We start from the raw sequence: 56,621 nt of genomic DNA, 5'->3' as shown, positions 1-56,621 counted from the left end.
CGGAGACGGCCAGCAGCCCCGCGTCGCCCCAATAGAGCGCCCCGGAGGGCAGGGCGGCGAGCTGCGCGCCGGTCAGCATGAAGGCATACCCGTTCATGATTTGTTTCCACACGAAAACGCGCCCCATTGCAAGGGCTCAGGCAAGGCCGGCCTCGGCCATCAGTCTCTCGGCCGCCTCGTCGATCAGCCGCTGTTCGGCCGTGCCTGTCACCGGCACGCGGCCCGGTTCGAGGAACAAGGGCGCGGCCAGCGGTGTGACGCGGCTTAGCGGGACATGGTCGATCCGCCCCTTTGTGCGCGCCAGCATCGCCTCGATCCGTCCGAAATCGACGAGGCCCTTCATCGCCTCTTCCCGCGTGATCTCCAGCATCAGGTGGCCGGGGTCGTACTTGGCCAGCGTGTCGTAAAGGATATCGGACGAAAACGTCGCCTGCCGTCCGGTCTTGCGGCGGCCGGGGGTGTTGCGCTCGATCAGGCCTGCGACGATGGCCGAGGCGCGAAAGGTGCGCTTCATCACCGCGTTGCCGGCCAGCCACGTCTCGAACGCCTCGCGCAGGTTATCCCCGTCCAAAAGGGGGGCAGGGTCGGTCACCGGGTCCAGCCCCCAGATGAGGGTGGCGTAGTCGGTGGCGACGAAGCCCAGAGGCGCGAGACCGGCGGCCTCCATCCGTTGGGTAAGCAGCAGGCCAAGGGTCTGCTGGGCGTTGCGGCCGGCGAATCCGTAGACGCAGGTATGGGCGCGGCCCTCGTGCGGGAAGCTTTCGATCAGCAGCCGCTCGCGCCGGGGCAGGCGCGAAACCTTGCGCTGAAGGGCCAGCCATTCGGCGGTGTGGCGGGGAAGCTCGGGCCAGTCGGGTTGTCGGAACATCGTCAGGATGCGGTCGGACAACTGCGTCGAGGTGGCGAATTTGGTGCCCATGAAGGTGGCGATCTTGGGCGTTGCGCTGGCCGAGCGCGTGACCTCCACCGTCATTTCGCGCAAGCCTTCGTAACGTACGATCTGCCCGCCGATCAGGAAGGTGTCGCCAGGGGTCAGCGTGGCGGCGAAGCCTTCCTCGACCTCGCCCAGCGGGGCGCCGCCGCGGTGGCGCTGCATCCGGACCTTGAGTGTTTCCGTATCGACAATAGTGCCCAGGTTCATTCGAATTTGTTTCGCAGCGCGCGGGTCGCGCAGGGCCCACCGCCCGTCGGGCCCCCGTTTCAGCCGCTGCCATCGGTCATAGGCGCGCAACGCGTAGCCCCCCGTGGCCGCGAAATCGAGGCAGGCGTCGAAGGCGGGACGCGTGAGCGTGGTGTAGGGGCCAGCGGTCGTGACCTCGTCGTAGAGGGCATCGGCGTCGAAGGGGCCCGCGGCGGCGGTGGCCAGGATATGCTGGCACAGCACGTCGCGGGGGCCGGGCCCGCGCGGGTCGCCGTCGAGGTCATGGGCGCGCGCGGCCTGCAACGCGGCGACGCATTCGACCACCTCAAAGCGGTTTGCAGGAACCAATAGCGCTTTGGAGGGCGCATTGTATCTGTGATTGGCACGCCCGATCCGCTGGACCAGCCGTTTCACGTTCTTCGGCGCACCGACCTGGATGACCAGATCGACATCACCCCAGTCGATCCCGAGATCCAGCGAACCGGTGCAGACCACGGCGCGCAGTGCGCCTTCGGCCATCGCGGCCTCGACCTTTTCCCGCGCTTCGCGGGCGAGGCTGCCGTGGTGGATGCCGATGGGCAGGCCCGCGTCATTGGCCAGCCACAGGTCGTGAAAGAATATCTCGGCCTGCGCGCGGGTGTTGTGAAAGATCAGCGTGGTGCGGTGGCGCCGCACCTCGTCGAGGATCGCCGGGATCGCATAGCGCCCGCCGCCGCCCGACCAGGGCGGCGGCGCGTCGGTTTCCAGCATGGCGATATCGGGGTCGGGGCCGGGATCGGCCTGCAATATCTCGCAAGCCTTGGGTGCCGGGGCGAGGAAACGGCCGATCGCCGGCGGGTCTTCGACCGTGGCCGACAGCCCCACGCGCGAGAGCCCGGGGCAGAGCGCGGCGAGCCGGGCGAGGCCCAGCATCAACTGGTCGCCGCGCTTGCTTTCGGCCAGCGCGTGCACCTCGTCGACGATCACCCGTTTCAGCCCCGCGAAAATGCGCGGCGCGTCCTCGTAGGACAGCATCAGCGCCAGGCTTTCGGGCGTGGTCAGCAGGATATGGGGCGGGTCGGCCCGCTGGCGCCGTCGCTGGGTATGCGAGGTGTCGCCGGTGCGGTCCTCGATGCGGATGGAAAGGCCCATCTCATCGACCGGCGCGCGCAGGTTGCGGCGGATATCGGCGGTCAGCGCCTTGAGCGGCGAAATGTAGAGCGTGTGCAAGCCTGGTGCCGGATCAGGGCCTAAATCGGCCAGAGAAGGCAGGAATCCTGCAAGCGTCTTGCCCCCGCCTGTCGGCGCGATCAAGAGCAGGGCGGGCGCGCCGGCACGCTCCAGCATCTCATGTTGATGCGGATGCATGGCCCATCCGCGCGCGGCGAACCAGGTGTCGATGAAAGGGGGCACGTTGCTCATGCCCCCAATCTAATGCGCGCTCCGTGACTTTTCGAAAAATCCTTCGGTGGATTTTGCGCGGCTCAGTGCACGATGGTTTCCTCGCGGACGAACATGTTGGCCCAGGCGCGCTCGATCAACTCGGGGCTCATCTGGTAGGGGATGCCCTCGAACTCGCAGATCGCGATCATCTGGTCGACCAGGAACACCGGCTGGTAGTTCGCATAGACATTGTCGATGGTCGGGTATTTTTCCTGCAGAAGGTAGATCAGCGTCGCTTCGTCGAGCGGCATCTTCTTCTTGCGCGCCACCAGGGAGAAGATCTTGAGAAAATCCTCCCGGCAGGGGCCGTCGATCTTGATCTTGAAGAAGATCCGCCGGAGCGCCGCCTTGTCGAAGATCTCGTTCGGGTGGAAGTTGGTCGAAAAGATCACCAGCGTATCGAAGGGCACTTCGAACTTTTCGCCCGATTGCAGGGCGAGGATGTCCTTGCCCTCTTCCAGGGGCACGATCCACCGGTTGATCAGCGACTGTGGCGGTTCCTCTTGCCGGCCAAGGTCGTCGACGATGAAGACACCGCCGGTCGATTTCAGTTGCAGCGGCGCCTGGTAGGTCCGCGCGGTGGGGTTGTAGACAAGGTCGAGCATCGACAGCGACAGCTCGCCCCCGGTGATCACCGTCGGTCGCTCGCACAGCACGTAGCGCGTGTCAAAGCGGTTCGAGGTGCGGCGCAGCGACGAGGGATCGTCCTCGAACTCTTCGGCCGCCGAATGCACGATCGGGTCGTAGACGGTGATGACCTGGCCGGAATACTCGATGGCGCGGGGGACGTAGATCTTGTCGCCCAGCGCGTCGCGGATGCCGTTGGAGATCGACGACTTGCCGTTGCCGGGGGGGCCGTACATCAGGACCGACCGGCCCGATCCGACCGCGGGGCCGAGGTGATCCAGCAACTCGTCAGGCAGGATCAGGTGGCCCATTGCCCCGTTCAGCTGATCGCGGGTGATCTGGATGTTCTTGATCGACTGGCGCTTGACCTGTTCGGAATAGACCGCAAGCGGCACCGGCATCGCACCGTAATATTCCGACTGGCTGAGCGCGTCGAGCGCCCTGGCCTTGCCGCCATCGGTGAGCTGATAGCCCATCTGCCCGCCTGAGCCGGCATGCAGGTTGCCGGTGGCCTCGAGCAGCTTCTGGCTGCGCGCCAGGTCGACCAGTTCCTGCGTCACGGGGACCGGCAGGCAGATCGCCTTGGCGATTTCCGGCACGATATCGAGGTTCTGGCGGAAGACCGTCTTCAGAAGGATGTCGCGCATCATGACGACGGGCAGCCGCATCTCTTCGAGCGAGCGCGGCGCCGGCGGTGCCATGACTGTGGAAGTCTGCATATTCATGAGGTTGCCCTGAAACTGATCCTTTGCTGGCGTGAAGCTGGCGGATTTTTTTGGCAAAGATGGGGCACGAAGCGAATATCTTTGGACAGCGTGCGCCACGGCGGGGGATAACCGGCCCGGACGCGCGCCTTGAAATGTGACCGAGGGCAGGCATGAGCAGACCGAATCCGTTTATCCTGACCGCCTTCCTTTTGGCGGTCGTCACGATCCTGGGCGGCCTGCCGCTGCTGCAGGGTGCGCTGTTTATCGGCAAGCACGAGGGGGACATGATGCACCTTCTCGACATCGTCTTCCGCATTGCCGACGGCCAGTGGCCGCACCGCGATTTCATGACGCCGATCGGCTATCTGGCCTTCGCGCCCATCGCGCTGTTCGTCAAGCTGGGTTATGGCGTCGGGCACGCGATCCTTTACAGCCAGGTGCTGGTGGCGGCGATCCTGCTGCCGGTGACCGTCTGGGTTGCGGTCACCCGGATTCCGGGGCGATGGGCCTATCTGTTCGGCTTCGTGGTCATGGTGTTCTGCCTTGCGCTGGTGCATGGCGAGGCCGAGCGCAGCATCTCCATCTCGATGCATTACAACCGCTGGGCGTGGGCCGTCAGCTTTCTGGTGCTGACCGCGGCGCTGTTGCCTGCGCGGGGCAGGGCGCGCGCGGCGGTGGACGGTCCGATCATCGGGTTGGGCCTGGCCGCTCTCGCGCTGACCAAGATCACGTTCTTTGCCGGTTTCGCCGTGCCGGTGGCGCTTGCGCTTGCGATCCGCCGCGACTGGCGCGCCCTGCGCCTGGCCGTCTTTGCGGGGCTGGCGGTGGTCGCGGTGGTCACGCTGCTGGCCGGCCCTTTGTACTGGCCCGCCTACATCCGGGACCTGTTGACGGTCGCGGGGTCCGAGCTGCGCCCGTCGCCGGGGGGCGTGTCTTTCCGGGCGATGATCGGCGCGCCGGCCTTCGTGGGCGGGAACCTGCTGTTGATCTACGCGGCGATCCTGCTGCGCGAGATGCGTCACGATCTGCTGGGTCTCGTTGTGCTGCTGCTGGTGCCGGGCTTCTATTTCGTGACACACCAGAACTACGGAAACGACCCGAAATGGCTGCTGCTGCTGGGGATTTTGCTGTTCATCAGCCGCACGCCCGGCGCCGCGCCCCCGGAAAAGGGCATCGACCGCAACCAGGTGGCGCTGGTGGTGGGCACGGCGCTGCTGGCGTTCATCTTCCCCTCGCTGGTCAACATGACCCTGTCGCCGCTGCGGCAAGGCAACACCGTGGTCTCCGAGTACGCGCCGTTGCTGGGCGGCGAGGCCCCGCATGACGACCTGTTCGCGGCCAAGTCGCGCGCGTACCTGATCCGAAAACAGGCGCCTGTCGACATGCGGGACGGCGGGCTCGACCGGTTTTCGGATATGGTCGAACGCCCCGAGCCTGCGCAGTTGCTGGGCGAGGAACTGCCGGACTGCGAACTTTATACCGGGCTGATCGGGTGGTACGCCAATGTCGCCGCCGACCTAGAAGAGGCGGGCTATGCAGGCGCGCGGTTTTTCAACGCCGACGTGCTGAACCCCTATTGGTTGTTTGCCGATTTCCGGCCGCTCGCGCATGGGGCGCCGTGGCATTACGACGGGCTGCCGGGGATCGAGGGCGCCGACTACCTTGTCGTGCCGGTCTGCCCGGTCAAACAGAAACAGCGCAAGCGCATCCTCGACCTGATCGCCGAGACCCCGCTGGAGCTGCACGAGGCGCACCGCACCGACCACTACATCTTGCTGGAGTTGGACGGGCAGGCAGGCGGCTGAGCTCGGTCAGCTCCCGAAGGCCGCGGCGAGGGCGAGATAAAAGATCAACGCACCGCCCAGCGCGAGGCCCATGGGAAAGTCGCGCCGCTGCCAGGATTCCCACTCTGGCACCAACCCTCGAATGGCAGGCGTGGCGCGCGCTGTGCGATGGGTCAGGAACGCGGCCAGCAGCACGGCGGCGAAGAGCACCAGCATCAACCGGGCATCCGCCGCGGCGATGAAGGGCGCCATGGCCGCGGCAAATTTCGCGTCGCCCCCGCCGACGAGCCCGCCCATGTTGAGAACGAAACCGATCGCCAGCACGAGGGCCAGATGCGCCCAGCCCCAGGCCCAGGCCTCCAGCGGCAGCGCGAACGGCCCGACCACGGCATAGATGGCGACCAGCACAAGCACCGCGCGGTTGGCGATGCGCATCGCCTTCATGTCGCTCCACGCGACCCAAAGCGCCACTGGCGTGACAAAGGGCAGGAACAGGATGGCCGCCGAGGCAGGAATATTCATCGGCCTAGTTGGTCACGTTGGCCTGTAGCGCGGCAAGCGCGCGCGAGGCTTCTTCGAAATGCTGCGGGTGGGTATCGACGGCCTCTTCCAAGAGGCCCTTGCCGATGGCCACATCGCCGTTCTTGATCGCGGCGAGCGCCAGCGTGTGATAAAGCTGCGCGCGCTCGATCTGGCTGACTTCCAGGATGGGCATCTGGTAGTTGCGCTGCGCGCCCCGCGACAGGACAAGGTTGTTCTTGGCGGTGAAGAGATCGCGATCATAGGTGATCGCCTCTGTAAACAGCCGCTCGGCGCCGGAAAAATCGCGCCGGGTCAGCTTGGAATAGCCCCAGTTGTTCATCACGGCGGCCGGCCGCGTGGTCAGGCCCACGGCGGTTTCGTAGAAGCTGTCGGCGCGCTTCCATTCCTTGTTGGCATCGGCCACCATCGCCTCGAGGCGGTAGCGGTTGTAGGTCTCGTGGGTGGGCGGAATGGTGTCGAGCACCGCCTCGGCCCGGTCCCAGTTGCCCGAACGGATCAGGGCGTCGGCGTAGTTCACGCGGTCTTCGTTGGTCACCTCGGGATGGGAGATGACGTCGCTCCAGACCGAGGTGGCCTCGGTGTAGCGGCGCGCGCGGATCAGCGAGCGGGCAAGGCCGCGCTTGAAATCTATGCGGTTGGGCTGTTCGGCGGATTCGCGTTTGAAATAGGCGACCGCCTCGTTGGGGTCGGCCACCGTCATCATGATGGCGTTCATGCTGTTTTCGTCGGAGGCGATAACGTCCTGAACGGCGCGCTCGACCTCGGCCTCGTTAGCCTTCTGGCATGCCGATAGCGCAAATGCGCTGGACACGCACAGCGTGAGGAAGACGGGGTGTCGCATTGCCTGCGTCCTCTGCTGCTCTCTTGCTACGGCGCGGACAAAAGCAGATACCTGCCGTTTCCTCGCCTCATGAGCTCGAAGTTTTTTTGTTCTGGCTCATAATAGGCAGGATTTTCGGTTTTTGCGATAGCCAAGCGCAGGTTCTGTCGGATTTCGTCGCTTGCCCCGTTGTCCAGCCCGTAGGCGGTGCGGAACACGCGCCTCGCCTCGCCGTATTCGCCGGTTTCCATCAGCACGACGCCGAGATTGTTCCAGGCCGGTACGAAGCTGTCATCGGCATCGATCGCGCGGCGCAACAGATCCTCGGACTGGCCCAGCCGGCCGAGGCGCAGATTGGCCGAGCCCAGTGCCGAGAGCACGTCGACCGTGAGGCCGTGTTCGGCAGCACCGCGCAGATAGGCCTTGAGCGCCAGTTCGTATTCGCCCGCCGCCATCAGGCGGTGGCCCACGACCAGCCCGTCGACGGCCTCGCGCACCTCGGGCGTGCCGGGCGGCGGCGGCGGGCCCTCGTAGAGCGGCGAAAGGCCGCCCGTCGGCTGACAGGCGGCCACCAGAAATATCAACCCGACCCGCAGGGGCCGGCCCAGCGCCTTAGAAATTCGAGGTGCTGAGGGTCGTGTAGATATCATATATCGAGGGCCCGATCAGGATGATCATCAGCGGCGGAACCGTGAACATCATCGTGCCCAGAGTGAGCTTGGTCGGCAAGGTGTTTGCCTTTTCCTCGGCGCGCATCACGCGCTTGTCACGCATTTCGCCGGCATAGACCCGCAGGGCCTCGGCGATCGAGGTGCCGAAAGTGGTCGACTGGATCAGCACGGTGACAAAGGACGACACGTCGGCCACGCCGCAGCGTTCTGACATGTCCTTCAGCACCTGCACCTTTTCCTTGCCGGCCTTCATCTCGTGCGCGACCAGTTCGTACTCGTCGGCCAGCGCGGGGTAGCCTGCGCGGATTTCCTTGCTCACACGGATGATCGACTGGTCGAGCGATTGGCCCGCTTCGACGCAGACCAGCATCATGTCGAGACTGTCGGGAAAGCCCTCGATGATTTCCTGCTGGCGCGATTGCAGGCGTCGCTCGACCCAGTATTTCGGAAGATAATAGCCCGCCGCGCCGGGGATGACGACCGACAGCACGATCATCTGCGTGGTGACGTCGCCGGTGGCCGACTTGATGACCGCAAAGAGCATGCCGAGGCCGAGAAAGCCCAGGCCGAGGGCCAATTGGGCAAAGTGGAACATGCGCACCGACGCCTTGGAGCGATAGCCGGCCTGCAGCAGCTTCAGCTTTGCGGCTGACAGCTCTTCCTCGTCCTGGGGCTCAAGGAAGGTCGAAAACCTGTCCAGCTTTTCGGTGCGCGAGCGCGGCCGCAGGCTCTTGCCGGGGTCGGCAACGTTTCGCGCGGCATCGGCTCGGATGTCGCGCTTGAGCTTGTCCAGCGGATCGACCTGCTTTTTCAGAAGCGTCGGCAGCGACAGCAGGATAAGCAACACGCCCAGCAGCCCGGCGGCGTAGAGCGGGCCCATCTCGCCGAAGTTATCGGTCAGGATGGCGTTGATTTCGTTTATGAATTCCATCTCTCTGGGCCTCAAACCTTGATATTGACCATGATCTTCATGAAGATCACGTTGGCCACGAGGAACACGCCGACGATGATCGCCGCGGGAATGAAGGCCGCGGTCGTTTTCACCTCGTCATAGTAGTCCGGCTTGATCACGTTGATCATCAGGATTGCCGCGATCGGGAAGCCCGACAGGAACATACCCGACCATTTCGCCTCGGCGGTGATCGCCTTGACCCTGCGGAACAGCTTGAACCGCGCCCGGATCACCTTGGCCAGACCGGCGAGGATCTCGGCCAGGTTGCCGCCCGATTGCTGCTGGATGGTGACGGCCACCGCGAGGAAGCGCAAATCCTGCATGTCCATCCGCTCGGCCAGGGATTTCAGGCTTTCCGAAACGTCGCGGCCATAGGCGGCCTCGTCGGCGATCATGCCGAATTCCGAGCCCAGCGGGTCGGGCACCTCCTTGGCCACGATGTTGACAGCAGAGGAAAAAGGGTGGCCCACACGAAGTGAGCGCACCATCAGTTCCACCGCGTCGGGAAGCTGTTCCTCGATCAGGCCGAGACGTTTCTTGGCCTTGTTGTTGATCCAGACATAGACACCGCCAAAACCCATGACGAGGGCAACCAGCGCGCGCACCGGCAGCGAGGCGGCGGTGCCCACGGTCAGGCCCATGAAGGCGACCGCCGAGAGCAGCAGCATCACCATGATGAGTGCCTTGGGCGAGAAGGCGATATTGGCCTTTTGCGCCTTGTCGGCGAGGATCGCGTAGAGCGGGATGCCCTTGGCGTTCATGTGCTGGCTCATCTCCTTGCGGAGTTGTTCCAGCACCTGTTCGCGGTCGATACCCTTTTCCAGCATCTCCAGCCGGCGGTTGACCCTGTTGTTGAGGCTGATCGACTTGCCGAAGACGGTCAGGTAAAGGCCCTCGACCAACGCGAGGACTGCGACGAAGATCAGGCCGTAAATGATCGGCTCAATTCCAATTTCCATGATCAGTCCCCTGTGATCGGTTCGAAAATCGAGGGCGGAAGGTCGTAGCCCCATTGGCGGAAACGTTCCGAATAGTGGCTGCGCACACCGGTGGCGTTGAAGCGGCCGATGATCTTGCCGTCGGGCGCGAGGCCGAGGCGCTCGTAGCGAAAGATTTCCTGCATCGAGATGACGTCGCCTTCCATGCCCGTGATTTCGGTGATCGACACCATCCGGCGCGAGCCGTCTTGTAGGCGGCTGGCCTGCACGATCAGGTGCACAGCGCTTGCGACCTGGCTTCGAACCGCTTTGAGAGGCATTTCAATGCCGGCCATGGCGATCATGTTCTCAAGGCGGCTGACCGCGTCGCGCGCGTTGTTGGCGTGGATCGTGGTCATCGAGCCGTCGTGGCCGGTATTCATCGCCTGCAGCATGTCGATGACCTCTTCGCCGCGCGTCTCGCCGACGATGATGCGGTCGGGGCGCATCCTGAGCGCGTTTTTCAGACAGTCCCGCTGGCTGACCGCACCGCGGCCCTCGACGTTTGCGGGGCGGCTTTCCATCCGGCCCACATGGGTCTGTTGAAGCTGAAGTTCCGCGGTGTCCTCGATGGTCAGGATGCGCTCGGAGTTGTCGATGAAGGACGACAGCGCGTTCAGCGTGGTCGTCTTGCCCGAACCCGTACCGCCCGAGACGATGACATTCAGCCGGCAGGCCACCGCAGCCTGAAGATAGGCGGCCATTTCTTCTGTAAAGGCGCCGAATTTCACCAGGTCGTCGATCGCCAGCTTGTCCTTCTTGAATTTCCGGATCGACACCAGGCTGCCGTCGACCGCGATCGGCGGCACCATCGCGTTGAAACGCGAGCCGTCGGCGAGGCGGGCGTCGACATAGGGGGTGGATTCGTCGACACGCCGGCCGACGGCCGACACGATCTTGTCGATGATCCGCAGCAGGTGCTTTTCGTCCTTGAAGGTGATGTTGCTGAGTTCCAGCTTGCCCGAGCGTTCGATAAAGATCTGCTGCGGGCCGTTCACCAGGATATCGTTGACCGTGTCGTCCTTCAAAAGCGGTTCGAGCGGGCCGAGGCCCATCACCTCGTCGAACAGTTCCTGGTGCAGGGTCTGGCGGTCTTCCTTGTTCAGGACGACGCTCATCTCATCCAGCGCCTCAGCGCTGATCGCCTGGATTTCGGAACGAAGATCGGACTCCGACGCGGTTTCGAGCGCGGCGAGGTTCAGGTCCTCCAAAAGCCGCTTGTGCAGTTCGTTCTTGATGTCGGCCAGCCGCTGCTTGCGCTTGCGTTCCTTGTCGACGGCTTCCGCGCGGGCCGGCGAAATCTGCTGCGAGGGCGGGCGGCGAATGGTTTCCGGCGCGGCTTCGCGCACCGCGGCCTGGGCGGTCGGTCCGTCGGCGAGTTGGGCCGGGCCGGTGCCGGTTTTCTTGTAACGCGAGAACATTGGGGGTCCCCCTCCTTACTCAGCCGGCGGCCTCGGCCTCACGGGCGTGTTCATAAAGCTGCACCGCGAGTTTCTGAATTTCCTTGCGCAGCGGCATCTTGCCCGCGGTCTCGGACAGGGGCATGCCGTGGTCGCCGGCCTGGCTGACCATCTTGCCGCCTTCGGGCAGCAGTATCTCGATGTCGATATCCAGGCTCTCGGCCATCCGCTTGACGCGGCTCTTGCCCGACAGATCGGCGAATCTCGGCGCCCGGTTCAGCGCAAAGCGCAGCTTCTCGTGCGGCAGATCCTCGCTTTTCAGCGCGCGGATCATCCGCAGCGTGTTCTGGGCCGAGCGCATGTCGAGTTCGAGCAGGACGAAGTAGATCTGCGCCTGCGCCAGGACCGTCTCGGTCCACTGCACCAGCGTCGACGGCATGTCGACGATGACAAAATCGAAATTCGCGCGTGCGACGTCGATGATGGCGTTCACGTCCTCCGACCCGATCAGATCGAGCGGCAGAATGTCGGCCGGCGCGGTCAGCACGTGCAGACGTTCGTTGAAGGTCTGCAGCGCCTGCATGAAGACGTCCCTGTCCATCGCGCCGGTATCGGACAGCAACTCGAACACGGCTTCGCGGCGGGGCAGGTCGAGATAGGTCGACACCGCACCGAACTGCAGGTCGAAATCGATCAGGCAGACCGCCGGCGGTTCCTTCTTGTCGGCATTCGCCAACTCCCAGGCGAGGTTGACGGCAAAGGTCGTGGTGCCCACGCCCCCGGCCAGGCCATGCACCGGCAGAACCACGCCTTCGCGGTCGCCCGCGGGGTGGCCCGGAAGCCCGGTCGGAACCGGCTGCAGATTTGGCGCCGGCGCGCGGCGCAGCTTTTCGATCGCCTCGTGCAGCGCGCCCTCGGGCAGGGGGTAGGGGACGAAATCCTCGGCGCCCAGCCGCAACAGTTGGTGCAACGCCATCGGGCTCAGCTCGTCGGCGATCAAGATCACCTTGACCTTGTGTTCCTTGGCGGTCTTCACCAGGTCGCAGATCGTCGACAGGACCTCCTCGTCCTCCTGATCCACTGCGATGGCCATGAACTCCAGCTCTTGCGCATCGGGCTGTGTCAAAAAGACGGTGGCGTCGTCGAAGGATAGATCGCCCCAATTTTCGCCGAGCTCGGCCTCCATGTCTTCGATCAATAGCTCGAAACTCTGCACGTCGCGCGAAACCGTACAGGCGACGATGGGGGCGGGGTCCGACTGGATCGCTGCGTTACTCGCCATATGCCACTCTTCCTTCTCCTTGCAGACAGCCGCGGACGCGCGGGACCGCGCGAAATTGCGGGTCCTGGCGGGGCGGATGCCAGCGCGCGACTCGGTGTCACACGCGTTGCTGCCTCTGGAGAAAGGTGGCTTTCAAGTTGGGCAACATTACGGCCCAAAAACCAAAATTGTTGGAAGATCGCGCCTTTCCGGCGCGATTAATTATTCGTCGCCAACGATGGCGTGAAGCTCGGTCGCGCTGTCGACGTATTCCTCGTAGGTGCGCTGCATGTACTTGCCATCATGGACAAGCGGCTTGCGCTTGAGGAAGCCCGAAACCTCGGTCACGGTGCGGCGGTTGCGCCGCTCGCGGTTCTCGGTGACGATCAGCGGCTGTGTCTCGCCGTAGGAGACCACGGCCTCTAGCCGGCTGCGCGAAATGCCCCGGCTGACAAGGTAGTTGACGGCGGCCCGCGCCCGGCGCAGGCCGAGGCGCTTGTTGTAGCTGTTCGAGCCGACCTTGTCGGTATGGCCATAGACCCGGAAGCGGACCGAGGGGTACTGGGCGATCCATTCGGCCTGGCGGGCCAGTGCCGCCTGGGCTGTCCCGTCCAGAACGGCGCTGTCGAAGTCGAAATTGATGGTGGTCGGCGCCTCGGCGGCGAACCGGCGTGACAGGCTGATGACGGCATCGCGTTCGCCGTTCATTACCAGGGTGTTGTTCATCGTGGCATTGCCGAAATCGCCGCTATCGAGGGTGCTGCCGGCAGGGGCGTTGATCGCTGCGGGATTGCACCCCCCCAGAGCGACGAGAGCCGAGACGGACAGTAGAACAAGGGGGCCGCGCATCTCTCTTACTCCATCACATAGCCGTAGGGGGCGCTGAATTCCTGCCGGGCCACTTCGCCGGCGGCGCCGGGTAGGCGGCCATCGCGGCCGGCGACCTTGCCGAAGAGGAACAGTTCGGACTCGCTGGGCGGCCGTACCCTGTCGGTCGGCATCGCAAGCGCCTCTCCGCGGGTCGGCGACACGAGGTGAGCGGTGATGATGATCACCAGTTCGCTCTGTTCGCGGTTGTATTCCGAGCTGCGGAACAGCGCGCCCAGGATCGGCACGTCGCCCAGCCAGGGCACCTGGCTGTTGAGGCTCCGGAAGTCGTCTTGCAGCAAGCCCGCGATGGCAAAGCTTTCGCCGTCGCGCAGTTCGACCGTGGTGGCCGTGCTGCGGGTCGAGAAGCCCGAGATGGTGATGTTGCCGTCGGAGTAGCTGTTGTTGGTGTCGATTCCGCTGACCGCTGCGCTCATGCGCAGGTTGATGTTCTTGCCGACCACGCGAGGCGTGAATTCGAGCTGGATGCCGAAAGGCTTGAACTCGACCGTGACCTGGCCGTCCGAGTCCGTGATCGGCACAGGGTATTCGCCCCCGGCCAGGAACTCGGCATTCTGGCCGGACAGGGCGGTCAGGTTCGGCTCCGCCAGCGTGCGGACAAAACCTTTTGTTTCAAGGGCTTCCAGGAGGATGGCAAATTCCATGCTGCCGGCGCCGACGCCGAAGGTGAACGCACCCTGGGTGCCGCTTTGCAGCTCGAGCCCGGTGGTGGCGTCCCCGTCGAAGATGTTGCCGAAATTGTCGCCCGAAATGAACGTGCCGTTGCCGCCGTTATAGCCGATGTTGCCGCCGTCGCCGGTGCCGTTGACCGCGAGGCTGGCCGAGAGGCTCTTGCGGACCGAGCGGTTCATCTCCGCGAAGCGGACCTTGAGCATGACCTGCTGGCTGCCGCCGACCGTCATCAGGTTGGCGACACGCTCTGGAGCGTAACGTCCGGCCAGATCAAGTGCCCGGTCGACCACCACGGCAGAAGACACGGTGCCAGACAGAACGATGCCGTCATTCGCGGCGCGCACCTCGATGGACTCGCCGGGCAGCACCTCGCGCAGCCGCTCTTTCAACTCGCTGAGATCTGGGGTGACGCGGACTTCGACGTTGGTGATCAGCTGGCCATCGGGGCCCAGCAGGGTCAGCGTCGTCCGCCCCGGCGACTTGCCCAGGACGTAGATCATCCGGTCGGAAAGCGTGGAGATGTCCGCGATCGCGGGATTGGAGATCGACAATTCGGCGAAGACCTCGTCGCTTTCGACGACGACCGCGCGGTTCATCGGAACGTTCAGCTTACCTGACGGGGCCCCGCTCATCACCCGAAGAGTTTCGGCCGAGGTCGGACCCGCCTGTGTCGCAACCACGGCTACACCCAAAAGGCCCGCCGCGAACAACTTCTTAATGCTCATGTGATCCTGCCTTTCCGACCACGCCTCATGTCGGGTCTGTTCGCCCGTTGTTCGAGAGCATGCGGTACTTCGCATTTTATTGCAACAATCAAGCCTGTGCGACTCGGCCTGCCTGTGGACATGCCGCAACACCCGAGCCGGAGAGGCACACGCCACTAAGCCAAGCGCGCGCCCCGTGAAGGGCGCGCGCGGCGGATCGTTCGGTATTTTCGGGGTCAGTTGGTGCAGGGGATCGGAATTTCCACCACCTCGGCACCCCGGCGCGTCCGGATCGAGCATTCCTCGGCCTTTTCTTCGACCACCTGCACCTCTTGCTTGATGCCCAGCAGGCGGTTTTGGTCGATCTCGACGCCGGCGACGTCTTCGTTGTCATCGGCGCCGACCAGCGACAGCGACAGGCGTCCGGTCGATTGCGCCTGGGCCAGGGCCGCGACCTGCTCGGGTGTGGCTTCGACCGTGACGGTGCGCGCGATGACGGGGCTTGCGCGGTCCTCGTCGGCGGTCTGGTCGATCGCGATCAGACGCATCTTCGTCTGGATCAGCTTGGTCACGCTGCCACCGCCGGAATTGCCGGTCCAGTAAACGTCCACGCGGTCGCCAGGCCGCAAGAAGCCCGACACGCCGGTCGCCACGTCCACCTTGATGGCAAAGGCGCGCATGCCCTTGGTCAGGCGCGAGGTGATGCCGGCTTCGGCACCCGGCTCGGTCAACTTGACCTTGAGCAGCGGCTCGTTCTTCTCCATCGCGCGCAGTACGGTGCGAAAGGCCGGCTTGCCCTCCGGGAACAGCTCCGCTTGTTTGCTGAACGCGCCTTCGGGCAGCGCGTCGGCCGGCCAGCGCACGAGGCGCGCATCGTCCAGCGTGAACTGCTCGCCGTAGCGCAGCGGCCGGTCGGTCACGTAGATGTCGACCAACTTGACCTGCTTGGCGCGCTGGGCGCGTTCCTGCGCCAAAGCGGTTTCATATTCCGAGATGTAGCCTTGCGCCATGTAGACGGCAAAGCCTGCAAGCCCAAGGCCCGCAATCAGAACCAACCCGAACAGCAATCGCATGTTGAACCCTTCCCTTGCTTGGTCCAGCCCCGCTCTGGGCGACGGGCCGACACTTTTGCATCGAGATCATCCTTGTCCGGCTTTGCGGCGAAAACGTGGACAGGCTAAGGCGACGCCAAGGATTTTCGCATTTTTGGAAACAAATGGCGCCGCGGTCAGTCGACGACCGTGATGCCGGCAATCGCGTTGCTGATGTTCGATGCGATGTTCGTGGGGCCGGGGACGAAGATCGCCACCACCGCCAGAGCCATGCCGACGACGAATGCGGTAAGCACGATCCAGTCGACCGTCACCGCCCCGTCTTCGTCCTGGACGAATTTTTTTGCAGTATCCTTCATAAGGGTACTCCCATCAAATAAGGGCCTCGATCCATGACCGGCCGGCTATTGCGGACGGTCTCTCCCACCGCCTAACGCAAATATCACGTTAAAATGTGGCCGGAGGTTGTTCCGCTTGTGGAATTCGCGTGCGTCGCGGTTTCCCGCCGAACGTGTTTCGGGGCCTTCAAAAGAGGCGGCCGCGCCCCGAGGGGCGCGGCCTGTCAGTCGGTTCCGAAATACCGGTGGCCGTCAAAAGATTAGTTGACGGTGATGCCGGCGATTTCCGAGCTGATGTTGGTGGCCAGCGTGTTCACGCCGGTTTCAACGGTCGCCAGAACAGCGATGCCAAGGCCAACGATGGCGGCGGTCAGCACCACCCAGTCGACGGTCACGGCACCGGATTCGTCGTTCCGGAAATTCTTGAGCATGTTGAACAGTTTCATTTGGTATCCCTCCAGTAGGTCCGTTAGCTCGCTCTGTCTTGCCTCTTCGGTTCTATGTGGCCCGTCTCTTGTTTGGGCCGATCCCCGCCTTGGCATGGTTGAAATATCCCGTTTGAATGGGGCGAGAGTTTGGCCTGCGCTTGGCATTTTTGGTTGCACGCCCGCAAATCAGAAAAATCAAATTAAGCGTATGTTTTTTAACGATAAAAAAATGAAAAGATCGTAAATTTTTCGTTTTTCGCGGTGGCTGAAGCGCACAGATCGCAGCGGAATCGCGCGATTCGAACCCTTCCCGCTGGCCTTTTCCGACGATTTTTGCGACAAGATCCACAACAAAGGTCGAGGCAGGGCAGTCACCGCATGAAGCGGCGCTTCGCAATCGCAGTCATCGGAGCCATGGCTCTCGCGGGCGCGGCCGGTGCCGAGCCGCCGCCGTACCCGGAATTTACCTTCAAGCGTGTCGGGCTGCCCAAGCCGGGGCAAAAGCGTATCACCGTGCAGATCGCCCCGCGCCCCGCGCCGCCACCCAAGCCCCCCGCCACCGACGACACCGCAGAGCCCGACCAGGCCGCGCCCGAGGCCCCCGCATCGCCGATCGGCCGTTTCGCCTGGTACTGGGACGCGGTCGGCCGGGGCGAAAGCCGGCTGGGCCCGGCCCGGCTGGAGCTTGCGGTGAACGCGTTGTCGACCGGGCCAGCGGGGGCCGCGGTGCCGGCGCCGCGCCTGCAGGCGCTTCAGGACATCGCGCGGCTGCATGGCACCGACATCCTGCGCGCCACCGTGGGCACCAAGGTCTCGCCGGCGCTGGTGCTGGCGGTGATCGGCATCGAGAGCAGCGGGCGGCCCCGGGCCGTCAGCCCCAAGGGCGCCACCGGGCTGATGCAGCTGATGCCGGCGACGGCCAAGCGGTTCGGCGTGACCGACATCACCGACCCGACGCAGAACATCGCCGGCGGTGTGGCCTATCTGGACTGGCTGATGAAGAATTTCGGCGGCGACCCGGTGCTGGTGCTGGCCGGCTACAACGCGGGCGAGGGCGCGGTACAGCGACATGGCGGCGTGCCGCCCTATGCCGAGACGCGCGATTACGTGCCCAAGGTCCTGGCCGCCTGGCAGGTCAGCCGGGGGCTGTGCATCACCCCGCCCCAGCTTATCAGCGACGGTTGTGTGTTTCGCGTGATAGGAGCGGGATGATGTCGGCCTGCAAACCGCTGGTGCTGGATGTCGATGGCACCTTTCTCAGCACCGATCTGTTGTTCGAGACGTTCTGGGGCGGGCTGCACCGCGCGCCCCTGGCGACGCTGGGGGCCGTGGCGCGCAACATCCATGACCGCGCCGCGCTCAAGCGCGCGCTGGCCGAGATCGCACCGCCGCGTTTCGACCTGCTGCCGCTCAATCCCGAACTGGCCGCCCGCGTCGAGGCCGCCCGCGCCGAGGGCCGCGAGGTGGTCCTGGCCTCGGCCTCGGACGGACAGCTCGTCGAGCGGCTGGCCGCCGCCCATGGGCTGAGCGCGCAGAGCTTTGCCTCGGACGGGCAGACCAACCTCAAGGGCGCGGCCAAGGGCGCGGCGCTGGTGGCCGCCTATGGCGAGCGCGGATTTGACTATGCCGGCGACAACGTGGCCGACCGCGCGGTGTGGGAACGTGCCGACCGCGCGCTGATCGTCGGCGCACATCCCCAGATCGCCTCGGGGCTGCGCGCCGCGGGCCATCCGGTCGAGCAGATCTCTACCGGCTGGCACTGGCGCGACCTGGCGCGGGCGCTGCGGCCGCATCAGTGGGTCAAGAACGTGCTGTTGTTCGTGCCGATGCTGGCCGCGCATGATTTCGGCGTGGCCACGGTGCTGCTGGTCCTGGCGGGAATGGTGGCGTTTTCGGCGGCAGCCTCGTGCATCTATATCGTCAACGACCTGCTCGACCTCGAGGCCGACCGGCTGCACCCCACCAAATGCCGCCGTCCGTTCGCGGCCGGGACCGTCCCCATCAAGGTGGGCATGGCGGCCAGCCTGGGCCTTGCCCTGGTCGCGCTCGGCATCGCGGCCGCGCTGGGCGCGGCGATGCTGGGCGTCGTCGCGCTCTACATGACGCTGTCGCTGGCCTATTCGCTGCGGCTAAAGCGGATGCGCTGGGTCGATATCGCCACGCTGGCCGCGCTTTACACCCTGCGCGTGGTGGCGGGCGCCGTGGCCTCCAAGGTGGATGTGTCGGTTTTCATGCTGGTCTTCGTCTACCCGGTCTTCCTGACGCTTGGAGCGGTCAAGCGATTGACGGAGCTGGCGCTGGCCACCACGGACGAGCGCCTGCCGGGGCGCGGCTATGGCCGGCCCGACCGCGAGGATCTGCTCAACGTCGCCGGCCTTGGCATCGTCGGCGCGTTGCTGACCTTTTTCGGCTACAGCTTCACCGAGCAGGCGCACATTCTTTATCCCACGCGCTGGCTGCTGTGGGTGGCGCTGGTGCCGCTGGCCATCTGGCTGATCCGCATGGTCGTGCTGGGCTGGCAGGGCAAGCAGGATTACGACCCGATCGTATTCGCCCTGCGCGACAAGCTGGGCATCGGGCTGATCTGCTTTGCCCTGTCGCTGATGTTTTACGGCGCGGGGCTGTGGCAGCGCTGGTTCGGCTTCTAGATCGACATCTTCTTGAAGATCGGCTCTGGGATGGCGCGGATGATCGTCATGATGCCCAGCCAGAAGATCGGCGTGTAGATCACGTTGCGCTTTTTCTCGACGGCCTTGAGGATGTCGCGCGCCACCGCCTCGGGCGGGGCCACCAGGAACATCCCCTCGATGCCCCAGGTCATCGCCGTGTCGACAAAGCCGGGCTTTACCGTCACCACATGGCCGCCGGCGCGGGTCAACCGGTTTCTCAACCCCGAAAGGTAAGTGGCAAATCCCGCCTTGGCGGCGCCGTAGACATAGTTGCCGATGCGCCCGCGGTCGCCCGCGACCGAGGCCACGCCCACCACGTTGCCCGCGCCGCGCGCCTCGATCAGCGGCGCGAACGACTGCAGAAACCGGGCGGGGCCGGAGAAGCTGTCGCTCACCACGCCTTCGATCAGGCCGGGGTCGGCGTCGATCTCGTCTTGCGGCGGCATCGAGCCCACGAAGACCGCGGCCGAGACCGGGCCTTCCACCGCCTGGGCGCGGTCGAGGATGGGGGTAAAACTGTCGGGTTTGCGCGCATCGAAAAAGACCGGTTCGGCCAGCGGCGCGCCGCGGGTGCGGGCGTCGGCCGCGCTGCGCGCCATGTCGTCCATGTCGCGCCCGGCCAGCAGCACGCTGTCGCCCCGTTCGGCCACCGCACGGACAAAGGCGCGCGCCATCGACGAGCTGGCGCCGAGAATGATCCAGGTTTCGCTCATGCCGGGCTCCTCAGTTGCAGGCGGCGCACCAGGTCGGTCTGGTACCGGCCCTCGGGGTCGGCCTTGGCCACCTCGGCGCGCCAGGCGTCCAGTTCGGGATACATCGCGGCCACGACCGCCGGTTCGGCCACCGAATCCTTGGCCAGGTAGATGCGCCCGCCGGCCTCTTGCGCCATGCGCGAGAGCGCGGCGATCAGCGGCGCGGCCTTGGCGCGGTTGGGCATGTCCACGGCCAGCGTGTAGCCTTCCATCGGGAAGGACATCATCCCGCCGCGCCCCGGCCCCATGCGCTTGATAACCGCCAGAGGCGAGGCGAGGCCCGATTTGGCGATGCGCGTCAGGATCTCGCGCAGCGCGTCCCTGGCCTCGACCGGCACGACGCATTGGAACTGGTGAAAGCCGCGCTTGCCGTATAGCCGGTTCCAGTCGTGGACCGCGTCCAGCGGAAAGAAGAAGTCGTTGATCTGCTTCTTGCTGCGCCGCCCGGTGTCGGGGATGCGCCGCAGGTAGCGGGCGTTGAACGCCTTGACCACCGGCCAGGACAAAAGCGCGCCGGGCAGATCGAGCGGCACCGATTTCGCGCGCTTCTCGGGGCCCGGGCGGGGGCCCTCGGCCAGTTCCGCCTCTTCCAGGATGCCGCGGCCCAGGTGCTTGCCGCGGGCCAGCGCGTCGATCCAGCCGACCGCATAAGTGGCCTCTGATCCGTCGAGCCGGTCGAGAAACGTGCCGAGGTCGGGAACGCGGCTTTCCTCGACCACCACACGCTGGCCGGGGCAGGGGATCAGCCGCAGCCTGGCCGAGACGATGGGGCCGGTCTGGCCCATGCCGCCGACCGTGGCGCGAAAGAGAGCGGCGTCGGCCTCGGGCGTCACCTCGCGCGGGCCGTTGCCGGTCATCAGGGTCAGCGCCGTCACGTGCTGGCCAAAGCTGCCCGCCCCGTGATGGTTCTTGCCATGCACGTCATTGGCGATGCAGCCGCCCACGGTGGCGAACCCGGTGCCGGGCATCGCCGCGGGCAGCCAGCCGCGCGGCGCGAAGGCCTCGGCGATCTGCCCGATGGTGGCGCCGGCCTCGACATCCAGCGTGCCGGTCTCGGCGTCGAAGCCGAGAAACCGGTCGAGCCGGGTCATCTCGATCGCAGCGCCGCCATCGTTTAGCGCGGCGTCGCCGTAAGAGCGGCGGTTGCCGATGGCGGGGCCTGGTTCGGCCAGCGCGGCGGCGAGCGCCGACAGGCGCTCGGGGCGGGCCAGCGGGCCATGGGCGCGATACGCCCGGCCCCAGCCCGCATATTCAGCGGTTTTCCATTGCATGTCGTGACTCGCGGATCTGTCTGCTCGGTGGTGTTTGTCATCCGCGCGATAGCAACGGAATAGGGCATCAATATGATGCTGTTTCGAATTTGGCGACAATTTCGCACCGCCGGTGGCCGGGTGCCCCGGCGCAAGGGGGCTCAACGAAACGTGCGCCACACAAACTGTGCATCCACGAACCCATCTCGCGGCCTTCTCTCGTTTGTGTGCGTTGATGTGAGGTGGGTGAGGGCGCATCTTCGGTACACGGGCAACGCAACAGCCCAACTGAACCGACAACCAAACCAAAGGAGATACACCCATGAAACGCATTATCCTGAGCACTGCCGCCGTCTTCGCCCTGGCCGCCCCCGCGATGGCCCAGTCGCAACTCGAACGCGAACTCGGCGTGGAAGCAGGCCAGTACACCGGCACCCAGCTGGTCCGCCTGAAGGCCGCCGCCAACGAGACCGGCAACGACGCCCGCGTCTACTTCGGCACGCCCAAGGAATACACCGTGTCCAGCACCAGCGCCGCGAACGACGAGGCCGAGCGCATCTTCGAATCCATCGCCATGGGCAGCGACGACGGCATTGACCGGGTCTTCGCCGAGGACGACACGTCGCGCGTCTTCATGTCGACGCAAAGCCACGCGAATGCCCGCGCGGCGCAGATCCTCGATGCGCTTGGCGACCACCGCGACGGCCCGAATAGCTGATCATGCGGAGAAAACAGCGAAGGGGCGCGCCACTACCCGCCCCTTCCCAAGACACGAAACGCGCGCCGGCGAGACACATCTCCGGCGCGCATGTCGTTTGAGGGGTCAGTTGACGATGGCTGCCTCGGTGGCCGTGCGGATCTCGTCTTCGGTGACGCCCTCGGCGCATTCGACGATCTTCAGCCCGCCCTCGACCACGTCGAGCACGCCGAGGTTGGTGATGATCCGGTCGACAACGGCGGTGCCGGTCAGCGGCAGGGTGCAGGCTTTCAAAAGCTTGCTGTCGCCATGCTTGTTGGTGTGATCCATCACGATCACCACTCGGCGCACGCCGGCCACAAGGTCCATCGCGCCGCCCATCCCCTTGACCAGCTTGCCGGGGATCATCCAGTTGGCCAGGTCGCCCTCTTCCGAAACCTCCATCGCGCCCAGGATCGCCATGGCAATCTTGCCGCCACGGATCATGCCAAAGGAGGTGGCGCTGTCGAAATAGGCCGAATGCGGCAGCTCGGTGATGGTCTGCTTGCCGGCGTTGATCAGGTCGGGGTCTTCGCTGCCCTCGATCGGGAAGGGGCCGAGGCCGAGCATCCCGTTTTCCGATTGCAGCGTGACTGTCACGCCGTCCGGGATATAGTTGGCCACCAGCGTCGGAATGCCGATGCCGAGGTTGACATACATCCCGTCCTTCAGTTCCTCAGCGGCGCGCGCCGCCATCTGGTTGCGGTCCCAAGGCATGTTATTTCTCCCTTACGCCGCGCGGGTGGTGCGCTGTTCGATCCGTTTCTCGTGCTCGCCCTGGATCAGGCGGTGCACGAAGATGCCGGGCAGGTGGATGTTGTCGGGGTCCAGGTCCTTGGGCTCGACGATTTCCTCCACCTCGCACACGCAGACCTTGCCGCACATCGCCGCCGGCGGGTTGAAGTTGCGCGCGGTCTTGCGGAACACCAGGTTGCCGGTGGTATCGGCCTTCCACGCCTTGACGATCGACAGGTCAGCGACGATCCCGCGTTCCAGGATGTAGGTCTCGCCGTCGAACTCCTTGTGTTCCTTGCCTTCGGCGATCTGGGTGCCGACGCCGGTCTTGGTGTAGAAACCCGGAATGCCGCAGCCGCCGGCGCGCATCCGCTCGGCCAGCGTGCCTTGCGGGTTGAATTCCAGCTCGAGCTCGCCGGACAGGTACTGCCGCATGAACTCGGCATTCTCGCCGACATAGGACGAGATCATCTTTTTCACCTGCCGGGTCTGCAGCAGCAGGCCGATGCCGAAATCGTCCACGCCCGCGTTGTTCGAGGCGAAGGTCATATCCTTCGTGCCCGCCTCCTTGATCGCGTCGATCAGCAGTTCCGGAATGCCGCAAAGCCCGAACCCGCCGGCGGCGATGAACATGCCGTCGAACAAAAGCCCGTCGAGCGCCTCGGTCGCGCTGCCGTATATCTTTTGCATGGACCTCTCCCATTTGGACCGTTGCGGGAGTTGTGGCGAAGGGGCCGGGCGCTGTCAATCAAGTGCGGCGCGTCTGCCGCGGCCGGGGGCGTGAGACGCCGCCTGTGCCGCCCATGCGGCAGGCCGCGCGCCAACCTTTTCACGCCAAACGGTGGGCCCGGCGGGCTCAGCTCTTCTTCTTGCGCCCGCCCTTCTTGGCGGCTTTTTCGGCAATGATCCCGACCGCCATCTCCATGGTCACGTCGGCAGGGTCGACCCCCTTGGGTAGCGTCGCGTTGACCTTGTCCCACTTCACGTAAGGGCCGTAGCGGCCGTCCATCACGTTGACCGCGCCGCCCTTTTCGGGGTGCTCGCCCAGCTCCTTGATCGGCTTGGCCGTCGTGCCGCGACCGCGGGTTTTCTTCTGGGCCAGAACTTCGACCGCGCGGTTCATGCCCACGGTGAACACCTCGTCCACATCGGCGAGGTTGGCGTATTTCTTGCCATGCTTGACGTAGGGGCCATAGCGCCCGATGCCGGCCTCGATCATTTCGCCGTCGTCGGGGTGGGTACCCACCTCGCGCGGCAGCGAGAGTAGCATCAGCGCCTTTTCCAGGTCGATCTCCTCGGGCGCCCAGCCCTTGGGCAGGCTGGCGCGGGGCGGCTTGGGGGCCTCCTCGGTGGGTTCGCCGCGCTGGACGTAGGGCCCGAAGCGACCGACGCGCAAGGTGATTTCGTCGTCGCCGTCATGGCCCAGCACCTTGCCGTCCAACTCGGACGCGTCCTCGCCGTTCGGGGCCGACAGGGGCCGCGTATAGCGGCATTCGGGGTAGTTCGAGCAGCCGATGAACGCCCCGCCCGACCGCGCGGTCTTGAGGTTCAGCCGGCCCGCCCCGCATTTGGGGCAGATCCGCGGGTCGGTGCCGTCCTCGCGCGGCGGATAAAGGTGCGGCGCCAGCACCTCGTCGATCTTTTCCAGAACCTCGGTGATGCGCAGATCTGCGGTTTCGGCGATGGCGGCCGAGAAATCCTTCCAGAACCGGCCCAGAACGTCGAGATATTCACGTTCGCCGGCCGAGACGTCGTCGAGCTCGTCCTCAAGATTGGCGGTGAACTCGTAGCCTACGTATTTGCGGAAATAGTTGGACAGGAAGGCCGTCACCAGCCGCCCCTTGTCCTCGGGGATCAGGCGGTTCTTGTCCTTGGTCACATAGCCGCGGTCCTGGATCGTGGTGACGATCGAGGCATAGGTCGAGGGCCGGCCGATGCCGAGTTCCTCCATCCGCTTGACCAGCGTCGCCTCGGTATAGCGCGGCGGCGGCTGGGTGAAATGCTGCTCGGGCGTGATGCTCTGCTTCTGCGCGGGCTCGCCCTGCGCGATCTGCGGAAGGCGCTTGTCGTCCTCGTCGACCACAACATCGTCGCGCCCCTCCTCGTAGATCTTGAGAAACCCGTCGAAGAGCACCACCTGGCCCGTGGCGCGCAGGCCCACCTGGCCGTCGGCGCTGATCACATCCACCGTGGTACGTTCCAGCCGTGCGGCCTCCATCTGGCTGGCAAGCGTGCGTTTCCAGACCAGGTCGTAAAGCTTGCGCTGGTCGTCATCGGTCAGCTTCAGCTTGCCCGCGTCGCGCGTCATGTCGGTGGGGCGGATGCATTCGTGGGCCTCTTGCGCATTCTTGGCCTTGTTCTTGTACATCCGCGGGCTTTTCGGCACGTAGTCCGCGCCGTAACGGTCCTTGATCGCGTCGCGCGCGGCCATCACCGCCTCGGGCGCCATGTCGATGCCGTCTGTCCGCATGTAGGTGATGTGCCCGGCCTCGTAGAGGCGTTGCGCCGCCTGCATCGTCTGGCGCGCGCCGAAGCCGAACTTGCGGCTGGCCTCCTGCTGCAGGGTCGAGGTCATGAACGGCGGCGCCGGGTTGCGGTTGGAGGGCTTGGCCTCGACCGAAGCGACGCTGAGGTCGCGGCTGTTGATCGCCTGCACGGCCAGTTCCGCCGCGGTCTCATTGGCGATGTCGTATTTGTCGAGCTTGTCGCCCCCCAGAAGCGTCAGCCGGGCCTCGTAGGTCTGGCCACGTGGGGTGGAGAGCACCGCCTTGACCGACCAGTATTCGCGCGGGCGGAACGCCTCGATCTCCATCTCGCGCTCGACGATCAGCCGCAGGCAGACCGATTGCACGCGGCCCGCCGATTTCGCGCCGGGCAGCTTGCGCCACAGAACGGGCGAGAGGTTGAAGCCCACGAGGTAGTCGAGCGCGCGGCGCGCGAGGTAGGCATGCACCAGCGGCTCGTCGATCGCGCGGGGGTTTTTCATCGCCTCGGTGACGGCGGATTTGGTGATCGCGTTAAAGACCACGCGGCTGACCGGGGTGTCCTTCTTGATCGCGCGGCGTTTTTTCAGGGCCTCTTCGAGGTGCCAGGAAATCGCCTCGCCCTCGCGGTCGGGGTCGGTGGCGAGGATCAGCGCGTTGTCGTCTTTCAGCGCGTCGGCGATCGCCTTCACATGTTTGCGCGAGTCGGTGCCGACCTCCCATAGCATCTCGAAATCATGCTCTGGATCGACCGATCCGTCCTTGGGCGGCAGGTCGCGTACATGGCCGTAAGAGGCGAGAACGGTGTAGTCGGAGCCCAGATACTTGTTGATTGTCTTGGCTTTGGCAGGCGACTCGACGACAACGACCGGCATGGAATTCCTTTCGACTCGGGCTCAGGCCCATGGCGGCGGAAGATGTGGGGGGCGGGCGGCGAATGTCAATGCACCGCCCGTGGCGGCACCTTCGACCGTCGGGCCGGGCGGGCCTCAGCCCTGGCGCGACAACAGGCCCCCGGCCTGGCGCTGGATGCGGCCGTCCAACTCCAGCGTGACCAGCGCGGGGGCGACATGGCCGGCGGGCAGCGCAAGATCGCGGATCAGCTGATCCTCGGCCAGCGGCGAGGGACCGAGGCGCGACAGGATCTCGGCATGCAGCGTTGCGGTATCGGCCGGCGCGCGGCGTGCTGAGGGGGGCGTGCGGGGCACCTCGGTGATGCGCGGGCGCGGGGGGGGCGCCGGGTCGGGCACCGGCAAGGGCAATTGCCCGGTCAGCGCCTCGCACACGTCCTCGGCCCCGCGCACCAGGACGGCGCCGTCGCGGATCAGCATGTTGCAGCCCGCCGCGCGCGCGTCGAACGGGTGGCCGGGCACCGCCAGCACCTCGCGCCCCTGGTCGAGCGCGGCCTTCGCGGTAATCAGGCTGCCCGAGCGCGCGGCGGCCTCGACCACCACCACGGCGCGCGACAGCCCCGAGATGATGCGGTTGCGCTGGGGAAAATGCCGCGCCTGCGGCTGCATCCCCGGCGGCTGTTCGGACAGGCGCAGTCCGGTTTCGGCGATATCGGCGGCGAGGCCCGCATTCTCGGTGGGATAGATCACGTCGATCCCGCCGGCCTGCACGGCCACGGTGCCGGTTTCCAGCGCGGCCAGGTGGGCGGCGCGGTCGATCCCGCGGGCCAGGCCCGAGACCACGGTGAACCCGGCCTTGCCCAGCCCCAGCGCCAGCGCGCGGGCCATGCGCGTGCCAAGACTGGAGGCATTTCGCGCGCCAACCAGCGCGGCCATCGGGCGCTGGGCGAGGTCGGCCCGGCCCAACGCCCACAGCACGGGCGGCGCGTCGCCGAGGTCGGCCAGGGCGGCGGGGTAGTCGGGCGCGCCAAAACACAGTGGCCGGGCGCCCGCCGCGCGCCCGGCGTCGAGTTCGCGCCGTGCGTCGTCGGCCGGGCAGGGGGCGTAGTCGGCCACCCGCGCCTGCCGCGCGATGCCGGGCAGCGCATCGAGCGCCGCCTCGGCGCTGCCATGCTCGGCCATCAGCCGGAAAAAGGTGCTCGCGCCGACACGGCGCGAGCGGATGAGGCGCAGCCACGCGACCAGGGAATCCTCCCTTGTGGGTGGTGCGAGGGTGTGTGTTGAAGAATTCTTCTGCAATGCCGCGCGGCTCCGCTCATCCTCGGACGAGTCTTGGGCGCAGATGGTTAACGATTGGTGAACGCGGATCGGCCAGGGCCGCAGAGCGGGCGGGAGCCCATGAAGAGCGACCAAGCCGGGCGGTCAGGCCGCCGCGCCCCCCACCGTGAGCCCGCCGATCAACAGCGTCGGCTGGCCCACGCCCACCGGCACCCACTGACCGGCCTTGCCGCAATTGCCGATGCCCGGGTCGAGCGCCATGTCGTTGCCGATGGCGCGAATCCGGTTCAGCGCCGTGGGCCCGTCGCCGATCAGCGTGGCGCCCTTGACCGGCGCGCCGATCTTGCCGTTCTTCACCCGGTAGGCCTCGGTGCAACTGAAGACGAACTTGCCGTTGGTGATGTCGACCTGCCCGCCGCCGAAGCCGACGGCATAGATGCCGTCCTGGACCTCGGCCACCACGTCACCCGGATCGGCCTCGCCCGACAGCATGTAGGTGTTGGTCATCCGCGGCATCGGGATGTGGGCAAAGCTTTCGCGCCGACCGTTGCCAGTGGGGGCCACGCCCATCAGACGCGCGTTCTGACGGTCCTGCATGTAGCCCACCAGCACGCCGTCCTCGATCAGCACGTTCTTGCCGCTCGGCGTGCCTTCGTCGTCGAAGCTGATCGAGCCGCGCCGGTCGGGGATCGTGCCGTCGTCCAGCACGGTCACGCCTTTCGAGGCGACCTGCTGGCCCATCAGACCGGCGAAGGCCGAGCTGCCCTTGCGGTTGAAATCGCCCTCCAGCCCGTGGCCCACGGCCTCGTGCAGCAGGATGCCCGGCCAGCCGGCGCCCAGCGCCACGTCCATCACGCCGGCGGGCGCGGCCTCGGCCTCGAGATTGACCAGCGCGATCCTGAGCGCCTCGCGCGCTGCGCCCTCCCAGTGGTCGCGGGCGATGAGCCCGGTCAGCCCGGCCCGGCCGCCGGCCCCGCTGCTGCCCGATTCCCGGCGGCCGTTTTCTTCGACGATGACCGAGACGTTGAGCCGGCTCATCGGCCTCGTATCCTGCAAGAGCTGCCCGTCGGGGCGCAGGATATAGACCTCCTGCACGGATGCCGCGAGCGTGGCCGAGACCTGCACCACCCGCTTGTCAAGCTCGCGGGCGAAGGCGTCGATCTCGCGCAGGGTTTCCAGCTTTACCCCGAATTCGGCGCCGGCCATCGGGTCGGCATCGGTATAAAGCCGCCGGTTGGTCGGCTGGGGGCCGTCGGCAAGCGTGCCGCCGCCATCGCCCACGGCCAGCCGCGCGGTGTCGGCGGCGCGCCTGAGCGCGGCCTCGGAAATCTCGGTGGAATGGGCGTAACCCGCGGCCTCTCCCTTGACCGCGCGCAGCCCGAACCCTTCGGACGCGTCATAGCTGGCCGTCCTGACGCGCCCGTCGTCGAAGGCCAGCACCTCGGATCGCCGCCGTTCGAGAAACAGCTCGCCGTCCTCCGCGCCATGGGTGGCCTCGCGCAGCACCGAAAGCGCGGTTTGCTGGTCGATCTGGAGGTCGAAGGGGCGGAAGGGCGGTTGGCTCATGGGGGCTCCGTAGTGGCTTTTTCGATCGGGCTGATCTTGCGGCAACTCGCCGCACGTTTCCCTTGTGTCGCTCCGGTGAATATGGTTTCGTCTGGCCGGGATACAACGGTATTCCGAGGTGCGCCCCGGGATGCCGGCAGGATGGCGGAAAAAGCCGCCGCAGGGAACCAGGGAGTGACTATGGCACGTGTGAACGGGCTGAGCGGAGTTTTGGCCGGGCTAAGCGGTGCGATCCTGGCGACGGCGGCGTCGGCGCAGGAAGAGGCGCTGACGGGGCTGGAGGTCATCGGCAAGCCGCATCCCAAGGGCATGGGCTTTCAGCCCGCCGCGACGGAACTTGCCCGCGATCTGCAATGGCTCGACGGGATGCTGATCTACATCATCGGCGCGATTTCCGCGCTTGTGATGCTGCTGCTGCTGATCGTGATCGTCCGCTACAATCGGCGGATGAGCCCGGCGCCCATGCGCTTTACCCACAACACGCCGCTGGAGATCACCTGGACGGCGGTGCCGATCGTCATCCTGATCTTCATCGGGGCCTTCTCGTTGCCGGTGCTGTTCAAGCAGCAGGAGATGCCCGAGGCCGATATCAACATCAAGGTCACGGGCTACCAGTGGTACTGGGGCTACGAATACCCCGACGAGGGGATCCAGTTTTCCAGCTTCATGCTGCCGAAAGAGGATCTGGCCGCCTATGGCTATGATGAAAGCGAATACCTTCTGGCCACCGACACGGCCATGGTCGTGCCCACCGGCAAGACCGTCGTGGTGCAGGTCACCGGCGCGGACGTGATCCATGCGTGGACGGTGCCCGCCTTCGGGGTCAAGCAGGACGCGGTGCCTGGGCGCCTGGCCGAGCTTTGGTTCGAGGTCGAACCGGGCATGGAGGGCATCTATTTCGGCCAATGCTCCGAACTTTGCGGCATCCAGCACGCCTACATGCCGATCACCGTCAAGGCCGTCACGCAAGAGCAGTACGACGCGTGGCTGGAGGGCGCGGCCGAGGCCTATGCCGGCCGCCCGCGCGACGTGACGCTCGCCGCCAACTAGACACCGCCGCGCCGGCATCCCGGCGCGCCACCTGGCTGGGGAGGGCCGTATGAGCGACGCAACCGTGACCGTGCTGGAGCAACGCCCCGAGGCGAGCTTTCACGACTATTTCAAGCTGTTGAAGCCGCGGGTCATGACGCTGGTGGTGTTCACCGCGCTGGCCGGTCTGGTGGTGGCGCCGGTGCCGGTGCACCCGATGGTCGGCTTCGCCGCGATCCTGTTCATCGCGGTGGGGGCGGGGGCCTCGGGCGCGCTGAACATGTGGTGGGACGCCGATATCGACGCGGTGATGAAGCGCACGGCCAAACGGCCGGTGCCCGCGGGCAAGGTCTCGCCGGGCGAGGCGCTGGGCCTGGGCCTCGCGCTGTCCGGCCTGTCGGTGATGATGCTGGGGCTGGCGGCGAACCTGTTCTCCGCGGCGCTGCTGGCCTTCACCATCTTCTTTTACCTGGTCGTCTACACGATGTGGCTGAAGCGCTGGACGCCGCAGAACATCGTGATCGGCGGGGCCGCCGGGGCCTTCCCGCCGATGATCGGCTGGGCCGTTGCAACAGGCGGCGTGAGCCTCGAAAGCGTGCTGATGTTCGCGTTGATCATGCTGTGGACACCGCCGCATTTCTGGGCGCTCGCGCTGTTCATGAAGACCGATTATTCCGACGCCAAGGTGCCGATGCTGACGGTGACCCACGGCCACGACCACACGCGGCTTCAGGTCTTCATCTACACCGTGCTTCTGGCGGCGCTGGCCATTGGCCTCGCCTTCACCTCGATCGGCGGGCCGGTCTACCTGGCCACCGCGCTGGTGCTGAACGCGCGCTTCCTGCGGGGCGCCTGGCGCATCTGGCGCCGCACAACGCCCGAGGCCGAGGCCGACAAATACATGGTCGAGAAACGTTTCTTCCGCCTGTCGCTGACCTACCTCTTCGCCCATTTCCTGGCGCTGATGGCCGAGGCGGCGCTGGCGCCGTTCGGATTGGGAGGCTGGGCATGACGTTCCGCGAAGATCACGAGATTCACCAGCGCCGATTTGGTCGAAACCTCGGGGTGGGGCTGGCGTTGGCGGTCTTTGTCGCCGTCGTCTTCGGGCTGACGCTGGCCAAGGTGTCGGGGGGCGGCAATATCCAGGGCTACGACCATTCGGTGCGCCCCGCTCTGTTGCCGGCGGAGGGCGAATGAGCGACCGGGCCACCCACAAGACGGCGCTGCGGCTGGTCGGCGTCATCGCCTTCATGGGGGCGATGGCCTGGGCGGCGATCCCGCTTTACGACCTGTTCTGCCGCGTCACCGGCTATGGCGGCGAGACAAATGTCGCCACGGCGGGCTCGGACGTGATCCTCGACCGGACGATCAGGGTGCGCTTCGACGCCTCCAAGGCGCGCGACATGCCGTGGGAGTTCAGGCCCGCGGTACGCGAGATGGAGCTGAAGATCGGCGAGACCGGTCTTGCCTTTTACGAGGCGCACAACCCCACCGACCGGGTGATCGCCGGCACTGCCAGCTATAACGTCACGCCCTATTCGGCCGGCGCCTTCTTTTCCAAGATCGACTGTTTTTGCTTCCAGATGCAGGTGCTGCAGCCCGGAGAGACGGCGCAGATGCCGGTCACCTTCTACGTCGATCCCGAGATCGTCGAGGACCGCGAGGCGAAATACGTCCACACGATCACGCTGAGCTACACGTTCCATGAAACAGACCTGCCCGAAGAGCAGGCGGCGCTGGGCACCCGGCCCGGCGACCCCGTCAATTGAGGTCAGAAGGGGAGAGCGCGACAGATGGCGCATGAAAAGAACCACGACTATCACATCCTGACCCCCTCGATCTGGCCGTTCGTCGGCGCTGTCGGGGCCTTCATCATGCTCTTCGGGGCGGTGATGGCGATGCACGGCAACGGGCCGTGGATGCTGCTGATCGGGGTGGCGGCGGTACTCGTCACCATGTGGAAATGGTGGGGCGATACCATCGTCGAGGGCGAGGCGGGCGATCACACGCCGGTGGTGCGCATCGGCCTGCGCTACGGGTTCATCCTGTTCATCATGTCCGAGGTGATGTTCTTCGCCGCCTGGTTCTGGAGCTTTTTCAAGCATGCCATGTACCCGATGGCGACGTTTTCCGAGGGACAGTGGCCGCCCCCAACGATCGAGACCTTCGATCCCTGGCACCTGCCGCTGATCAACACGCTTATCCTGCTGTGCTCGGGCGCGGCGGCGACCTGGGCGCACCATGCGCTGGTGGAAGAGAACAACAACCGGCGCGATCTCAAGAACGGGCTGATCCTGGCGATCATCCTCGGGGCGCTGTTCACTTTCTTCCAGGCCTACGAGTACAGCCACGCGGCCTTCGGCTTCTCCGGCAACATCTACGGCGCCAATTTCTTCATGGCCACGGGCTTTCACGGTGCGCATGTGATCATCGGGACGGTCTTCTTGACCGTCTGCCTGATGCGTGTCTTCCGCGGGCATTTCACGCCGGACAACCACGTCGGGTTCGAAGCAGCGGCCTGGTACTGGCATTTCGTCGACGTGGTGTGGCTGTTCCTGTTCGGTGCGATCTACATCTGGGGCAGCTAGCGAGGATCTTTCCGTATTGACGGACAAGGGCGCGGCGCAGGCCGCGCCTTTTCTTTGTGGGGCGGGGGCGCGACGGAACGGACCCGACCTTGCGATCTCGGAGCTGCGCCATTGCACCCGTTGCGGAAATCGGTTTCGCCGTGCTTCGCAACGCGACCCGCCGGGGGCGTTTCGCCCGCGCCATTGCCACTCGGGGCGATGGTGGACCGCATGGGTATTTGGACCAAGAAGAAGTAGGCAGAGGCTTCTTCTGGCCCAAAATATCCCGGGGGGAGTCCGAAGGACGGGGGGCAGAGCCCCCCAGCGCGGCCGCAATACGGGTGTCCGCTCGGTCGCCCAAGGCCGGCTTGGCGTGGCTGGCCCGTCCTGCCGCTCGCCCAGACGGCGGTGCTGATAGGCAGGATGCGGTTGCGGCGCCGGGACCGAAGCCCTAGCTTTCGGCACCGTAACCGGCACCGGGCCGGCACCGGGCCGGCTGCGGCCTGCCCCATCCCTTCGGGAGACACCGCGATGATCCGGCGACTGATCGCACCGCTTCTTTTCGGGTTCGCCGGGGCCGCGATCCTGATCTGGCTGGGGGTCTGGCAGTTGCACCGGCTGGAGTGGAAAGAGGGCGTGCTCGCCGAGATCGACGCGCGGATCGGAGCCGCGCCGGTGGCACTGCCCGCGGCCCCCTCCGAGGCGGCCGATAAATACCTGCCCGTCGTCGCCCAGGGCAGGCTGACGGGCGAGGAGGTCTTCGTGCTGACCAGCGTCAAGCTGCGCGGGCCCGGGCACCGGCTGATCGCGGTGTTCGAGACCGGGGGGCGGCGCGTGCTGGCCGATCTGGGCTTTCGCAGGATGGACGAGGGCGAGGCGCCACTTCCGCGAGGCTCCGCGCGGATCGTCGGCAACCTGCACTGGCCCGACGAGGTCGACGGTTTCACACCGCCGCCCGAGGGCGATCTGTTCTTCGCCCGAGACGTGGCCGCCATGGCCGCGGCGCTTTCCACCGAACCGGTGTTGATCGTGGCGCGCGAGGTCACCCCGCCCGTGGCGGGTGTCAGCCCGATGCCCGTCGACAGCTCGGGCATTCCAAACGATCACCGTGAATACGCGATCACCTGGTTTTCGCTGGCCGCGCTCTGGCTGGGGATGACAGCGCTGCTTGTCTGGCGTATCAGGCGGCGAACCGCGTAAGGGGCCGATCTGATGCGTTATGTGTCCACCCGGGGGCAGGCCCCGGTTCTGAGTTTCGAAGAGGCGATGCTGACCGGGCTCGCGCGCGATGGCGGGCTTTACGTGCCCGAGACCGTGCCGGCGATGGCGCCGGGCGACATCGCGGGGCTGGCGGGGCTCAGCTACGAGGACGCGGCGTTTCGCGTGATGCGCCCCTTTATCGGCGAGAGCTTCACCGATGCGGAGTTCGAAGCGATCATCGCGCGGGCCTATGCGGGCTTCGGCCATGCCGCCCGCGCGCCGCTGGTCCAGCTTGGGTCAAACCACTTTCTGCTGGAGCTGTTTCACGGCCCGACCCTGGCCTTCAAGGATTTCGCCATGCAGCTGATCGGCCAGCTGTTCCAGACGGCGCTGGAGCGCACCGGCAACCGCGTGACCATCGTCGGCGCCACCTCCGGAGACACCGGCAGCGCGGCGATCGAGGCGTTCCGCGGGCTCGACAATGTGGACGTGTTCATCCTGTTTCCCGAAGGCCGCGTCAGCGAGGTGCAGCGCCGGCAGATGACGACGCCGGGCGAGGCCAATGTCCACGCGCTGGCGCTCAAGGGCGATTTCGACGATTGCCAGGCCCGCGTGAAGGACATGTTCAACGATTTCGCCTTCCGCGATGCGGTGGGCCTGTCGGCGGTCAATTCGATCAACTGGGCGCGGGTGCTGGCGCAGGTGGTTTATTACTTCACCTCCGCCGTCAGCCTCGGTGCGCCGCACCGGGCCGTGCGCTTTACCGTACCCACGGGCAATTTCGGCGATATCTTCGCGGGCTACATCGCGCGGCGCATGGGCCTGCCGATCGAGCGGCTGGTGATCGCCACCAACCAGAACGACATCCTGCACCGGGCGCTGGCCGGCGGGGCATACCAGACCCAGGGGGTGACCCCCTCGATCAGCCCGTCGATGGATATCCAGGTGAGTTCCAATTTCGAGCGCGCGCTGTTCGAGGCCTACGGGCGCGACGGCGCGGCGGTGGCGCAACAGATGCAGGCGCTGAAAGAGGAGGGCGGCTTTGCCATCTCTCAGGGCGCGCTGGAGGCGCTGCGCGAAACCTATACCTCGGGCCGCGCCTCGGAAGAGGAAACCCGCGCGACGATCCGCGCCGCCCATGCCGCCACTGGCCAGACGATCTGTCCCCATACCGCCGTCGGCGTGAAGGTGGCGGGCGAACAGCCCCTGGGCGGCGCGCCGATGATCACGCTGGCCACCGCGCACCCGGCCAAGTTTCCTGACGCGGTCGAGGCGGCCACCGGCACGCGCCCCCCCCTTCCCATTCGCATGGCGGACCTGTATGAGCGGTCGGAGCGCGTGACGGCCGTCGAAAACGACTTGAGCGCGATAGAGGCCCTCATCAAGGAAAGGCGCGCGGCTTGAGTGTCGAGTTGCACCGGCTGAACAACGGGTTCCGTATCGTTACCGAGCGTATGCCGTCCATGAAATCGGCCGCCGTCGGCGTCTGGATCACCTCTGGCGGGCGCGACGAAAGCGACGCCGAAAACGGCATCGCCCATTTCCTTGAACACATGGCCTTCAAGGGCACCAAAAGGCGCAGCACACTGGAGATCGCCGAGGCGATCGAGGATGTGGGCGGCTATATCAACGCCTATACCGGCCGCGAGATGACCGCCTATTACGCCCGCGTGCTGGAGGCGGACGTGCCGCTGGCCATCGACGTGATCGCCGATTTCCTGCTCAACCCGCTGTTCGAGCTCGGCGAGATCGAGGTCGAGCGCGGGGTGATCCTGCAAGAGATCGCGCAGGTGCTGGACACCCCCGACGACGTGGTCTTCGACTGGCTGCAAGAGGTTGCCTATCCGGACCAGTCGCTTGGCCGCTCGATCCTCGGCGCGGCGGAAAAGGTGCGCGGCTTTACCCGCGACGACCTGCTGAGCTTCATCAAACGACGCTACACGCCCGAGCGGATGATCCTTTCGGTTGCCGGCGCCGTCGATCACGACGAGATCGTGCGTCTGGCCGAGCGGTATTTCGGGGACCTCGCACCGGCCGAGAAAACCATCGTGGCGCAGGCCCGGTTTTCGGGCGGAGAGCGGCGCGTCGTGCGCCCGCTGGAGCAGGCCCACCTGGCAATGGCCTTCGAAAGCCCCGGCTACCGCGACCCCGGCATCTACACCGCGCAGGTCTACACCACCGCGCTGGGCGGCGGCATGTCCTCGCGGCTGTTCCAGGAGCTGCGGGAAAAACGCGGCCTGTGCTATACCGTCTTCGCCCAGGCCGGTGCCTATGCCGATACCGGGCTGATCACCTTGTACGCCGGCACCGGCGCGTCGCAGCTGGGCGATCTGGCGCAGCTGACCATGGCCGAACTGGCCCGCGCCGCCCAGGACATGAGCCCCGAAGAGGTGGCCCGCGCGCGGGCGCAGATGAAGGCGGGGCTCTTGATGGGGATCGAAAGCCCGTCGAACCGGGCGGAGCGTCTGGCGCGCCTCGCGGCGATATGGGACCGCGTTCCCGCGCTGGAGGAGACGATCGCCCAGATCGACGCGGTCTCGACCGACGATGTCCGCCGCTTTGCCGAGCGTCTGGCGGCCAGCGGCCGGGCGGCGCTCGCGCTTTACGGGCCCGTCGAGGGGGCGCCGGCGCTTGATGCGCTGCAGGGCAGGCTCGCGGCCTGATGATCGGGCGGCGGAGGAAGGTCCGCATCGAGACCGAGCGTATGACGCTGCGTCCGCCCACCCATTCCGATTTTCGCCCGTGGACGGCGCTGCGCGCTTCCTCGGCCGATTTCCTCAAGCCGTGGGAACCGGCCTGGGCCGACGACCACCTCAGCCGCAAGGCCTTTACCAATCGCGTCTACTGGGCCCAGCGGGCGCAGGCCGCGGGCTCGGCCGTGCCGCTCTTTCTGGTGCGGCGCGAGGACGAGGTGCTGTTGGGGGCGATCACGCTCGACAATGTCCGCCGGGGTCCGGCGCAGTCGGGCACGCTGGGGTACTGGATCGGCCGGCCCTTCGCGCGGCAGGGCTACATGCGCGAGGCGATCGACGCGGTCGTGCACCATGCCTTCGTGCTGGCCGATCTCAGCCGGATCGAGGCCGCCTGCCTGCCCGAGAACGCCGCTTCGCGCGGGGTGCTGGAAAAATGCGGCTTCAAGTATGAGGGGGTCGCGCAAAGCTACCTGCAGATCAACGGCCGCTGGCGCAACCACGTGCTTTACGCCAACCTGCGCAGCGACCGTCGCGGCCGGACCGAAACCGGCTAGGCCCCCCATGGGGCGACTGGCGGAGATGTCTGGAATGCGTGCCGGATAAGGTGGCAGCCCGTAGGGGAATCGAACCCCTCTTTCCAGGTTGAAAACCTGGCGTCCTAACCGATAGACGAACGGGCCATGCCGGTGCGTGACGCGTTACCTAGAAAAATTGCCGGGACTGCGCAAGAGGCTTTTTGCAGAAATCGCGCCGGTTTCGGTCAGGGCCGCGCGGCATCTTCGAGGCGCAGCTGGGGCTGGCGCCGTCCGCCCCAGGTGTTTATCTCCAGCCGGCCCGCCAGATGGAACCGCGCGCCGCCATGGCCCTCCAGCAGCGGCCCCAGCGGCCCGTCGAAGGCACCGAAGGCGATGGCGTCCAGCCGCGCGCCCAGCCCGTCGGCGATGGTCAGCTTGAGATGGCTTTCGCCGACCTTGCGGGTATGGGCAATCTTAACGTCGGGCAGGGCGAAGCGGGGGGCGGGCGCGCCGGCGCCGAAGGGGCCTGCGGTTTCGATCTGCGCGATCAGGTCCACCGTCGCGGCACCGGGCATCAGGAGACCGTCGAGGCGCAGGTCGGCCGGGCCCGCGGCGCCGGCCCCCTGTTTCGCCAGCAACTCGCCCAGCCGCGCCATCGCGGGTTCGATATCGGTCTCGGCGACAGTCAGCCCGGCGGCCATCTTGTGCCCGCCGCCGCGGGTGATCAGCCCCTCGGCCGCCAGGCGCTGAATCGCCGCGCCGAGGTCGACGCCGGCGACCGACCGGCCCGAGCCCTTGCCCTCGCCGCCCTCCAGCCCGATCACCACGGCGGGGCGGTCCGTCGCCTCTTTCAGGCGCGCGGCGACGATGCCCACGACGCCGGGGTGCCAGCCCGCGCCCGCGGCCCAGACCAGCGGCCCGTCGAGACCCCGCGCCGCGGCTTGGTCCAGCGCCGCTGCGCGCACCGCGGTTTCGATCTCGCGGCGTTCGGTGTTGAGCTGGTCCAGCTTCTCGGCCAGCGATGCGGCCTCGGCCGGGTCATGGGTCGACAGCAGCCGCGCGCCCAGATCGGCCCGCCCGATCCGCCCGCCCGCATTGACCCGCGGGCCCAGCAGAAAGCCCAGGTGATAGGGGCTGGGGGCGCTGTCCATGCGGGCCACGTCCGACAGCGCCACGAGGCCGGGCCGGGCGCGGCGGGCCATCACCGTCAGCCCCTGGCGCACCAGCGCCCGGTTCACGCCGATCAGCGGCGCCACGTCGGCGACGGTGGCCAGCGCCACGAGGTCGAGATAGGCCATCAGGTCTGGTCCGCGCTTGCCCGTATCGCGCAATTGCCGGCCGGCCTCGACCAGCATCAGGAACACCACGCCGGCGGCGCACAGGTGGGCCAGATCGCCGGTTTCGTCCTGCCGGTTGGGGTTGACCACGGCCAGCGCGGGCGGCAGCGTCTCGGCCCCCAGATGGTGGTCGAGCACGATGACGTCCGCGCCCCTGGCCGCAGCGATGGGCTCGTGGCTCAGCGTGCCGCAATCGACGCAGACGATCAGGTCGTGGTCGCGGGCGAGATGCTCCATGGCAGGAACGTTGGGCCCATAACCTTCGTCGATGCGGTCGGGGATATAGAGCGTGGCCGAATGGCCCATCTCGCCCAGCCAGCACAAAAGCAGCGCCGCCGAGGCGCCGCCGTCGACGTCGTAATCGGCGAAGACGGCGATCCGTTCGCGCCGCTCCAGCGCCTGAACGAACCGCTCGGCGGCCAGACCCATGTCGCGCAAGGATAGCGGGTCGGGCAGCAGATCGCGCAGCAACGGGGCCAGGAACGCCTCGGCCTCTTCGGGCGCCACGCCGCGCCGGGCCAGCACGCGCGCCACCGGATCGGGCAGGCGGGCGAGCTGCGCCAGCCGCTCGGCCTGGCGGTCGGTCTCTGCATCGGGGCCGACCCAGCGCCGCCCGGTGGCCGACGTGTCTACGCCCAGAAAGGCCGCGCCCATCCCTTTACTTATCGGGGTTGCGGTAGATCATGTGCCGGACCGAGCCCGTCTTGGACCGCATCAGGATTGTCTCGGTGGTCAGCCAGCCCGGCTCGCGCTTGATGCCGCGCACGACCGAGCCATCGGTGACCCCGGTGGCGGCAAAGATCACGTCGCTTTTCACCATCTCGTCGCGGGAATAGATGCGGTCGAGGTCGGTGATGCCGGCCTTGGCGGCGCGGCCGCGTTCGTCGTCGTTGCGGAACAGAAGCTGGCCCCACATCTGCCCGCCCATGCATTTCAGCGCCGAGGCGGCCAGCACGCCCTCGGGCGCCCCGCCCGAACCCATGTACATGTCGATGCCGGTGATCGCGGCCTCGGCGCAATGGATCACGCCGGCCACATCGCCATCGGTGATCAGCCGGATCGCCGCGCCGGTCGAGCGTACGTCGGCGATCAGGTCTTCATGCCGGGGCCGTTCCAGGATGCAGACGGTGATGTCGTCGGGCCCGCAGCCGCGCGCCTTGGCCAGCTCGCGCACCCGCTCGGACGGCTTCATCTCCAGCGAGACCACGTCTTTCGGATAGCCCGGCCCGATCGCCAGCTTTTCCATGTAGACATCGGGGGCGTGCAGCATCGAGCCGCGCTTGCCCATGGCGATGACCGTCAGCGCGTTGGGCATGTCTTTCGCGGTCAGCGTGGTGCCTTCCAGCGGGTCCAGCGCGATGTCCACGGGCGGGCCCTCTCCGGTGCCCACCTCCTCGCCGATGAAAAGCATCGGCGCCTCGTCGCGCTCGCCCTCGCCGATCACGACCACGCCGTTGATGTCGAGCATGTTCAACTGCTCGCGCATGGCGTTGACCGCGGCCTGGTCTGCGGCCTTTTCGTCGCCATGGCCGATCAGCTTGGCCGAGGCGAGCGCGGCGGCCTCGGACACGCGGGCAAGACCAAGCGAGAGCATGCGGTCGTTGAAATCGGTGGGATGGGGGGACATGGCGCTTTTCCTCTTATGCTGTTTGGCCGGTGCGCGCCCTCTTAATGCCCGCGCGGGGGGCCGCGGGCAAGCTGGCGACTCGTCTCAGACCGACTCGATGCGGATCGCCACGGGCTCGCCCACCAAGACGCCGGTCTCGGCAAAGCCGTGGCGCGCGTGGTCGAGCGCGTCGCGCGTGGTCTTGTGGGTGACGATCAGCACCGGCGCGGTGGTCTCGGCGTGGCGGTACTGGCGCATCCGGTCGATCGAGACGCCGGCCTCGCCCAGCACCGTGGCGACCTTGGCCAGCGCGCCGGGCTTGTCCTGCAATTCCATGCGCAGGTAATAGGGCGCGGCCGCGGCCACCCTTGCGGGCCGCGCGGTCTCAAGCCCGGCGGCGGGCGCGCCGAAGGTCGACACGCGGATGCCGCGGGCAATGTCGAGAACGTCGGACATCACCGCGCTGGCCGTCGGGCCCTCGCCCGCGCCGGCGCCGCGCAGCACGATCTGGCCCACCGCGTCGCCCTCCAGCACCACCATGTTGGTGGCGTTTTGCAACTGGCCGAGGGCCGAGTCGGCGGGCACAAGGCAAGGCGACATGCGCTGTTCCAGCCCGCGGCCGGTCATCTGCGCCACCCCCAGCAGCTTGATGCGAAAGCCCATGTCGGCGGCGTGGCGGATGTCGTCGATCGAGATACGCTCGATCCCCTCAAGCTCCATCGCGGGGAAATCGACCTTGGTGCCGAAGGCGATGGCGGCCAGCAGCGCCAGCTTGTGGCCCGCGTCGATGCCGCCCACGTCGAGCGTCGGGTCGGCCTCGAGATAGCCCAGCTTGTTGGCCTCGTCGAAAACCTCTTCGTAGGGCAGCCCGGCATTTTCCATCCGGGTCAGGATGTAATTGCAGGTGCCGTTCATCACGCCCATCACGCGGGTGATCTCGTTGCCCGCCAGCCCCTCGGTCAGCGCCTTGACCACGGGGATGCCGCCCGCGACGGCGGCCTCGAAGCGGATCACCCGCCCGGCCTCTTCGGCGGCTTCGGCCAGGGCCTGGCCATGGATCGCCAGCATCGCCTTGTTGGCGGTCACCACGTCCTTGCCGGCGGCGATGGCCGCCTCGGAGGCGGCCTTGGCCGGGCCGTCGCTGCCGCCCATCAGTTCGACGAACACGTCGACGTCCTCGCGCCGGGCCAGTGCCACCGGGTCGTCCTCCCAGGCGTAGGGGGCGAGGTCGACGCCGCGGTCCTTGTCGCGGGTGCGGGCCGAGACGGCGGTGATGACGACCGGGCGCCCGGTGCGCCGGGCCAGAAGGTTGGCGCGGGCGGCGACGATCTTGACGACGCCGGCCCCGACGGTGCCGAGCCCGGCAAGGCCCAGGCGCAGGGGGGTGGTCATGGTGGCATTCTCCGCGAAAGGGGCGTGGCTTCGCGGTCTGTTAGCGCGTCGGGGCGGGGCATGCAACGTGGGGGCGCGCGGGCGCTCAGGGTGCGCGGCGCTCGGCCGCCTCTTCGAGGTCGCGCCGCGCGGCCGGTGCGAGGACCGGGGCATTCAGCCGCGCCGCCTTGGCGCGCAGGGCCGCGGCGCGGGCGGCCAGCCGCGCGGCGCTGTCGTCTTCCAGCCGCGTGTCTTCGGTGCCGGCCAGCAGCCCGTCAAGCGGAAGCAGCACCGGATAGGGCAGGGCGGCGGTGCGCCCGGCCTCGGCAAGGCCCACGGTCTGGCGTGGGGCACAGCCGGCGGCCAGCGCCAGGCAGATCAGAAGCAGAACGGCGCGCGGCATGGCGACCCTTTCGTGGCTGGCGCGACCTTAGCCCGCAGCGCGCGCGCGCGGCAAGGTGCGGGGATTGAAATGAACGCCCGTTCACACGATCATGGGTGCCATGGCCCGTACCGCAGGATCAGACGCCGCCACCACCGGCCCGCGCATCCGCGCCGCCGCGCAAAGGCTATTCGCCCGGCACGGCTATGCCGCCGTGTCGATGCGCCAGATCGCGGCCGAGGTGGGGGTGCAGGCGGGTGCGCTTTACAACTACACGCCCGACAAGCAGAGCCTGCTTTTCGAGATGATGCGCGCGCATCTCGAAGAGCTGCTGGCGAGCTGGGAGGCAGAGGACGAGGGCGCGGACCCGCGCGCGGCGCTCAGGGCCTTTTGCCACTTTCACATCCGCTTTCACCTGGCGCGGCCCGAGGCGGTGTTCATCGCCTACATGGAGTTGCGCAACCTCGAGCCCGGCAATTTCGAGGTAATCGAGGGCTTGCGCAAACGCTACGAGACCGCGCTGGAGGACATCCTGCGCGCGGGCAAGGCCGAGGGTGTGTTCACGCTGGTAGACACCAAGCTGGCCGCGCTCGCGGTGATCGCGATGCTGACCGGCGTGACCACCTGGTACCGCGAAGAGGGCCGGCTCAGCCGCGAGCGGGTGGCCGAGATCTATTGGGACATGGTGCGCCGCGCGGTGGGCGCCTGAGGCGCGGCGGACCGGGCGGCGCGCCGGTCTTGCCGCGGACGCGCCTTGCGATGTCGCCCCCGGCCATTGCACGGGGGCCGCGCCCCTGCCACGCTGGCCCCATGAGACAGGGAGACCGGGGATGCGCTATTCCGCCTGGCAGGTGATCCGGCAGGGGCTGACCGGCAATCGCGGCTGGGCCCCGGTCTGGCGCGACCCCGCGCCCAGGCCCGCCTATGACGTGGTCATCGTCGGCGGCGGCGGTCACGGGCTCGCCACCGCCTATTACCTGGCGAAAAACCACGGGATCACCAATGTCGCCGTGCTGGAGAAGGGCTATCTCGGCGGCGGCAACGTGGGGCGCAACACCACCATCGTGCGGGCCAACTACCTGTTGCCGGGCAATTCCGAGTTCTACAGCCATTCGCTGAAGCTCTGGGAGGGGCTGGAGGAAGAGCTGAATTTCAACGTGATGCATTCGCAGCGGGGGGTCATCAACATCTTCCATTCCGATGCCCAGCGCGACGCCGCCGCGCGGCGCGGGAACGCGATGCTGGCGCAGGGCGACGACGCGATATTGCTGGACCGCGACGGCGTGCGCGCGATGCTGCCCTATCTCGATTTCGACCAGGCGCGGTTTCCGATCCATGGCGGGCTCTACCACCCCCGCGGCGGCACCGCGCGGCACGACGCGGTGGCCTGGGGCTTTGCCCGGGGGGCCGACCGCCTGGGCGTCGACCTGATCCAGAATTGCGAGGTGACGGGTATCTCGGTCGAGGGCGGGCAAGTGCGCGGGGTCGAGACCACGCGCGGCGCGATCCGGGCCGGCAAGGTGGGCTTGGCCGCGGCTGGCCGGTCGTCGCAGGTGGCGGCGATGGCGGGGCTGCGCCTGCCGATCGAAAGCCACGTGTTGCAGGCTTTCGTCACCGAGGGGCTGAAGCCCGTCGTCGACCATGTGGTGACCTTCGGCATGGGGCATTTCTATATCAGCCAGTCCGACAAGGGCGGGCTGGTCTTCGGCGGCGACCTGGATTTCTACGCCTCCTACGCGGCGCGCGGCAACCTGCCCATGGCCGAGCACGTGATGGAGGCGGGGGTGGCGCTGATGCCGATGCTGGCGCGCGCCCGGGTGCTGCGCAGCTGGGGCGGGATCATGGACATGACGCCGGACGGCAGCCCGATCATCGACCGGACGCCGGTGGGCGGGCTCTTTCTGAATGCGGGCTGGTGCTATGGCGGGTTCAAGGCGGTGCCGGGCTCGGGGTGGTCGTTTGCCCATCTGATCGCCACCGGGGCGCCGCACGGCCCGGCGGCGCGCTATCGGCTGGACCGGTTCGCGCGCGGCGATCTGATCGACGAGGAAGGCAGGGGCAGCCAGCACAACCTGCATTAGGCGAGAACGGACAATGGCGGGATCTGGGTATTTGGACCAAGAAGAAGCAGGGGGCGGGGCGCGATGAGGATCGACTGTCCGCTGTGCGGCGCGCGGGACCGGCGCGAATTCCATTATCTGGGCGCTGCGGTCTATCTTGACCGGCCGGGGCCGGCGGCCGGGCCCGAGGCGTGGGACGCCTATCTGCATCAGCGTGAGAACCCGGCGGGGCGGGGGCGCGAGCTGTGGTGCCACGAGGCGGGCTGCGGCGCGTGGCTGGCGGTCGAGCGGGACATGACCAGCCACGCCGTGGTGTCGGTGCGGCTGGCGGAGGCGGGCGCGTGAGGGTTGCGGGCTATGGGCGGGTCGACCGCGGTGCGGCGCTGTCGTTCCGGTTCGACGGACGGCCGCTGAGGGGGTTTGCCGGCGACACGCTGGCCTCGGCGCTGCTGGCGAACGGTGTGCGGCTGGTGGGCCGGTCGTTCAAGTGTCACCGGCCGCGGGGCCTGTTGGCGGCGGGATCGGAAGAGCCCAACGGCCTGGTCTCCGTGGCCGGCGTGCCGAACCTGCGCGCGACCATGGTGGAGCTCGCCGAGGGGCTGGAGGCGCAAGCGCAGAACGCCTGGCCGGCGCTGGGGCTGGACCTGATGGCGGTGAACGACCTGTTCGCACCGTTCCTGGGGGCGGGGTTCTATTACAAGGCGTTCATGGGGCCGGGCCGGACCTGGGAGAGGGTCTACGAGCCGCTGATCCGCCGCGCCGCCGGGCTGGGCCGGCTGGGGCGCGCGCCTGACGAGACCTGGCGCGAGACCGCATACGCCCATTGCGACCTTCTGGTCATCGGGGCCGGTCCTGCGGGGCTGATGGCGGCGCTGACCGCGGGCCGGGCGGGGCGGGACGTGATCCTGGCCGAGGAGGATGCCGCCGCCGGCGGGCGTCTGCTGGCCGAGGACGAAGAGGTCGATGGCCGGCCCGGGGCCGATTGGGCGCTAGCGGTGGCGCGCGACCTGGCGGCGATGCCCAATGTGCGGGTGATGATGCGCACGGCGGTGACCGGGGCCTATGACGGGGGCACCTACGCGGCGCTGGAGCGCGCGGCGCCGGGGCATGCAGGCCCGCGCGAGACCTTCTGGCGGATCGTCGCGCCGAGGGCGGTGCTGGCGGCAGGCGCGCTCGAGCGGCCCATCGCGTTTGCCGACAACGACCGGCCGGGGATCATGCTGGCCGGTGCCGCGCGGGCCTATCTGCACCGCTGGGGTGCGGTGGCCGGGCCGCGCGTGGCGGTGTTTGCCAATAACGGCGGCGCGGCGCGGACGGCGCGGGACATGGCCCGCGCGGGGGTCGAGGTGACGGGGGTGTTCGATGCCCGCGAGGGTGCGCATGTGGTGGGCAGCCGGGGCCGGCAGGGCCTGCGCGCGGTGACGGTCGAGGCCGGGGGGCGCCGGCACGCGGTGCCGGCCGACTGCCTGGCGGTGTCGGGCGGCTGGAGCCCGAACGTGCATTTGGCCTGCCATCTGGGGGCGCGCCCGGTATGGGACGACCGCCTCGCGGCGTTTCTGCCGCCGCAGGACGGTGTGCCGGGGATGGTGCCGGCAGGGGCTGCGGCGGGGGTGTTTTCCACCGCCGGGTGCCTGGCGTCCGGCGTGGATGCGGCGGTGGCCGCGCTGGGGGTCGATGCGCTGGAACTGCCCCGCGCCGAGGACGGTGCCTACGAGATCGCGCCGCTTTGGCATGTGCCGGGCAAGCGCCGCGCATGGCTCGATTTCCAGAACGACGTGACGGTGAAGGACGTGCAGGGCGCGGCGGCGGAGAATTACCGCAGCGTCGAGCATATGAAGCGTTACACGACGCAGGGCATGGCGCCGGACCAGGGCAAGAGCTCGAACCTCCTGGCGCTTGCCGTGCTGGCCGAGGCGACCGGGCGCAGCATTCCCGAAACCGGGACGACCACCTTTCGCCCGCCCTATGTGCCGGTGCCGGTCGGGGCGATGGGCGCGGGCGGGCGCGGCCGGAGGTTCGCGCCCGAGCGGCTGTCGCCCGCGAATGACGCGATCGCCGGACGGGGCGCGCCGACGGTGGAGGCCGGGCTTTGGCACCGGCCGAGCTATTTCCCGGCCCCCGGCGAGGGCTGGGAAGCGGCCTGCGCCCGCGAGGCGGCGATGGTGCGCAATGCCGTGGGCGTGGCCGATGTCTCGACCCTGGGCAAGATCGACGTGCAGGGGCCGGTGGCCGGGGCGTTTCTCGATTTCGTTTACGCCAACGGCATCTCCACGCTGAAGGCGGGCCGCGCGCGCTATGGGATCATGCTGCGCGAGGACGGGCATGTGATGGACGATGGCACCGTCGCGCGGCTGGGCGATGACCATTTCCTGCTCACCACGACCACCGCCGCGGCGGGCCCGGTGATGCGGCATCTGGAGTTCGTGCATCAATGCCTTCGCCCGGAGATGGACCTGCGCATGGTCTCGGTCTCCGACCAATGGGCGCAGTTCGCGGTGGCGGGGCCGCGGGCCCGCGCGGTGCTGGGGGCGGTGCTGGAGGGCGGGCTGCCCGACCCCTTCCCCTTCATGGCCTGCGGGGCCGTGTCGGTGGGGGGCGTGGCCGGGCGGCTGTTCCGTATCTCGTTCTCGGGCGAGCTGGGATACGAGATCGCGGTGCCGGCGCGTTATGGCACGGCGCTTTACGCGGCGCTCCTGGCGGCGGCGGAGGCCGAGGGCGGCGGCCCCTACGGCATGGAGGCGATGAACGTGCTGCGGATCGAGAAGGGGTTTCTCACCCATGCCGAGATCGACGGGCGGGTGACGGCCCATGACCTTGGCCTCGGGCGGATGGTGGCCGAGAAGGATTGCATCGGGCGGGTGGCGGCCGGCCGCCCGGCGCTGACCGACCCGGCCCGGCCGCGGCTGGTGGGGGTGCGGACGGTGGCGGCCGGGGACGAGATGACCGCCGGGGCGTTGTTGTTCGCCAAGGGCAACAGGCCAACCGCGCCGAACATCGCGGGGCATGTCAGCTCGGTCGGGTGGTCCACCGTTTCGGGCCGCATGATCGGGCTGGGGTTTCTGAAACATGGGCCCGAGCGGTTGGGTGAGGTGGTGCGGCTGGTCGACCGCCTGCGCGGCGTGTGGACCGATGTCGAGATCACGGCGCCCTGTTTTTATGACACCGAGGGAGGGCGCATGCGTGGTTGAGCTGACGGCGACATTGCCGCTGGACGACGGGCCGCTTGAGGCCGGCGGCGCCCGGCTGCGCCTTGTCGAGTCTGGCCCGATCACGGCACTTGCGCCCTACAAGGGCGCCGAGGCGCGGCTGTCCGCTGCGCTGCAGGTGGCGCACGGGATGGGCTTTGCCGGGCCCGGGCAGGTGGGGCAGGCGGGTCCGGGGCGCTGCATCTGGGCGGGGCTGCGGATGGCCTGGCTGGTGGGTGTGCGGGCCGATGAGGGACTTGCCGCCCATGCCGCGCTGAGCGATTTGAGCGACGGCTGGGTGTGTCTGCGCCTGGAGGGTGCGGCCGAAGAGGTGCTGGCGCGGCTGACGCCGCTCGACCTGCGGCGCGGCGCGTTTCCCGAGGGACGCTCGGCGCGCAGCGAACTGGCGCAGATGCCGGCGCTCTTCGTGCGGGACGCGGCGGGGTTCGAGATGTTCGTCATGCGCTCGATGGCGCGCTCTGCCTGGGGCGAGATTGCGCTGGCGATGCAGGGCGTGGCGGCGCGCGGGTAACGGCGCCGCCGTTTCGGCCGGCCGCGTCGCGCCAGGCGGGAGGCGCGCCTCACCATGACTGGACAGCAGGCACCTGCCGCCCGATATTGTAAGCCATGAGTCTCCCCCCCGGTTTCCTCGACGAATTGCGCAGTCGCACCTCGCTGGCCCAGGTTGTCGGGCGCAAGGTGATGTGGGACACGCGCAAATCGAACCAGGGCAAGGGCGACATGTGGGCGCCGTGCCCGTTCCACCAGGAAAAGACCGCCAGCTTCCACGTCGACGATCGCAAGGGGTTTTATTATTGCTTCGGCTGCCACGCCAAGGGCGACGCGATCTCCTTCGTGCGCGAGACCGAGAACGTGGGCTTCATGGAGGCGATCGAGATCCTGGCCCAGGAGGCGGGCATGCAGATGCCCGCGCGCGACCCCAAGGCGCAGGAAAAGGCCGACCGGCGCACGCGGCTTACGCAGGTGATGGACCAGGCGGTGCAGCATTACCGCCTGCAACTCAGCACCGGCGCGGCGGCCGAGGCGCGCGCGTATCTCGAACGGCGCGGGCTCTCGGACGAGGCGCTCAAGCGGTGGGAGATCGGGTTTGCGCCGCCCGGCTGGCACGGGCTCTGGGCGCACCTCAAGGCCAAGGAGGTCGAGGACGATCTGATCCTCGGCGCGGGGCTGGCCAAGACCTCGGAGAAATCGCGCGGGCCCTATGACGTGTTCCGCAACCGTATCATGTTCCCGATCCGCGATGCGCGGGGGCGGGCCATCGCCTTCGGCGGCCGCGCGATGGACCCCGAGGACAGCGCCAAGTACCTCAACTCGCCCGAGACCGAGCTGTTCGACAAGGGGCGCAACCTCTACAACCACGGCCCCGCACGCGAGGCCGCCGGAAAGGGCCAGCCGCTGATCGTCGCCGAGGGCTACATGGACGTGATCGCGCTGGCCGAGGCGGGGTTCGGGGCGGCGGTGGCGCCGCTCGGCACGGCGGTGACCGAGGACCAGTTGCGCCTGTTGTGGCGCATCCACCCCGAACCCATCGTGGCGCTCGACGGCGACCGGGCCGGGATCGATGCCGGGCGGCGGTTGATGGACCTCGCGCTGCCGCTTTTGGAGGCGGGGCAATCGCTGCGGTTCGCGCTGATGCCGCCGGGGCAGGACCCCGACGACGTGATCCGCGCCGGCGGGGCGGCGGCGATGCAGAAGATCCTCGACGCCGCCCAGCCGATGGTCAGCCTGCTCTGGGCGCGCGAGACCGAAGGCAAGAGCTTTGACAGCCCCGAGCGCAAGGCGGCGCTCGACCGCGACCTGCGAAACGCCATTTCGCGCATCAAGGACCCGTCGATCCGCCGCCATTACGGGCAGGAGATCGACCGCCTGCGCCGCGCGTTGTTCCGCCCGCCCTGGCGCCCCGGCGCCCCGCGCGGCAAGGCCCCCGCCCAGCCGATGCCCAGCACCAAAAGCTCGTCCCTCGTCGCGGCCAGCGACGAGTTCGGCGAGGCCTTGCGCGAGGCGGTGATCCTGGCAACGCTGATCATCCATCCGGGCCTGCTGGCGCGCTTCGAGGGCGAACTGGAGCGGCTGGAATGCCACGGCCCCGACCACGCCCGGCTGCAAGCCGCCCTTCTGGCGCTGGCCGGAGAGACCGACCGGGCCGCCCTGCGCGCCGCGCTGGAGGCGCGCGTGGGCACCGCCCCCCTTGAAAAGCTCTTCGCCCTCGGCCATGTCCGGATAGCACCGCCCGTGCGCGACCCCGGCGACAGCGAGAAGGCTGCGCTGTGCCTGGCGGAGGAACTGGCCCGCCTGTCCGCCTCGCGCGGCGCGGCCCGCGAAATCGAAGAGGCGATGCATGATATCGAGGGATTGGCGGACGAGGGGCTGACCTGGCGGCTGAGCGAGGTGGCCAAGGCCCGGCACAATGCCGGGCGCGGCGAGACCGAGGACCGGGGCGAGTTCGACCTTGGTCCGAACGGCGCCCGAATCAGCCGCGACGAGCGTGATGCCTTCGCCGAATTGCTGACGCGAATCGGTCACGAGACGCGATTGCCGCCCAAGCCAGAGCCGGAAGGTGATTATTGAGTAAAGAAAGCAGGGTAGAAGGGTGTGCAAGCGCATGATTCGCGCTATTGATTCGGGTCAAGCCTGAGCCCGAATCAGCCCTCCCCGCCCAAGGAGCACGGAATGGCCGCAAAAGACGCCGACGACCGCAAGACCGATGAGCAGGAGCCGGAGCTGACGCTCGACATGAGCCAGGCCGCGGTAAAAAAGATGATCGCCGAGGCCAAGGAGCGCGGCTACATCACCTATGATCAGCTCAACCAGGTCCTGCCGCCCGATCAGGTGTCGTCCGAGCAGATCGAGGACGTGATGTCGATGCTCTCCGAAATGGGCATCAACATCATCGAGGAAGAGGAAGGCGCCGAGGAAGGCGAGGAAAAATCGACCGAGGTGGTCGAGACCTCGACCTCGCGCGAGGTCGCCGTCGCCCAGACCCAGTCGGAAACGCTGGATCGCACGGACGACCCGGTGCGGATGTATCTGCGCGAGATGGGCTCGGTCGAGCTTCTGTCGCGCGAGGGCGAAATCGCGATTGCCAAGCGCATCGAAGCGGGGCGCAACACGATGATCGCCGGGCTTTGCGAAAGCCCGCTGACCTTCCAGGCGATCACGATCTGGCGTGACGAACTTCTCAACGAGGAAATCCTGCTGCGCGACGTCATCGACCTCGACGCCACGTTCGGCCGCTCGCTGGAGGAAGACGGCGACGAGGACGAGCCGGTCGTCGAGGGGCTGGATGTCGGCGCCGCGCAGGGCGCCGCAGCACCCGGCGCCAACGCCAAGAAATCCGAAGAGCCCGAACTCGACGCGGACGGCAACCCGATCAAGCCCGACGACGACGACGAGGAAGAAGAACAGGCCAACATGTCGCTCGCCGCGATGGAGGCCGCGCTCAAACCCCGGGTGCTGGAACTGCTCGACCGAATCGCGGGCGATTACGCGCAGCTCAGCGAGATGCAGGATTCGCGGATGCAGGCCACGCTGGGCGAGGGCAGCGCGTTCAGCGCGATCGACGAGGCCAAGTATCAGAAACTGCGGGCCGAAATCGTCGAACTGGTCAACGAACTGCACCTTCACAACAACCGCATCGAGGCGTTGATCGACCAGCTTTACGGCATCAACCGCAAGATCATGCAGATCGACGGCCAGATGGTGAAGCTGGCCGATCAGGCGCGGATCAACCGCCGCGAATTCATCGACTCTTATCGCGGCCACGAGCTGGACCCGGGCTGGCTGGAACGCATGACCGAAAAGGCCGGTCGCGGCTGGCAGGCATTCGTCGAACGCTCGGGCGACAAGGTCGAAGACCTGCGCGCCGAGATGGCCCAGGTGGGCCAGTATGTCGGCGTCGATATCTCCGAGTTCCGCCGCATCGTCTCGCAGGTGCAGAAGGGCGAGAAAGAGGCCCGGCAGGCCAAGAAGGAGATGGTCGAGGCCAACCTGCGTCTGGTGATCTCGATCGCCAAGAAATACACCAATCGCGGGCTGCAATTCCTCGATCTCATCCAGGAAGGCAATATCGGCCTGATGAAGGCGGTCGACAAATTCGAGTACCGCCGCGGCTACAAGTTCAGCACTTACGCCACCTGGTGGATCCGCCAGGCCATAACCCGCTCCATCGCCGACCAGGCCCGCACGATCCGCATCCCCGTGCACATGATCGAGACGATCAACAAGCTGGTCCGGACCGGCCGCCAGATGCTGCACGAGATCGGCCGCGAGCCGACGCCCGAAGAGCTGGCCGAGAAACTCCAGATGCCGCTGGAAAAGGTCCGCAAGGTGATGAAGATCGCCAAGGAGCCGATTTCGCTGGAGACCCCGATCGGCGACGAGGAAGACAGCCAACTCGGCGATTTCATCGAGGACAAGAACGCGATCCTGCCGCTGGAAAGCGCCATTCAGGACAACTTGAAAGACACCACGACGCGGGTGCTGGCCAGCCTGACGCCCCGCGAGGAACGGGTGCTGCGCATGCGTTTCGGCATCGGCATGAACACCGACCACACGCTGGAAGAGGTCGGTCAGCAGTTCTCCGTCACCCGCGAACGCATCCGCCAGATCGAGGCGAAGGCATTGCGCAAGCTCAAGCACCCGAGCCGCAGCCGGAAGCTGAGAAGCTTTCTCGATCAGTAAAGACAGCGAAGGCGAAGAGCCAAGAGATTGGATTGGCTGGCCATTGTGATATGGCGGCCATTCACGTCCGGGATGACAGCGTTCGCATCAGGGGCGCGTTTGATGTGCTGGTCAACGCGCCCTCGGCCTTGGTTTCGGTGTCTGCACCAAACCGCCAGGTCTTCACGGGCGCGTAATCCGGGCGAGCTGGCAGTCCGCCGAACGTCGGATTTCGGCGCAGCAGGTGCCTTTCGACATCCCATGCATCGTCAGTTGTTCACCAAGCGACGAAGCCCTCCCGGTAAACGTTCACAACGCCCTTGAAACTTTCCGCGCGTTAAGAAAAAGTAAACCTAGGAGAATACGGGCTGGCATTACGACCGGTCCGAAGCAACGTTCTGAGGCCATGGGCACCAAGAAGATCCGGAATATGGAAGAGTTCGCCGCGGTCAGCGGCCTGTCGCGGCCGACCGTTTCGAAATACTTCCACGATCCCGGCAGCGTGCGCTCCTCCACCCGCACGCGCATCGAAGCGGCGTTGGAGAAATACGATTATCGGCCGAACATCTTCGCCATCAACCAGAACCGCAAGCTGACCAAGAACGTCGGGATCGTGGTGCCCTATCTGGCCGACCCGTTCTTTGCCGAGATCGCGCGCAACATCGAACAGCGCTGCATCAATGCGGGCTATCGCCCGACGCTTTACAGCGCCCACGGCAACCAGGCGCTGGAAAACGATATCCTCGACAGCCTGCGCTCGCTCAAGCCTGCGGGGGTGTTGCTCGCGCCCTTGGGGCGGGCGTCGGATGCCAGCGCGGTCGAGAAATTCTGCGCCGACATCCCGACCGTTCTGTTCGACAGCAGCCTTGAGGCGTTGGGCCTTGCCTATATCGGCTCGGACAATCCGCAATTCTCGATGCTGATCGTGGATTACCTGTGCCGCACCGGAGAGCCGCCCTGTTTTTTCGAGATGGCGACGCCGTCGAACCCCAACGCGAACAAACGCCGCGCCGGGTATATCCACGCCATGCAGCGGCTGGGGCAGGAACCGAAGATCGTAAAGGCCGCGGGCGAGGGCTGGAATTTCGAAGAGATCGGCCTGCGCGGCGGAGCGAAGGCGCTGGCAGAGGGCCAGTTCGCCACCAACACCGTCTTGTGCAGCAATGACCGCCTGGCCATCGGATTCCTGACCGCGTGTTGCGAGGCCGGGTTGCGCGTTGGCCACGAGCCCGGCTGCAGGATTCGGGTCGCCGGGCAGGACGATCACCCGTTTGCCCGGTACACGTGCCCGCCGCTTACAACGGTCGCCCAGGACTACGAGGCGATTTCCCGCCACGCGGCCGAGACATTGTTCCGCATGATCGACGGTGCCCCAATGCCCAAGGATTCCAAGCTGTTCGAGGGGCGTCTTGTCATGAGAGTCTCGGCATGAGCCAAGGGAAAACTTGCCGCGCGTAAAATTAAAATTGACAGCGCGCTGAAGTCGCGGCTAGCGTTCTCGGACAACATCCAATTACGGGAGGAGTGGGATGTATTCGAGAAACGCACTTCGTGCGGCGACCGCGCTTACCTTGATCGCGGTCGGAGCGGCCCAGGCAGAAGAGATCACAATCGCCACCGTGAACAACGGCGACATGATCCGCATGCAGGGCCTGACCGACGATTTCACCGCCAAGACCGGCCACGAGGTCGAATGGGTTACGCTGGAAGAGAACGTGCTGCGCCAGCGGGTGACACAGGACATCGCCACCAAGGGCGGTCAGTTCGACATCATGACGATCGGCATGTACGAAACGCCGATCTGGGCGCGGCAAGGGTGGCTGGTCCCGCTGGACGACCTGCCTGCCGATTACGATATCGACGACATCCTTCCGGCGATGCGCGACGGCCTTTCGGTTGACGGCACGCTCTACGCGGCGCCGTTCTACGGCGAAAGCTCGATGATCATGTACCGGACCGACCTGTTCGAGGAGGCCGGAATCGAGATGCCGGATGCCCCCACCTGGGACTTTGTGGCCGATGCGGCGCGCAAGATCACCGACAGGGACAACGAGATCTACGGGATCTGCCTGCGCGGAAAGGCCGGCTGGGGCGAGAACATGGCGTTCCTGACCACGATGGCCAACTCCTTCGGGGCGCGCTGGTTCGACGAGGACTGGACCCCCCAATTCGATCAGCCCGAGTGGAAAGAGGCGATCACCTTCTACCTCGACCTGATGGAGGATGCCGGCCCTCCGGGCGCGTCGACCAACGGCTTCAACGAGAACCTCTCGCTGTTCCAGCAGGGCAAGTGCGGGATGTGGATCGATGCCACGGTCGCGGCGTCCTTCGTGACCAACCCCGACGATTCGAGCGTCGCCGACAGCGTGGGTTTCGCGCTTGCGCCTGACACCGGCCTTGGAAAGCGCGCCAACTGGCTCTGGGCGTGGGCACTGGCAATCCCGGCCGGCACGCAGAAGGAAGAGGCGGCCAAGGATTTCATCAACTGGGCCACCTCGAAGGACTATCTGGCCCTCGTCGCCGAGAAAGAGGGCTGGGCCAATGTCCCGCCGGGCACGCGGACATCGCTCTACGAAAACCCGAACTATGCCGACATTCCGTTCGCGCAGATGACGCTGGAATCGATCCGGGCGGCAAACCCGAACGAGCCCACTGTCGAACCGGTGCCCTATGTCGGCATCCAGTTCGTGGCGATCCCGGAATTTGCCGGCATCGGTACCCAGGCCGGCCAGGAGTTCTCGGCCGCTCTCGCCGGGCAGCAGACCGCCGAGGAGGCACTGGAAAAAGCCCAGGCGCTGACCGCTGACGAAATGGAAGCGGCGGGGTACTAGGCCCTCTCACGTCCGGGGGGCAACGCCCCTGTTGCCCCCCGGCAATTCGTTTCTGACACCGCATCCCCGCTGCCGGGGCGCTTGGTCCGTCGAAAGGAGAGGTGCATCTCATGGCCACCCAGCATTCCCGATCCGCCGCCAGGCTGATGATGGCCCCCGCCGTCGTCCTGCTCATGGGCTGGATGCTCGTTCCGCTGACGATGACGCTGTGGTTCTCGTTTCGCAGATACCTGCCCCTGCGCGGCGGCGATCTGGGCTGGACGGGCTTTGACAACTATGTCCGCTTCGTCAGCTCCAGCTCCTTCTGGCCCAGTATCCAGGCGACCCTGATCATCGTGGGGGGCGTGCTGGCGATCACCGTGTGTTTCGGCGTGCTGCTGGCGCTTCTGCTCGATCAGCCGATGTGGGGGCAGGGCATCGTGCGCATCCTCGTGATCGCCCCGTTCTTCGTCATGCCGACGGTGTCTGCACTGGTCTGGAAGAACATGTTCATGGATCCGGTGAACGGGCTGTTCGCGCATCTGTTCAAATTCTTCGGCGCCACGCCGATCTCGTGGCTGTCCGAGGCGTCGCTGGCGTCGATCATCATGATCGTCAGCTGGCAATGGCTGCCCTTTGCGACACTGATCCTGCTGACGGCGATCCAGTCGCTGGACAGCGAACAGCTTGAGGCTGCGGAAATGGACGGGGCACCGGCGATCAAGCGGTTCTGGTTCATCATCCTGCCGCACATGAGCCGCGCCATCACGGTGGTCATCCTGATCCAGACGATCTTCCTGCTGTCGATCTTCGCCGAGATTTTCGTCACCACCCAGGGCTCGTTCGGAACCCGAACGCTGACCTACCTGATCTTCCAGCGCGTGCTGGAAAGTCAGAATGTCGGGCTCGGCTCGGCCGGCGGGGTTTACGCCATCATCCTTGCCAACATCGTCGCGCTGTTCCTGATGCGCATCGTGGGGAAGAATCTCGATGCCTGATCTCATGCTTCGCAGCGTCCCGGGCCATTTCCGGGACGTCCCCGCCACCGACCATCAGCTCCCGGGGGACGCCCGGGACGGGAGGGCCTGACATGGCGCGCGCCGTCACCCCGCAACGCAAGGCGATCAACACCACCCTGGCCTGGGCGGTGGGGCTGCTGATCTTCTTTCCGATCCTCTGGACCATCCTCACCAGCTTCAAGACCGAGGCGCAGGCGATCAACGACCCGCCGCTGTTTTTGTTCTTCGACTGGACGCTGGAAAATTACAGCGTCGTGCAGGAACGTTCCGACTACATGCGGTTCTTGTGGAACTCGGTCATCATCGCGGTGGGCTCGACGATCCTTGGCGTTCTCATCGCCGTGCCGGCCGCCTGGTCGATGGCCTTCGTGCCGTCGCGGCGGACCAAGGACATCCTGCTCTGGATGCTGTCCACCAAGATGCTGCCCGCGGTGGGCGTGCTTTACCCGATCTACCTGCTTTTCATCAAACTGGGGCTTTTGGACAGCCGCGTGGGGCTGGTTGTCGTGCTGATGCTGATCAACCTGCCGATCATCGTCTGGATGCTCTACACCTACTTCAAGGAAATCCCGGGCGAGATCCTGGAGGCCGCGCGCATGGACGGCGCCGGCTTGCGCGAGGAAATCCTTTATGTGCTCACGCCAATGGCCGTGCCCGGCATCGCCTCGACCATGCTGCTGAACGTCATCCTGGCCTGGAACGAGGCGTTCTGGACTCTCAACCTGACGGCGGCCAAGGCCGCGCCGCTGACCGCCTTCATCGCCAGCTATTCAAGCCCCGAGGGCCTGTTCTACGCGAAGCTTTCGGCGGCCTCGACCATGGCCATCGCGCCGATCCTCATCCTGGGATGGTTCAGCCAGAAACAACTCGTCCGCGGGCTGACCTTCGGCGCCGTGAAATAAAGGGGAAGACATGGGACGCATCACGCTTGACAAGGTGTCCAAGTCCTTCGGGGCCGTGGAGGTTATCCCACCCCTGGACCTGACCATCGAGGACGGGGAATTCGTGGTCTTCGTCGGCCCCTCCGGCTGCGGGAAATCCACGCTGCTTCGCCTGATCGCGGGGCTGGAGGACGTGAGCGGCGGCCAGATCCGTGTCGACGGCCAGGACGCCACCACCGTGCCGCCGGCAAAGCGCGGTCTCGCGATGGTTTTCCAGTCATACGCGCTTTACCCGCATATGTCGGTGCGCAAGAACATCGCCTTTCCGCTGCGCATGGCAGGCCTCGACGCGGCCGAGCAGGAGCGTCGCGTGACCGAGGCGGCGAAGGTTCTGAACCTGAGCGACTACCTCGATCGCCGCCCCGGTCAGCTGTCGGGCGGGCAGCGCCAGCGGGTCGCCATCGGGCGTGCCATCGTGCGCGAACCCGCGGCGTTTCTCTTCGACGAGCCGCTGTCGAACCTCGACGCCGCGCTGCGTGTGGGCATGCGGCTGGAGATCAGCGAACTGCACGAGCGGCT

General features: G+C 66.7%; 51 protein-coding genes and 1 tRNA gene (2 of these 52 cut by a window edge). 25 read left to right on the top strand and 27 right to left on the bottom strand.

What is annotated here, in order from left to right; all coding sequences use genetic code 11:
- The 3 genes from pdeM to Ga0609869_RS15105 all read right to left on the bottom strand — a co-directional run.
- Window positions 1-97 carry the beginning of a ligase-associated DNA damage response endonuclease PdeM gene (gene pdeM, locus Ga0609869_RS15115; protein ID WP_125403759.1) on the bottom strand. Its footprint begins 599 nt before the window's first position, so 97 of the gene's 696 nt are visible here — the first part of the coding sequence; its start codon is at window positions 95-97; the stop codon falls past the left edge of the window.
- 39 nt (window positions 98-136) lie between these two features.
- Window positions 137-2,542 (bottom strand): ligase-associated DNA damage response DEXH box helicase, encoded by a 2,406-nt coding sequence (locus Ga0609869_RS15110; protein ID WP_125403758.1) that lies wholly within the window; start codon window positions 2,540-2,542, stop codon window positions 137-139.
- Window positions 2,543-2,604: 62 nt separating this feature from the next.
- Window positions 2,605-3,915 carry a DUF8689 domain-containing protein gene (locus tag Ga0609869_RS15105; RefSeq protein WP_125403757.1) on the bottom strand — a complete coding sequence of 437 codons (1,311 nt, stop codon included), beginning with the start codon at window positions 3,913-3,915 and terminating at the stop codon, window positions 2,605-2,607.
- A 152-nt stretch (window positions 3,916-4,067) separates the two neighbouring features.
- Here Ga0609869_RS15105 and Ga0609869_RS15100 point away from each other — a divergent pair, with 152 nt between their 5' ends.
- Window positions 4,068-5,702 carry a glycosyltransferase family 87 protein gene (locus Ga0609869_RS15100; protein ID WP_125403756.1) on the top strand — a complete coding sequence of 545 codons (1,635 nt, stop codon included), beginning with the start codon at window positions 4,068-4,070 and terminating at the stop codon, window positions 5,700-5,702.
- Window positions 5,703-5,708: 6 nt separating this feature from the next.
- Here Ga0609869_RS15100 and Ga0609869_RS15095 read toward each other — a convergent pair whose 3' ends face one another.
- The 12 genes from Ga0609869_RS15095 to Ga0609869_RS15040 all read right to left on the bottom strand — a co-directional run bounded on the left by Ga0609869_RS15095 (window position 5,709) and on the right by Ga0609869_RS15040 (window position 16,405).
- Complete coding sequence (locus Ga0609869_RS15095; RefSeq protein ID WP_125403755.1) at window positions 5,709-6,203, bottom strand: prepilin peptidase; 495 nt, start codon at window positions 6,201-6,203, stop codon at window positions 5,709-5,711.
- A gap of 4 nt (window positions 6,204-6,207) precedes the next feature.
- A complete protein-coding gene (locus tag Ga0609869_RS15090; RefSeq protein WP_125403754.1) occupies window positions 6,208-7,065 on the bottom strand; it encodes a tetratricopeptide repeat protein in 858 nt (285 codons plus the stop codon).
- A gap of 26 nt (window positions 7,066-7,091) precedes the next feature.
- Window positions 7,092-7,640: a tetratricopeptide repeat protein gene (locus Ga0609869_RS15085; protein ID WP_438826891.1), complete on the bottom strand. Its 549-nt coding sequence runs from the start codon at window positions 7,638-7,640 to the stop codon at window positions 7,092-7,094.
- Window positions 7,641-7,656: 16 nt separating this feature from the next.
- Window positions 7,657-8,646 carry a type II secretion system F family protein gene (locus Ga0609869_RS15080; RefSeq protein WP_125403752.1) on the bottom strand — a complete coding sequence of 330 codons (990 nt, stop codon included), beginning with the start codon at window positions 8,644-8,646 and terminating at the stop codon, window positions 7,657-7,659.
- A gap of 11 nt (window positions 8,647-8,657) precedes the next feature.
- Window positions 8,658-9,626: a type II secretion system F family protein gene (locus Ga0609869_RS15075; protein WP_125403751.1), complete on the bottom strand. Its 969-nt coding sequence runs from the start codon at window positions 9,624-9,626 to the stop codon at window positions 8,658-8,660.
- A gap of 2 nt (window positions 9,627-9,628) precedes the next feature.
- Window positions 9,629-11,065, bottom strand: coding sequence for a TadA family conjugal transfer-associated ATPase (locus Ga0609869_RS15070; RefSeq protein WP_125403750.1), 1,437 nt, complete (start codon window positions 11,063-11,065; stop codon window positions 9,629-9,631).
- Window positions 11,066-11,084: 19 nt separating this feature from the next.
- The gene (locus tag Ga0609869_RS15065; protein ID WP_125403749.1) at window positions 11,085-12,326 is read right to left on the bottom strand and encodes a CpaE/TadZ family protein; all 1,242 of its coding nucleotides are present in this window, start codon (window positions 12,324-12,326) and stop codon (window positions 11,085-11,087) included.
- Between the two features lie 201 nt (window positions 12,327-12,527).
- Entirely contained in the window at window positions 12,528-13,154 is a 627-nt protein-coding gene (locus Ga0609869_RS15060) for an OmpA family protein (protein WP_125403748.1), read from the bottom strand.
- A 5-nt stretch (window positions 13,155-13,159) separates the two neighbouring features.
- The gene (locus Ga0609869_RS15055) at window positions 13,160-14,590 is read right to left on the bottom strand and encodes a type II and III secretion system protein family protein (RefSeq protein WP_125403796.1); all 1,431 of its coding nucleotides are present in this window, start codon (window positions 14,588-14,590) and stop codon (window positions 13,160-13,162) included.
- Window positions 14,591-14,805: 215 nt separating this feature from the next.
- A complete protein-coding gene (gene cpaB / locus Ga0609869_RS15050; RefSeq protein WP_125403747.1) occupies window positions 14,806-15,642 on the bottom strand; it encodes a Flp pilus assembly protein CpaB in 837 nt (278 codons plus the stop codon).
- A 155-nt stretch (window positions 15,643-15,797) separates the two neighbouring features.
- Window positions 15,798-15,980 carry a hypothetical protein gene (locus Ga0609869_RS15045; RefSeq protein WP_125403746.1) on the bottom strand — a complete coding sequence of 61 codons (183 nt, stop codon included), beginning with the start codon at window positions 15,978-15,980 and terminating at the stop codon, window positions 15,798-15,800.
- 239 nt (window positions 15,981-16,219) lie between these two features.
- Entirely contained in the window at window positions 16,220-16,405 is a 186-nt protein-coding gene (locus tag Ga0609869_RS15040) for a Flp family type IVb pilin (RefSeq protein WP_170168769.1), read from the bottom strand.
- Window positions 16,406-16,765: 360 nt separating this feature from the next.
- On the opposite strand from Ga0609869_RS15040, the gene Ga0609869_RS15035 reads away from it, so the two are divergent.
- Window positions 16,766-17,599, top strand: a complete 834-nt coding sequence (locus Ga0609869_RS15035) for a lytic transglycosylase domain-containing protein (protein WP_125403745.1) — start codon at window positions 16,766-16,768, stop codon at window positions 17,597-17,599.
- The gene (locus tag Ga0609869_RS15030; protein WP_125403744.1) at window positions 17,599-19,035 is read left to right on the top strand and encodes a UbiA family prenyltransferase; all 1,437 of its coding nucleotides are present in this window, start codon (window positions 17,599-17,601) and stop codon (window positions 19,033-19,035) included. The genes Ga0609869_RS15035 and Ga0609869_RS15030 overlap by 1 nt, the downstream gene beginning before the upstream one ends.
- Here the strand turns inward: Ga0609869_RS15030 and Ga0609869_RS15025 are convergent.
- Together Ga0609869_RS15025 and Ga0609869_RS15020 are read right to left on the bottom strand one after the other, a co-directional pair.
- Window positions 19,032-19,769 (bottom strand): SDR family NAD(P)-dependent oxidoreductase, encoded by a 738-nt coding sequence (locus Ga0609869_RS15025; RefSeq protein WP_125403743.1) that lies wholly within the window; start codon window positions 19,767-19,769, stop codon window positions 19,032-19,034. The two genes, Ga0609869_RS15030 and Ga0609869_RS15025, sit on opposite strands and share 4 nt — an antisense overlap.
- The gene (locus Ga0609869_RS15020; protein ID WP_125403742.1) at window positions 19,766-21,079 is read right to left on the bottom strand and encodes an FAD-binding protein; all 1,314 of its coding nucleotides are present in this window, start codon (window positions 21,077-21,079) and stop codon (window positions 19,766-19,768) included. The genes Ga0609869_RS15025 and Ga0609869_RS15020 overlap by 4 nt, the downstream gene beginning before the upstream one ends.
- Before the next feature lie 301 nt (window positions 21,080-21,380).
- Here Ga0609869_RS15020 and Ga0609869_RS15015 point away from each other — a divergent pair, with 301 nt between their 5' ends.
- Window positions 21,381-21,776 carry a hypothetical protein gene (locus Ga0609869_RS15015; RefSeq protein WP_125403741.1) on the top strand — a complete coding sequence of 132 codons (396 nt, stop codon included), beginning with the start codon at window positions 21,381-21,383 and terminating at the stop codon, window positions 21,774-21,776.
- Window positions 21,777-21,881: 105 nt separating this feature from the next.
- Here the strand turns inward: Ga0609869_RS15015 and Ga0609869_RS15010 are convergent, their stop codons facing one another.
- The 5 genes from Ga0609869_RS15010 to tldD form a co-directional block, all read right to left on the bottom strand.
- Window positions 21,882-22,511, bottom strand: coding sequence for a CoA transferase subunit B (locus tag Ga0609869_RS15010; RefSeq protein ID WP_125403740.1), 630 nt, complete (start codon window positions 22,509-22,511; stop codon window positions 21,882-21,884).
- A gap of 12 nt (window positions 22,512-22,523) precedes the next feature.
- On the bottom strand, window positions 22,524-23,219 hold the full coding sequence (locus Ga0609869_RS15005; protein ID WP_125403739.1) for a CoA transferase subunit A: 696 nt from the start codon (window positions 23,217-23,219) through the stop codon (window positions 22,524-22,526).
- Window positions 23,220-23,385: 166 nt separating this feature from the next.
- Window positions 23,386-25,887 (bottom strand): type I DNA topoisomerase, encoded by a 2,502-nt coding sequence (topA, locus tag Ga0609869_RS15000; RefSeq protein ID WP_125403738.1) that lies wholly within the window; start codon window positions 25,885-25,887, stop codon window positions 23,386-23,388.
- Between the two features lie 114 nt (window positions 25,888-26,001).
- On the bottom strand, window positions 26,002-27,162 hold the full coding sequence (gene dprA / locus Ga0609869_RS14995) for a DNA-processing protein DprA (protein WP_498073158.1): 1,161 nt from the start codon (window positions 27,160-27,162) through the stop codon (window positions 26,002-26,004).
- A gap of 123 nt (window positions 27,163-27,285) precedes the next feature.
- The gene (gene tldD, locus Ga0609869_RS14990) at window positions 27,286-28,707 is read right to left on the bottom strand and encodes a metalloprotease TldD (protein WP_125403737.1); all 1,422 of its coding nucleotides are present in this window, start codon (window positions 28,705-28,707) and stop codon (window positions 27,286-27,288) included.
- A 180-nt stretch (window positions 28,708-28,887) separates the two neighbouring features.
- Here tldD and coxB point away from each other — a divergent pair, with 180 nt between their 5' ends.
- The 9 genes from coxB to Ga0609869_RS14945 all read left to right on the top strand — a co-directional run bounded on the left by coxB (window position 28,888) and on the right by Ga0609869_RS14945 (window position 36,750).
- The gene (coxB, locus tag Ga0609869_RS14985) at window positions 28,888-29,757 is read left to right on the top strand and encodes a cytochrome c oxidase subunit II (RefSeq protein ID WP_125403736.1); all 870 of its coding nucleotides are present in this window, start codon (window positions 28,888-28,890) and stop codon (window positions 29,755-29,757) included.
- Between the two features lie 49 nt (window positions 29,758-29,806).
- Window positions 29,807-30,748 carry a heme o synthase gene (gene cyoE, locus Ga0609869_RS14980; protein WP_125403735.1) on the top strand — a complete coding sequence of 314 codons (942 nt, stop codon included), beginning with the start codon at window positions 29,807-29,809 and terminating at the stop codon, window positions 30,746-30,748.
- Complete coding sequence (locus Ga0609869_RS14975; protein ID WP_125403734.1) at window positions 30,745-30,933, top strand: cytochrome c oxidase system small membrane protein; 189 nt, start codon at window positions 30,745-30,747, stop codon at window positions 30,931-30,933. The genes cyoE and Ga0609869_RS14975 overlap by 4 nt, the downstream gene beginning before the upstream one ends.
- The gene (locus Ga0609869_RS14970) at window positions 30,930-31,505 is read left to right on the top strand and encodes a cytochrome c oxidase assembly protein (protein ID WP_125403733.1); all 576 of its coding nucleotides are present in this window, start codon (window positions 30,930-30,932) and stop codon (window positions 31,503-31,505) included. The genes Ga0609869_RS14975 and Ga0609869_RS14970 overlap by 4 nt, the downstream gene beginning before the upstream one ends.
- A gap of 24 nt (window positions 31,506-31,529) precedes the next feature.
- Window positions 31,530-32,324 (top strand): cytochrome c oxidase subunit 3, encoded by a 795-nt coding sequence (locus tag Ga0609869_RS14965; protein WP_125403732.1) that lies wholly within the window; start codon window positions 31,530-31,532, stop codon window positions 32,322-32,324.
- Window positions 32,325-32,834: 510 nt separating this feature from the next.
- Complete coding sequence (locus Ga0609869_RS14960; RefSeq protein ID WP_125403731.1) at window positions 32,835-33,503, top strand: SURF1 family protein; 669 nt, start codon at window positions 32,835-32,837, stop codon at window positions 33,501-33,503.
- Window positions 33,504-33,515: 12 nt separating this feature from the next.
- Window positions 33,516-34,907: a threonine synthase gene (thrC, locus tag Ga0609869_RS14955; protein ID WP_125403730.1), complete on the top strand. Its 1,392-nt coding sequence runs from the start codon at window positions 33,516-33,518 to the stop codon at window positions 34,905-34,907.
- Window positions 34,904-36,166: a M16 family metallopeptidase gene (locus tag Ga0609869_RS14950; protein WP_125403729.1), complete on the top strand. Its 1,263-nt coding sequence runs from the start codon at window positions 34,904-34,906 to the stop codon at window positions 36,164-36,166. Before thrC ends, Ga0609869_RS14950 begins: the two co-directional genes overlap by 4 nt.
- Window positions 36,166-36,750 (top strand): GNAT family N-acetyltransferase, encoded by a 585-nt coding sequence (locus Ga0609869_RS14945; RefSeq protein WP_125403728.1) that lies wholly within the window; start codon window positions 36,166-36,168, stop codon window positions 36,748-36,750. Before Ga0609869_RS14950 ends, Ga0609869_RS14945 begins: the two co-directional genes overlap by 1 nt.
- 51 nt (window positions 36,751-36,801) lie before the next feature.
- On the opposite strand, the gene Ga0609869_RS14940 is transcribed toward Ga0609869_RS14945, so the two are convergent.
- The 5 genes from Ga0609869_RS14940 to Ga0609869_RS14920 form a co-directional block, all read right to left on the bottom strand.
- A tRNA-Glu gene (locus tag Ga0609869_RS14940) sits at window positions 36,802-36,876 on the bottom strand.
- Between the two features lie 80 nt (window positions 36,877-36,956).
- Complete coding sequence (gene recJ / locus Ga0609869_RS14935) at window positions 36,957-38,702, bottom strand: single-stranded-DNA-specific exonuclease RecJ (protein WP_125403727.1); 1,746 nt, start codon at window positions 38,700-38,702, stop codon at window positions 36,957-36,959.
- Window positions 38,703-38,706: 4 nt separating this feature from the next.
- A complete protein-coding gene (glpX, locus tag Ga0609869_RS14930; protein ID WP_125403726.1) occupies window positions 38,707-39,675 on the bottom strand; it encodes a class II fructose-bisphosphatase in 969 nt (322 codons plus the stop codon).
- Window positions 39,676-39,759: 84 nt separating this feature from the next.
- On the bottom strand, window positions 39,760-41,046 hold the full coding sequence (locus Ga0609869_RS14925; protein ID WP_125403725.1) for a homoserine dehydrogenase: 1,287 nt from the start codon (window positions 41,044-41,046) through the stop codon (window positions 39,760-39,762).
- A gap of 85 nt (window positions 41,047-41,131) precedes the next feature.
- Entirely contained in the window at window positions 41,132-41,428 is a 297-nt protein-coding gene (locus Ga0609869_RS14920; protein WP_125403724.1) for a hypothetical protein, read from the bottom strand.
- A 100-nt stretch (window positions 41,429-41,528) separates the two neighbouring features.
- Here Ga0609869_RS14920 and Ga0609869_RS14915 point away from each other — a divergent pair, with 100 nt between their 5' ends.
- From Ga0609869_RS14915 to Ga0609869_RS14860, 12 genes are all read left to right on the top strand, one after another.
- Window positions 41,529-42,116 carry a TetR/AcrR family transcriptional regulator gene (locus Ga0609869_RS14915; RefSeq protein WP_125403723.1) on the top strand — a complete coding sequence of 196 codons (588 nt, stop codon included), beginning with the start codon at window positions 41,529-41,531 and terminating at the stop codon, window positions 42,114-42,116.
- 121 nt (window positions 42,117-42,237) lie between these two features.
- Complete coding sequence (locus Ga0609869_RS14910) at window positions 42,238-43,488, top strand: sarcosine oxidase subunit beta family protein (protein WP_125403722.1); 1,251 nt, start codon at window positions 42,238-42,240, stop codon at window positions 43,486-43,488.
- A gap of 63 nt (window positions 43,489-43,551) precedes the next feature.
- Window positions 43,552-43,812, top strand: coding sequence for a sarcosine oxidase subunit delta (locus tag Ga0609869_RS14905; protein ID WP_125403721.1), 261 nt, complete (start codon window positions 43,552-43,554; stop codon window positions 43,810-43,812).
- A complete protein-coding gene (locus Ga0609869_RS14900) occupies window positions 43,809-46,655 on the top strand; it encodes a 2Fe-2S iron-sulfur cluster-binding protein (RefSeq protein WP_125403720.1) in 2,847 nt (948 codons plus the stop codon). The genes Ga0609869_RS14905 and Ga0609869_RS14900 overlap by 4 nt, the downstream gene beginning before the upstream one ends.
- The gene (locus tag Ga0609869_RS14895) at window positions 46,648-47,184 is read left to right on the top strand and encodes a sarcosine oxidase subunit gamma (protein ID WP_170168768.1); all 537 of its coding nucleotides are present in this window, start codon (window positions 46,648-46,650) and stop codon (window positions 47,182-47,184) included. Before Ga0609869_RS14900 ends, Ga0609869_RS14895 begins: the two co-directional genes overlap by 8 nt.
- A 95-nt stretch (window positions 47,185-47,279) precedes the next feature.
- Complete coding sequence (gene dnaG / locus Ga0609869_RS14890; protein WP_125403718.1) at window positions 47,280-49,241, top strand: DNA primase; 1,962 nt, start codon at window positions 47,280-47,282, stop codon at window positions 49,239-49,241.
- 102 nt (window positions 49,242-49,343) lie between these two features.
- Window positions 49,344-51,353, top strand: coding sequence for an RNA polymerase sigma factor RpoD (gene rpoD, locus Ga0609869_RS14885; RefSeq protein WP_125403717.1), 2,010 nt, complete (start codon window positions 49,344-49,346; stop codon window positions 51,351-51,353).
- Window positions 51,354-51,738: 385 nt separating this feature from the next.
- Window positions 51,739-52,764: a LacI family DNA-binding transcriptional regulator gene (locus Ga0609869_RS14880; RefSeq protein WP_125403793.1), complete on the top strand. Its 1,026-nt coding sequence runs from the start codon at window positions 51,739-51,741 to the stop codon at window positions 52,762-52,764.
- A 97-nt stretch (window positions 52,765-52,861) separates the two neighbouring features.
- Window positions 52,862-54,163: an ABC transporter substrate-binding protein gene (locus Ga0609869_RS14875; protein WP_125403716.1), complete on the top strand. Its 1,302-nt coding sequence runs from the start codon at window positions 52,862-52,864 to the stop codon at window positions 54,161-54,163.
- 110 nt (window positions 54,164-54,273) lie between these two features.
- Complete coding sequence (locus Ga0609869_RS14870; protein ID WP_125403715.1) at window positions 54,274-55,140, top strand: carbohydrate ABC transporter permease; 867 nt, start codon at window positions 54,274-54,276, stop codon at window positions 55,138-55,140.
- A gap of 92 nt (window positions 55,141-55,232) precedes the next feature.
- Window positions 55,233-56,063 (top strand): carbohydrate ABC transporter permease, encoded by an 831-nt coding sequence (locus tag Ga0609869_RS14865; protein ID WP_125403714.1) that lies wholly within the window; start codon window positions 55,233-55,235, stop codon window positions 56,061-56,063.
- 10 nt (window positions 56,064-56,073) lie between these two features.
- Window positions 56,074-56,621 carry the 5' portion of an ABC transporter ATP-binding protein gene (locus tag Ga0609869_RS14860; RefSeq protein ID WP_125403713.1) on the top strand. It continues 460 nt past the right edge of the window, so only the first 548 of its 1,008 coding nucleotides appear in the window; its start codon is at window positions 56,074-56,076; the stop codon falls past the right edge of the window.

The organism is Rhodovulum iodosum (assembly GCF_041020385.1).
Taxonomy (GTDB): Bacteria; Pseudomonadota; Alphaproteobacteria; order Rhodobacterales; family Rhodobacteraceae; genus Rhodovulum; species Rhodovulum iodosum.
The sequence above is the reverse complement of the archived record's forward strand: the minus strand, read 5'-3'. Positions and strand labels throughout refer to the sequence as shown.

Coding starts and splice junctions, on each gene's coding strand:
- Ga0609869_RS15110 (WP_125403758.1), bottom strand. CDS start 2,542: ATGAGCAACGTGCCCCCTTTCATCGACACCTGGTTCGCCGCGCGCGGA.
- Ga0609869_RS15105 (WP_125403757.1), bottom strand. CDS start 3,915: ATGAATATGCAGACTTCCACAGTCATGGCACCGCCGGCGCCGCGCTCG.
- Ga0609869_RS15100 (WP_125403756.1), top strand. CDS start 4,068: ATGAGCAGACCGAATCCGTTTATCCTGACCGCCTTCCTTTTGGCGGTC.
- Ga0609869_RS15095 (WP_125403755.1), bottom strand. CDS start 6,203: ATGAATATTCCTGCCTCGGCGGCCATCCTGTTCCTGCCCTTTGTCACG.
- Ga0609869_RS15090 (WP_125403754.1), bottom strand. CDS start 7,065: ATGCGACACCCCGTCTTCCTCACGCTGTGCGTGTCCAGCGCATTTGCG.
- Ga0609869_RS15080 (WP_125403752.1), bottom strand. CDS start 8,646: ATGGAATTCATAAACGAAATCAACGCCATCCTGACCGATAACTTCGGC.
- Ga0609869_RS15075 (WP_125403751.1), bottom strand. CDS start 9,626: ATGGAAATTGGAATTGAGCCGATCATTTACGGCCTGATCTTCGTCGCA.
- Ga0609869_RS15070 (WP_125403750.1), bottom strand. CDS start 11,065: ATGTTCTCGCGTTACAAGAAAACCGGCACCGGCCCGGCCCAACTCGCC.
- Ga0609869_RS15065 (WP_125403749.1), bottom strand. CDS start 12,326: ATGGCGAGTAACGCAGCGATCCAGTCGGACCCCGCCCCCATCGTCGCC.
- Ga0609869_RS15060 (WP_125403748.1), bottom strand. CDS start 13,154: ATGCGCGGCCCCCTTGTTCTACTGTCCGTCTCGGCTCTCGTCGCTCTG.
- Ga0609869_RS15055 (WP_125403796.1), bottom strand. CDS start 14,590: ATGAGCATTAAGAAGTTGTTCGCGGCGGGCCTTTTGGGTGTAGCCGTG.
- cpaB (WP_125403747.1), bottom strand. CDS start 15,642: ATGCGATTGCTGTTCGGGTTGGTTCTGATTGCGGGCCTTGGGCTTGCA.
- Ga0609869_RS15045 (WP_125403746.1), bottom strand. CDS start 15,980: ATGAAGGATACTGCAAAAAAATTCGTCCAGGACGAAGACGGGGCGGTG.
- Ga0609869_RS15040 (WP_170168769.1), bottom strand. CDS start 16,405: ATGAAACTGTTCAACATGCTCAAGAATTTCCGGAACGACGAATCCGGT.
- Ga0609869_RS15035 (WP_125403745.1), top strand. CDS start 16,766: ATGAAGCGGCGCTTCGCAATCGCAGTCATCGGAGCCATGGCTCTCGCG.
- Ga0609869_RS15030 (WP_125403744.1), top strand. CDS start 17,599: ATGTCGGCCTGCAAACCGCTGGTGCTGGATGTCGATGGCACCTTTCTC.
- Ga0609869_RS15025 (WP_125403743.1), bottom strand. CDS start 19,769: ATGAGCGAAACCTGGATCATTCTCGGCGCCAGCTCGTCGATGGCGCGC.
- Ga0609869_RS15020 (WP_125403742.1), bottom strand. CDS start 21,079: ATGCAATGGAAAACCGCTGAATATGCGGGCTGGGGCCGGGCGTATCGC.
- Ga0609869_RS15015 (WP_125403741.1), top strand. CDS start 21,381: ATGAAACGCATTATCCTGAGCACTGCCGCCGTCTTCGCCCTGGCCGCC.
- Ga0609869_RS15010 (WP_125403740.1), bottom strand. CDS start 22,511: ATGCCTTGGGACCGCAACCAGATGGCGGCGCGCGCCGCTGAGGAACTG.
- Ga0609869_RS15005 (WP_125403739.1), bottom strand. CDS start 23,219: ATGCAAAAGATATACGGCAGCGCGACCGAGGCGCTCGACGGGCTTTTG.
- topA (WP_125403738.1), bottom strand. CDS start 25,887: ATGCCGGTCGTTGTCGTCGAGTCGCCTGCCAAAGCCAAGACAATCAAC.
- tldD (WP_125403737.1), bottom strand. CDS start 28,707: ATGAGCCAACCGCCCTTCCGCCCCTTCGACCTCCAGATCGACCAGCAA.
- coxB (WP_125403736.1), top strand. CDS start 28,888: ATGGCACGTGTGAACGGGCTGAGCGGAGTTTTGGCCGGGCTAAGCGGT.
- cyoE (WP_125403735.1), top strand. CDS start 29,807: ATGAGCGACGCAACCGTGACCGTGCTGGAGCAACGCCCCGAGGCGAGC.
- Ga0609869_RS14975 (WP_125403734.1), top strand. CDS start 30,745: ATGACGTTCCGCGAAGATCACGAGATTCACCAGCGCCGATTTGGTCGA.
- Ga0609869_RS14970 (WP_125403733.1), top strand. CDS start 30,930: ATGAGCGACCGGGCCACCCACAAGACGGCGCTGCGGCTGGTCGGCGTC.
- Ga0609869_RS14965 (WP_125403732.1), top strand. CDS start 31,530: ATGGCGCATGAAAAGAACCACGACTATCACATCCTGACCCCCTCGATC.
- Ga0609869_RS14960 (WP_125403731.1), top strand. CDS start 32,835: ATGATCCGGCGACTGATCGCACCGCTTCTTTTCGGGTTCGCCGGGGCC.
- thrC (WP_125403730.1), top strand. CDS start 33,516: ATGCGTTATGTGTCCACCCGGGGGCAGGCCCCGGTTCTGAGTTTCGAA.
- Ga0609869_RS14945 (WP_125403728.1), top strand. CDS start 36,166: ATGATCGGGCGGCGGAGGAAGGTCCGCATCGAGACCGAGCGTATGACG.
- recJ (WP_125403727.1), bottom strand. CDS start 38,702: ATGGGCGCGGCCTTTCTGGGCGTAGACACGTCGGCCACCGGGCGGCGC.
- glpX (WP_125403726.1), bottom strand. CDS start 39,675: ATGTCCCCCCATCCCACCGATTTCAACGACCGCATGCTCTCGCTTGGT.
- Ga0609869_RS14925 (WP_125403725.1), bottom strand. CDS start 41,046: ATGACCACCCCCCTGCGCCTGGGCCTTGCCGGGCTCGGCACCGTCGGG.
- Ga0609869_RS14920 (WP_125403724.1), bottom strand. CDS start 41,428: ATGCCGCGCGCCGTTCTGCTTCTGATCTGCCTGGCGCTGGCCGCCGGC.
- Ga0609869_RS14915 (WP_125403723.1), top strand. CDS start 41,529: ATGGCCCGTACCGCAGGATCAGACGCCGCCACCACCGGCCCGCGCATC.
- Ga0609869_RS14910 (WP_125403722.1), top strand. CDS start 42,238: ATGCGCTATTCCGCCTGGCAGGTGATCCGGCAGGGGCTGACCGGCAAT.
- Ga0609869_RS14905 (WP_125403721.1), top strand. CDS start 43,552: ATGAGGATCGACTGTCCGCTGTGCGGCGCGCGGGACCGGCGCGAATTC.
- dnaG (WP_125403718.1), top strand. CDS start 47,280: ATGAGTCTCCCCCCCGGTTTCCTCGACGAATTGCGCAGTCGCACCTCG.
- rpoD (WP_125403717.1), top strand. CDS start 49,344: ATGGCCGCAAAAGACGCCGACGACCGCAAGACCGATGAGCAGGAGCCG.
- Ga0609869_RS14880 (WP_125403793.1), top strand. CDS start 51,739: ATGGGCACCAAGAAGATCCGGAATATGGAAGAGTTCGCCGCGGTCAGC.
- Ga0609869_RS14875 (WP_125403716.1), top strand. CDS start 52,862: ATGTATTCGAGAAACGCACTTCGTGCGGCGACCGCGCTTACCTTGATC.
- Ga0609869_RS14870 (WP_125403715.1), top strand. CDS start 54,274: ATGGCCACCCAGCATTCCCGATCCGCCGCCAGGCTGATGATGGCCCCC.
- Ga0609869_RS14865 (WP_125403714.1), top strand. CDS start 55,233: ATGGCGCGCGCCGTCACCCCGCAACGCAAGGCGATCAACACCACCCTG.